We start from the raw sequence: 47,085 nt of genomic DNA, 5'->3' as shown, positions 1-47,085 counted from the left end.
TAAAAAAATATTCCAGATCATCAAATTCGTGAGTTGATCGATTATCTGGTTCCGCTATATTTAATTCATTTATTACTTGCCTTATTAATACATAAAAAATACTCCAAATAAAAATACTTTCTTCTCCTTTTGAAATTTTAATATTGTCTTTAGGAGTATTGCCATCTATAAAAGAAAACGAAACTTCTGAAAAATTTGCATCGAATCTAGGTTCAAGCTTTTTGCCCACATAAAGCTGAAAAGTATCAATAACCTCTTTATCCAATCCTTGTTCTTGAAATACCCAGCTAGTAAAAGAATTCGGTTGTATTTTTAGTTTCGGCTCGACGTCATTTTCCATATCGTTATCCCAATAAAATAAATCCTGCGTAAAAGCATTATAATAAATAATTTTCTTTTGGCCAGAGTCACTGTTTTCATCGGTTCCTGATTCTATTAAATTTTTAAATTCTACAGATAAACGAGTCTTGCCCGTACCGTTAAAAGCATAAATTAGCTGTGCTTTCTCATTTGCACTTTTAAGCTGGCTAGCTATCTCATTAAGAGTACCTATAAACACTATATCTCCTTTTTAATTTCCGTAAAGCTTAATAGCCTTTCTCTGTAATATTCATACTGCTTTTGTCTTAGCTTTATCTCACACGGAAGGCCCTCGGCTATAGAGTTCACGAGCGTATCGAATTTGTCAAGGACTTCGACGATTTTGCGCTGGGTTGGTAGTGGTGGAACAGGGATTTTATATTCCAAAATAGCATTCTTATTTCCTCGTGGCATTTTTGCGCCTTTTGCATTTTTCATATTATAATCGAAAAATTTATCATCAGCCAAAATTTGATACAAATATCTAGAATTGACGCTTTCGTCGTTTAAACGCAAAACCAAAACGTCGCCACTTGCTCCACCAGTGCAGTCAGCTTGCCAAATTTTCTTTAAATAAGGACGAATATTGCCTATCAAAATATCGCCGCTTTCAAACTTAGTACAGTTTCCGCTCGCCGGAACGTATTTTGACGATACTTTCCCTGCTTTATTTTGAAGCAAATTTTCCACGCCGACGTAATTTAGCTCATTTAAAGAGTCAAATTTAATTCTATCGCTCGAGTAGTCTGCAATGCTCCTAAGTGTTTTTAGTTCATACCCCCCCATTTTTATTGAGCTCGTCAAAGCTTAAAAGGAAGTCGCGATAAAATTCGTATTGCTTTTTCCTAGCTGTAAGCTCTGCTGTAAGCTCTGCTGTAAGCAGCGTGAAACAGTCCAAAATGCGGACTATTTCACGCTGTACTTCCAGAGGAGGTACGGGGAGTTTGATTTTTTGAAATTTTGTTTTTGAAATATTAAAACGAGTTACTCCGTTGGCCGTCTTAATAATTTGTGCTCTCAAAAATTTACTTCTAAAAATATATTTTAGAAATTCTGGTTCAAATAAACTTAAATCATTTAAACGAAAGCCAAAGCAAAAACTATTTAAATAAATTGGTTCTTCTGGTTTTTTAGTAAGAACAGATGAAAATCCACATTCGTTTCTAGTTTCAGACGAGCCTGTAAATAAAACATCGCCGTAAGCAACTAAATTTTGCCTTTCATTATTTTCTATTTTTACAAATTCAAGCGCATTCAAATCTATACTTAAATTTGAAAAAACATTCATATAGGTTATATATTTTACGTTACCGTGTTTTACAAAATCATCTTTTGTTTTTCCGTTTAAACCACCATAAAAATAACCAATCTCTCCAAGCTCCCTAAACTCCACCCCTTGCGGACAAAGCTCGTTTATCAAATCAAAAATTTTACTCATTTCTTGCCTTTGTCTTTTAGCTTTAAATTTATACTTTTGACGGCGTTTATATATTCTTTCTCGACCGGAGTTAGGTTGTTTTGTCGGTATTTTGCATATTCGGTGTCAACTTTTTTCATAGCCTCGCTATGACTTACCGAGCCAGCATTTTGCAAAACGCCTTTGCCGTAAGTTACGCTAAATTTATCCAGCTCGCTTATCCAGTCTCTCATATACATCGGCTCGCGCTCGTACGCCTTCACCTCGGCAAGATCGAAAAACGCCGAAACCAAGCGATTTAATCTAAAAAGTTCATCCTCGCTTAGGTAATTTTTCGCCGTTTTAGCCTCGTTTAGCGTCGGCATTTGGCCTTTAAAATTTGTAAGCCCCATAAATTCTTTATCTCCGTTTACTCTACTAAAAATAATCTCGGAGGCGGTTTGCTCGCTAACGGCGTAATGAAGCTTGTTTTGAACTATTTTAAAAAATTTAATACTCTCGTCGCTTTTTGGATCGTAGTCGTAGCTAGTGGCGTAAAGGTCGAGTACTTGGCGATACATCGCTTTTTCGCTACTACGGATATCGCGAATGCGTTCAAGCAACTCTTTGAAATAATCGCCGCCGCCCGTGCCTTTTAAGCGTTCGTCGTCAAGCGCAAAACCCTTTTTTATATATTCTCCTAAGCATTGCGTCGCCCACTGACGAAACTGCGTACCGCGAGATGAACGCACGCGGTAACCTACGGCTATAATCAAAGGCAAAGGATAATAAGCCATTTTACGCTTTATATTGCGCCCGCCTTCATTTTGAACTGTCAACTGAAAGTTGACAGTTGCTTTTTCATCTATCTCATTTTCTAAAAAAATAGCCTTTATATGCTTGCTAATATTTTGTTTGGTCGTCTGGTAAAGTTCCGCGATTTCAAGTTGCGTCAGCCAAAGCTGTTCATCAAATTTTTGCAAAGAAAATCTTGACTTGCCATCGCTTGTCGTGTAAATAATAGCTTTCATATTTCGCTGCCCGAATTTATTTCCGCAACGATTTCGTCGATTTGTTCGCGCAAATTTGAGATTTTAGCCACGGTCTGCTTTATCCGTAAATTTAACTCGTTTATGTCGATAACCTCGCGTGTATCTTTTGCCTCGACATAAGAGCTTACGGCTAGATTGTAATCGTTTTGGACTATTTTTTCATTATCTGCGAGTGCGCATACATGGGCGATATCTTCTTTTTTACCAAAAATTTCTATTATTTTCGCAATGTGTTCGTCAGTTAGGACGTTGTTGTTTGTTCTTTTTTCAAAAAACCCGCTAGCATCTATAAACTGCGTTTTAGTCTCTGTTTTATGCTTTGAAAGAACAAGGATATTAACAGCTATCGGAGTGCCATAAAAAAGATTTGGGGCGAGCGCGATGACGGTCTCGACAAAATTTTCTTTTACGAGATATTCGCGGATCTTTTTTTCCGCACCGCCTCTATAAAAAATGCCCGGGAAACTAACTATCGCGGCTCTGCCTTTTGCCGAAAGGTAGCTGAGTGCGTGCAAGATAAAGGCAAAATCCGCCTTGCTTTTTGGCGCAAGAACGCCCGCAGGAGCAAATCTAGGATCGTTTATGAGCGTCGGATCGTCGCTACCGATCCAGTTGATGGAGTAAGGAGGATTTGAAACGATAGCGTCAAAAGGCCTATCGTCGCTAAGCTTTGGATCTAGTAGCGTATCGCCGAGCTCTATGTGAAATTTAGAGTAATTAACGTTGTGTAAAAACATATTCATACGCGCCAGGTTGTATGTCGTGTGATTTATCTCCTGGCCAAAAAATCCATCCTCGACCTCATGTTTGTCAAAACGCTTTTTAGCCTGCAAAAGTAGTGAACCAGAACCGCATGCTGGATCGTAAATTTTATTTACGCACTCTTGTTCGTGCATGGCAAGTGCGGCGATGAGCTTTGAGACATTTTGCGGAGTGAAAAACTCGCCGCCGGATTTGCCTGCATTCGCGGCATAGTTCGAGATAAGAAACTCGTATGCGTCGCCAAAAAGATCGATATGGTTGTCCTTAAAATCGCCAAAATCAAGCTCGGCCACGCCTTTTAAAACCGCTGTGAGTCGCCTGTTTTTCTCGGTAACGCTGTTTCCTAACCGATTGCTCGTAGTATCAAAATCAGCAAAAAGACCCTTTATGTCCTGCTCCGACTCATATCCGGCTGCTGAGCCTTCGATACTTTTAAAAATTTGATCTAAATCAGTGTTTAAATTTGCGTTATTATCGGCATTTTTTAATACATTTTTAAATAGCTGGCTAGGGTAGATAAAATATCCCTTTGTTACAATGGTATCATGCTTTATCGCTTCAAGTTCCGGTGAATCGTCAGACAAACTTGCATAGTCAAAATCATCGTCGTCACCCTCTATGTAATCCGTAAAATTCTCGCTGATAAATCTATAAAATAGCGTACCTATGATATATTGTTTAAAATCCCAGCCGTCAACAGCACCTCTTACTTCATTTGCAATACTCCAAATTTGGTTTTGCAAGGCCTTGCGCTGCGTTTCTTCACTCATTTAATAGTATCTCCTAAAAAAATTTTATGCATATAAAATGGGGGTGCTATCTATAAAATTTAGAAATTCCATACTCTAATTTTCGCAGTAAAATTATGCTTCCTAAAATTTTATCGCGGCACAGCGCTAGCGGAGGCTACTCGCGCTACCTACCGCTTAGATACTCCTGTAGCGTTTTAACTTCAAGCGCGGATTCGTCCTTTATCGAGCAGATCGAGCGCGTAGCCGCGATCGCCGCCTTCATCGTCGTAAAATACGGTAGCCTAAAGCGAAGCACGCTCTGGCGAATCTTCGCGGCGTCGGTAGAGTTTGATTTACTATCGCTAGTGTTGATGACGAGCGAAATTTCGCCGTTTTTGAGCTTGTCCTCGATATTTGGGCGACCCTCGCTAATTTTATAGACAAACTCACACTTTACGCCGTTTTCGCCTAGCAGCTTGTGAGTGCCACTCGTAGCCGCGATACTAAAGCCCGCGCTCGTAAGTGCGCGTGCAAGCTCTACGGCTCGCAGCTTGTCATGATCGGCAAGCGACAAAAATACCTTGCCGCCGCTTGGAAGCGCATTGCTCGCGCCGATTTGCGATTTAGCAAAGCTCTTGGCGAAATTTTCGCCGATACCCATCACCTCGCCGGTGCTTTTCATCTCAGGCCCCAGGATCAGATCCGCGCCCGCAAGCTTGTTGAAAGGAAAGACGCTTTCTTTGACGCAAATATGATTTTTAATACGCGGCTTTAAAATTCCCTTCTCTTCGACCAGCACGCCGAACTCGTCGTAAAATTTCAAAGCCTCGCGCAGATCCCCTTGCCACATTACGCGGGTAGCGACCTTTGCCATCGGAATTCCGCTCGCCTTGCTCACAAACGGCACGGTGCGGCTCGCGCGCGGATTTACCTCGATGATGTAAAGCTCGTTTTCAAAAATCGCGAATTGAATGTTCATAAGCCCTACTACGCCGAGATTTAGCGCGATCTCTTTGGTTTGGCGACTTACCAGATCGATCATCTCCGCGCTTAGGCTAAGCGGCGGCAAAATGCTCGCGCTATCGCCGCTGTGGATGCCCGCCTCTTCGATATGCTCCATTATCGCGCCGATATACATGTCGCGTCCGTCGCAGATCGCATCGACGTCAAGCTCGGTCGCGTCAAGTAAAAATTTATCTATCAGCACGGGAGAGTGGTGACTCACGCTCACGGCTTCGCTCATATACTGCCTAAGCTCGGCTTCGTTGTGTACGCGCCGCATCGCGCGACCTCCAAGCACGTAGCTGGGGCGCACGAGCACCGGATAGCCGATAGCAGCGGCCTTTTCGATCGCTTCGGCTTCACTTATAGCGGTATCGTTTTTGGGCTGCTTAACGCCGATGCTTGCGATAAACTCGCTAAATTTTTTGCGATCCTCCGCTACGTCTATCGTGCGCGCGCTCGTGCCGATGATCTTGGCTCCCACAGTGCTTAGGCGCTTGGCGAGCTTTAGCGGCGTTTGACCGCCGAAATGCACGATCACGCCGTCTGGGTTCTCGGCCTCGATGACCGCTCTAACGTGCTCGAAATCGATCGGCTCGAAGTACAAAATATCGCTCGTATCGTAGTCGGTGCTGACGGTTTCTGGGTTGCAGTTATACATTATCGTGGTGATGCCCATATCGCGCAGAGCGTAGCTGGCGTGCACGCAGCAGTAGTCAAACTCGATGCCTTGGCCTATGCGGTTCGGACCGCCGCCGATGATGAGGACTTTTTTATTATCTTTTGAAATTTTACGGCTTGCGATGGCGGGCGTTATGTTGGTGCTGGAGTACAGATACGGAGTAAGCGCCGCAAACTCGCCTGCACAGGTATCTACTTCGTTGTATTCAAGGTCGATGCCCTGTCTGGCGCAGGCAAAATGGATATCGTTTTGCGTAAGGCCCAGATTGTCCTTTTTGTTGATCAAATTTGCGATCATCTTATCGCTAAAGCCCCAACTCTTGGCCTGTCTCAAAAGCGCCGCGTCGTTGATGATATCCATATCGATGCGCTCTTCAAATTTTATGATCTGCTCGATCTGGCTCAAAAACCAGCGGTCGATCTTGCTAAGCTCGTAAATTTGATCCACGCTCATGCCTGCTCTAAAGCCCTGGGCGATATATAAAGCTCTATCTTGCTGCGCGTTGCGAAGCCCGAAGATGAGATCCTTTTCACTTAAATTTAGCTCCACGAAGCCGAAGTAGCCCTTCTCCAGCGAACACAGCGCCTTTTGGATACTCTCTTTAAAGCTGCGCCCGATCGCCATTACCTCGCCGATACTCTTCATCGCAGTGCCGAGATACGGGTTTGCGCCGGGAAATTTCTCAAACGCAAAGCGCGGAATTTTAGTCACGATATAATCGATCACGGGCTCAAAGCTCGCGGGCGTGCCGGTGATGTCGTTTTTGATCTCATCCAGGCTAAAACCCACGGCTAGCATCGTAGCGACCTTGGCGATCGGATAGCCCGTAGCTTTGGACGCAAGAGCCGAACTACGGCTTACGCGCGGGTTCATCTCGATGACGATCATCCGCCCCGTTTGCGGATTTACCGCAAACTGCACGTTACTGCCGCCGGTATCTACGCCGATCTCGCGTAAAATTTTAAAACTCGCGTCGCGCATCGCCTGGTATTCTTTATCAGTAAGCGTAAGAGCGGGTGCAACCGTGATAGAATCGCCCGTATGCACCCCCATCGGGTCGAAATTTTCGATCGAGCAGACGATGATGCAGTTGTCCTTATGATCGCGGATTACCTCCATTTCGAACTCTTTCCATCCAAGCAGGCTCTCTTCGATCAAAATTTCATTTATTGGGCTCACGTCTAGCCCATTTTGCGCGACCTCTTTAAACTCGTCAATATTGTACGCTACGCCGCTACCAGCTCCGCCTAGGGTGTAGCTGGCGCGAATAATGAGCGGAAAGCCGATCTCATTCGCCGCAGCCATTGCCTCTTCGATATTGTAAGCGTATTTGGATTTAGGCAGATCCATTCCGATCTTAATCATCGCCTCTTTAAATTTTACCCTATCCTCGCCCTTTTTTATCGCTTCAGGCTTGGCGCCTAGAAATTTTACCCCCGCTAGCTCGCCGCTTTCGTAAGCCTGCATCGCGACGTTTAGCGCGACCTGTCCGCCCATCGTAGGCAGGATTGCATCGACGCCCTCGCGCTTTATGATACGCAAAATGCTCTCTTTGGTAATCGGCTCGATATAGGTAGCGTCAGCAAAATCGGGATCGGTCATAATGGTAGCGGGATTGGAATTTATTAGCACTACGTGGTATCCGAGGCTCTTTAGCGTCTTGGCAGCCTGCGTGCCGCTGTAATCGAACTCACACGCCTGACCGATTACAATCGGACCGCTGCCGATCAGCAAAATCGTCTTAATATCATCTCTTTTGGGCATCAATTTTCCTTTGTAACGACATACAAAAACGCCGGCATCTCGGAGCTCACGTAGGGCTCTACGACGGCGCTTTTGTATAACTTTCCGTTTTGAATCTCTTTAACCTTTCCTACCGGCACGCCGGCAAAAAAAATCCCGTCCTTGCCGCTGGTAAGCACCTCATCGCCTACCTTGGGATCGAGCCACTGCGGGATGTATCTAACCACGAGCTCGTTTTTTTCGCCGCCCGCGACGCCAGGAATTTGAGTAGCTCCTATGAAAACGGAGAAGTTGCTCTTTTCGTCGCGCTGTAAGATCGCAAGCGGGCGTCCGTCTTTATTTACTAAAATTCCTGCAGTTTTACCCTCGCTGATGAGGCCGTAAATTTTGTTTGGGTCAAAATTTTCAAAATTTACGAAGAATTTATTGTAGTCGTTTAAATTTGCATAGCTCAGTGCCTTTACGAGCTGGACTTTGGGCTCATAAACAGAGCTGTTTTTGTCGATCAAAATTTTATTGAGCTCGCCCGCGAACGTACTAAGCAGCATCGCCGATTTTTTTAGCTCGGCATTTTCTTCTCGTAGAGCTTTGATCGTCTCTGCCTGGTTAAAATGCTCGTTCACAGCGCTTTTTACCCGATCGCTCACGCCGTAATAAACCTCTAAAATTCCCCTCGCGAAGCCTACGAACTTGCCGTGGATATACGAGCCGAATGTTAGCGAAACGGCTACCAGCAAAACCGCGACGAGGAGGAGTTTGAGATTAGTCATTTGCCGCTTGTTTTAGCGATTTGATCTCTTCTAGGGCTTTGCCGGTGCCGTTTGCGACGCACAGCAGCGGCTCATCCGCGACAAAAACCGGAAGTTTTACGGTGTCGCTTAGATACTTATCCAATCCGCGAATGAGCGCGCCGCCGCCCGTTAGCACGACGCCGTTTTCGACGATGTCGGCGGCGACTTCTGGCTGAATGCTCTCAAGGACAAATTTCAGCGCATCGGCAATCTCTCTGATCGAGTCTTTGATCGCCTCTCTAACGTCCTCGCTCGTAAGATCGACCGAGCTTAAAAGCCCGCTGATCTGGTCTTTTCCTTTGACCGTGTAGGTAAGATCTTTTTGCTGTTGCACCGCCGTACCGATCTTGATCTTAATCTCCTCGGCCGCACGCTCCGAAATAAGCAGGCTATATTTTTCTTTGACGTAGTTAACGATGCTAGCGTCGATCTTATCGCCCGCGACGCGAACGGATTTGGCGCTGATGATACCGCCTAAAGAGATAACGCCGATCTCAGTGGTACCGCCGCCGATATCCACGACCAGCGAGCCGCGCGCTTCATTGACCGGCAAACCCGCACCGATCGCCGCAGCCATCGGCTCTTCGATTAGATAAACCTCGCGTGCGCCCGCTATCATCGCGCTTTCTCGCACGGCTTTGCGCTCGACCTGAGTTAGCCCGTAAGGTACCGAGATGATGATACGCGGGCTTACGAAAAAGCGGCGCTTGTGGGTCTTTTCGATAAAATATCTAATCATCTTCTCCGTCATATCAAAATCCGCGATAACGCCATCCTTCATCGGGCGCACCGCTTCGATGTCGCCAGGAGTGCGTCCTAGCATCTCTTTAGCCTCGGCGCCCACGGCGATGATCCTTTGCTTGCCGTAGCGCTCGTTTTGTACCGCGACGACGCTCGGTTCGTTGATGATGATGCCTTTATCTTTTAGCAGCACAAGCGTGTTTGCCGTGCCTAGATCAATACCCATATCCCTGGAAAATAATCCTAGAATCGAATCAAGTAACATTTATCCCCTTTATGCAGTTAAATTTTGTTTTACAAGTATCGGCTTAGAGACGCCATCTACGACCTCTTTGGAGATGATGACGTCATAGCCCTTAAGCTCAGGCAGATCGAACATAATATCGATCATTATCTCCTCGATTATGCTGCGAAGTCCGCGTGCGCCCGTTTTGCGCTTGATCGCAAGGCTCGCGACCTCTCTTAGCGCGTCGTCGTCAAATTTTAAATTTGCGCCGTCTATCGCAAAGAGCTTTTGATATTGCTTTAAGATCGCATTCTTCGGCTCGGTTAAAATTCTAACCATAGCTTTTTCGTCGATCTCATTTAGCGTAGCCACTACGTGCAAGCGCCCGATGAGCTCGGGGATTATGCCGTAATGCACCAGATCGTCGGCCTCGACCATGTTTAGCAAATTTAAGCTCTCTTTCTTGCTGCGCTTGGTTTGGTTAAACCCGAGCACGTTTTGCCCGATGCGGCGGTTGATGATCTCGTTTAGCCCGTCGAACGCGCCGCCGCAGACGAACAAAATATTGGTCGTATCAATCTGGATGAAGTCCTGATTTGGATGCTTTCGGCCGCCCTTCGGCGGGATATTTACGACGCTTCCTTCGATGATCTTAAGAAGCGCTTGCTGTACCCCTTCGCCGCTTACATCGCGCGTGATGCTGCGGTTTTCGCTCATTCGCGCGATCTTATCGATCTCGTCTACGAATACGATACCGCGCTGCGCCTTCTCTACGTCGCCGTCCGCAGCCTGCAAAAGGCGGGTGAGGATGTTTTCTACGTCCTCGCCGACGTAGCCCGCTTCCGTTAGGCTCGTAGCGTCGCTAATGGCGATCGGCACGTCCAAAAATCGCGCCAAGGTCTGCGCCATAAGCGTCTTGCCGCTGCCGGTAGGTCCGATAAGCAAGATATTTGATTTTGAAATTTCTGTATCGTCACCCTTCGCGTCGGTCTGTCTGAAAATTCTTTTATAGTGGTTGTAAACGCCGACGCTAAAAATTTTCTTAGCACGCTCCTGACCGATGACGTAGCGGTTGAGAACCTCCATCAGCGCCTTTGGCTTGATAGCCTCGAAATCAATCTCTTTATTTTGATTTTGTATCGCCTCATTTTGACCCTCGCTGCCGTGGATAGCGGCGTATGCCATATCGATACAATAGCTGCAGATAGCCGCCGTACCGTCGTCATTAGGATAGATACGACGCCCGTCCGCGCCCGTCTCACCGCAAAAACTGCACTTATTTGCCATTAAATTTTACCCTTATCTAGCGGAATTCCGCGTTTTGTATTGATTATAAACTCGCACATCTTGCGCACGTTTTGATCGCTCGTTTCGTTTAATAAAATTTGCGCCTGCTCCTTTAAACCCCCGCCTTGGTTGAATAAAAATTTATACGCCCGATTTATCGTCTCGACCGTCTCTTTATCGAAGCGGCGGCGGATGCCCGTTAAATTTAGCCCGCGGATATAGGCGCGATTCCCCTCGGCTAGACAAAACGGCACTACATCCTGACTAAGCGCGCTAGCCCCTGCGATCATGCAGCTCTCGCCGATGCGAACGAACTGATGCACGGGAGTAAGCCCGCCGATAACGGCATAATCGTCCATTACAACGTGGCCTGCGAGCGTGGCGTTGTTGGCTAGGATTATGTTGCTGCCCAGCACGCAATCGTGCGCGATGTGGCAATACGCCATCATAAATAGATTATCGCCGATGCGCGTAAATCCGTCTCCTTTATGCGAGCCCGAGCTGATCGTGCAAAACTCGTGAATCGTAGCGTTTTTACCGATGACTAACCCCGTTCGCTCGCCATCCTCAAAGCTCATATCCTGCGGAATTTCGCCCACGATCGCGTATGAAAAAATTTTAGAGCCCTCGCCGATTTGCGTATCGCCAATGATGCGCGCGCCCTGCTTGATCGTGCAGCCGTCGCCGATTTTAGACTGCGCGCTTATGAAAGCATACGGCTCGATCACAACCTCGGCTCCGATCTGCGCGCCGTCCTCGATGATCGCCGTGTGGTGAACTTTAGCCATCATTTATCCATTATCATCGCTTGAAGCTCAGCCTGCGCGGCCAGTGTGGCGCCATCGTTGATGTAGGCTTCGCCCTTTAGCATCCAGATGCGTCCGCGATGTTTGATTACACTGATGCGATATTCAAGTTTGTCGCCAGGGCGGACCGGGTTTCTAAATTTAGCATTGTCGATACTCATAAAATACACGACCTTATCGCTTAAATTGGCGCCGTCTTTCTCCATACTCTTAAACGCCAGCACGCCGCCTGCCTGCGCTAAGCCCTCGATTATCATTACGCCCGGATAGATTGGATGGCCTGGGAAGTGACCCTGAAAGATCTGCTCGTTGTAGGTTACGTTTTTATAGGCCTTGATGCTTTCGCCTATACTGAGCTCTTCGACGCGATCTATCAGCAAAAACGGGAAGCGATGAGGTAGGATGGAGAGGATTTCGTTTATATCTATCATTGATCTGCCTTTTTTAGAAATTTTGGAATCTTATCAAATTCTTACTAAAATTTCCCTAACGTCTAAAAATATGCGCGAGAGCCCGTAAATTTGAACTTTGGCGGCTCTTATCTCGTCCGTGACGATGATCGGCGAGAGCGAGCCCGCAGCGCACAGGGCGGCGCGAGTTTTATTTTGGCGCGCGAGACTCGGCGGGTTTTTTAGCATTTCGGATACGCTTTTGAAATTTGATCTTGAAATTTCGTTAAATTTCGCCAGACTTAAAATTTTAATCTCGCCCTTATCGCTGCAAAAAATTTCGCACTCCCGCTCTATGCTAAACTTCACGTTTTCGCGCATAAAATGCGAGCCAAATAGCACAAACGAGGGCACGACCTCGCCGTCAAATTTAATCCATGCACGGAGCAGGCGGTAGTTTAAAAACCGATCGCGCAGCACGCTAAATTTAACTCCTTTTCTTTCGAGCGCACAAAGCTTTTTATAAAATTTCAACTTCTCCTCTACCGAAGCGGGCAAGATTTGCCTATCGATCGGCGACATTAGCTCGTAAATTTCGGCATCGCAGGCTAAATTTCGTCTCAAATCCGCCGTCAAACTTCCGCCGAAATTCTGCTCAGCCTTTCGCTGCTCATTCCGCTGTGCCGCAAGCGCATAGATGCAGCCGCAGTAGTTTTGATGATAGAGCGCGTCTTTTTTCGCAAGCGCAAACTGCTCGTTCGTGCCGCCGTTTTTGCGAAAATCGGGCGCGATAAACTCCAGTCCGCAGCACTCACAAATACGCTGTAGCGAGGCGCAAAGCTGAGAGTGCGATTTTTTGGGGCTCATAAGAAGAGTCGTGGTGATTTTACGCTCGCCCAAACTTAGCGCGAGCTCGGCTGTTTTTTGCATGCGAAAATCAAAGCAAAACTCGCAGCGCGCGCCTTTTTCGGGCTCATTTTCAAGCCCGCGCGCGCCGTCTAGCCAGCCCTGAAAATCATACTCGCCCGGGATAAATTTAATCCCTAAATTCTCGCAAACCCGCTTCGCGTCATGCATTCTAAGAACATATTCGCCGCAAGGGTGGATGTTTGGATCGTAGAAATAGCCTATTAGCGGCTCTTGCGTGAGCTCTTTTAAGCGGCGCAAAAAATAATCGCAATCGACCGAGCAGCAGATGTGAACCAGCAAAATTTAACCCTTTGCACGAAATTTTTGGATATAATTTTACGCTATCAAAATTAATGAGCGGAAAAATGAAAAATTTTTTTATAAAACACCGACGTAAGTTTGCTTGCGGCTTGGGCGGATTTGCGCTATTTTACGTGCTCGCGGGCTTTTTCGGCGTGCCGCTTTTTATCGAAAAAGCGCTGCCTAAAATTTTAGAGGGCAGAGCAAACTTTAGCGTGCAGGACGCCAAATTTAACCCCTTTACCTACGAGCTAAACGTCACCAAGCCGGAGCTTAGCACCTTTAAGCCGCTGTTTAGCGCCGATGAGATAAATTTAAAAATCGGTTTTTCGAAGCTTTTTAAAAAGACTCTCGCGGTAGAAATTTTGCATCTCAAATCGCCTAAATTTCACGTTGAGCGCGAGCAAAACGGCACTTTCAATTTCGAGCCGCTACTTTCGGAGCAAAAGAGCGAAAACAAGGATGAAAACTCCAGCTTCAATGTCACGCTGAATAATTTTAAGATCGAGCGCGGCTCTCTGGGCTACGTCGACAACTCCCTAAAAAGGCCGTTTTCGCTCGTCTCGACCGAGCTAAATTATGAGATCAACGGGCTAAATTTAAAGGACGAAACGATCGGCGAGCACGATTTAAGCGCCGTTTCGCGTACATACGACGCGCTAAGCTTCGATGGAGCCATCGACCTGGCGCCTCTTCGTCTGCACGGCAAAGTGGATATCTCACGGCTGAAAATTGATCCGTTTTGGCTATCATACCTCGATCCTAGCGGCGTGCGGTTTAGGAACGGCTTCCTTTCCGCCGAACTGAATTACCGATTGAGCCTTGATGAAAATATAAAATTTGCGCTTGAAAACTCAAAGCTCGAACTGCAAAGCCTAGAAATTTTGCAAGATCAAAATTTAATTTCGTTAGACTCGCTGAAAATCCCGAGCTTTGAGCTGAATACGGACGTTTCGGATGAAATTTCAGGCGCAGTAATGATCCCGCAAGTGCTGCTTTCGGGCGCAAAATACGATATGGGCGAAACCAAAATTTCCACGGGCTTTGAGGGCGCGCGGGTCGCGGATTTTGCGCTAGATTTTAATAAAACGGGGGCAAACTTGCGGCTAAACTCCGCCGTAAAAAGCGTAGATCTAAACCGCTCAAGCTTTGCAAACCCGCAAATTTCGGTCGTCTCAAACGATACTAAAATCACGGAAAATTTCTTGAAATTTAACGCCGAAGGTAACGATACAGCCCTTCATACGGGCTTTGGTGCCTTTAATATCGCGGATACGCAGATTACGCTAGCGCGCAGCGATAAAATTTCGATCGCCGCAACCGAACTGGGCGCTTTTAGCTACGACAAAGAGGGCGCGCAAAACGGCGCAAGCCTGAAGTTTGCTAAAATTTCAAACTCCAAAATCGCAAACAAAAACGGAATTTTTAGCGGATTTGAAAGCTTCGGCGTGCAGGGAGTGAAATTTAACGTCGCGGATCTCGATCTGGGCGTGGATAAAATTTTGCTAAACGAACCGTTTTTCAACTCGGAAGTGGGCGTTAACGGCGCCAAAAGCATAAACGATTTGGCGATTTTAAGCGCGATCTCTAAAAATCCTGCGAGTTTCAAAAAAACGACGAGCCCTAGCGCCGTAAGCCAAGCGGACGCAAATTCTACAGCAAGCGGCGCAAATTCGGATTCTAAAAAGCCCGCCAAAAGCCCCGCTTTAAAATTTAAGATCAGCGAGGCCTCCGTAACGGGCGCAAAGGCCAAGATCAGCGAGAGCTTTATCGTTAAAAACAACGTGCACGAGATCAAGGATTTCAGCGCCACGCTAAGCGGGCTAAGCTCAAATTTCGCCGAGCCCTTCGGCATCAAAGCAAGCCTTATCACGGGCGAAATCATGGCTAGCGCGGACGGCAAGGCTAGCATCGCGCCGCTTAACGTAGGCGTGAACTTTAGCCTAAAGGCGCCGAACTTGGGCGTTTTTAACAAATATGCAGCGGAATTTATCACGGGCTCCATCACAGGCGAGCTCGCTACGCAAGGGCAGCTGAAGCTTTCAAACGCCTTTTCGCTCGAAGCGAAGCTATCCGGCAAAGACTTGGCGTTAAGCTCGGGCAGGGATAAAATTTTCTCCCTTGCGTTGCTGAATGTCGCGCAAATCGCGCTGAGCCCAAACTCCCTCACGCTAAATAAGATCGCTCTTGGCTCACCCGCGGCAAATATCTCGCTAAATAAAGACAGGCGTTTAAATTTAACTTCGCTAATAAAGCCTGCCGCGCAGGCAAAACAGGCCGCAAAGCCCGCCGAAGCTGCGCCTAGCAGATCCGCAAAAAGCAAGGCAAACTTTGCGTGGAGCGTAAAAAATATCTCGCTTAGCGGCGGAGGTTTAAATTTTACCGATGAGAGTCTAGCAACGCCCTTTAAACTGCGCATCAGCGATATGAAAGCAAGCATCAGCGAGATCAGCCCGAAGCGGGCGGCGGATATCAAGCTTAGCTCGCTCGTAAGCGGAAGCGGGTTAGCGAGCATCACGGCGCGCGCCTATCCGCTGGACTTTAAACGCAAAAGCGACATAAACGTCGTTTTAAAGGAGATTCCGCTTGTGCCCGCATCGCCCTATACCGCCAAATATATCGGCAACGAAATCGCAGGCGGTAAGTTAAATTTAAAACTTGCCTACAAAATCGATGACGGCAAGCTGAATGCGAGCAATGATCTAAATTTAGACCGCTTCGAGCTTGGCAAAGAGGTGCAGAGCAAGGATGCGCTGAGCCTTCCGATCGGGCTAGCGGTATCGATCCTAAAGGACAGCGACGATCAGATCGATATTAGCCTACCTCTAAGCGGCGCGATGAATGATCCGAAATTTAGCTACGGCGCGCTCGTTTGGGGCGCGATCAAAAAGCTGCTCTCGGACATCGTGTTAAGTCCGTTTAGATTTATGGGAAAGATCGTGGGCGTGGATACGAAAAAGCTGGAAAGTATCGATTTTGAGGCGGCGAGCAGTGAAATTTTAATCAGCGAAAGCTCTAAAATCGATGATTTAGCCAAGGTCGCAAAAGCCAAGCCCGAACTTAAGATCATTCTAAACTCTGCGTATAACGAAAAGCTCGATACTCACGAGTTTAAAAGGCGCTCGCTGCAAAATATCCTCACGCTGATGTCTAATAAAGAAGGTCTCTCCACAGATGAAGCCATAGCGGCGCTTAAGATCAAATACGGCATCAAAGCTAGCGGCGATGAGGCGATGGATGAGCTGATAAGCGCGCAGAAATTTACCCGCTCCCGTCTTGATGAGTTAGCCCTTGCCAGGGCGGCCGCCGTGCAAGCGGCACTCGTGCAGCGCGGCGTAAGCGCATCTCGCATAGAGATCAAAAAGCCGAGCGAAGCGGAGCTTAAACAAAACAGCTTTATCCCGCTAAACCTGGGTCTTGAAAAATAGCGTAAGCAAAATTTGGCTATACTAAGCGGACTAAATTTAAAGGAGCGGCGATGATAAATATAGGAATTCACGGCGGAAGCGGCAGAATGGGCACGATGATCTACGAATGCCTGAAAAATTTCGATCAGGCGCGAGCAAGCGTAATCTACGGGGTTGCGCCGCTTGATTATACGCCAAGCTGCGCCGCAAGCCGCAGCTACGACGAGCTTTTTAGCGGCTGCGACGTCGTGATAGACTTCACGATCCGAGACGGCGCAATAAATTTAATGAAATTTGCGCTTTCGCACCCAAAGCCGCTTTGCATCGGTACGACGGCCCTAGGCGAGGAGGGCGAGCGGCTACTGCGCGAATGCGGCGCGAAGATGCCCGTACTGCACGCTACGAATATGAGCCTGGGCGTAGCAGTGCTAAACAAGCTCGTAGCGCTTGCCAGCAGGAGCCTGCGCGATTTTGACTGCGAAATTTTAGAGATGCACCACCGCCACAAAAAAGACGCACCGAGCGGCACGGCGATGAGCCTTGCGGAAAGTGCCGCAAGCGCGCGCGAGCTAAACTTAAAGGACGTGCGCGTAAGCGGTCGCGACGGGCTCATTGGCGAGCGGAGCAAGGACGAGATCGCCGTGATGTCGCTACGCGGCGGCGATATAGTCGGACGCCACACCGTGGGATTTTACGGCGAGGGCGAGTTCATCGAGCTAAATCATACGGCGACTTCGCGCGCGACCTTTGCCAGAGGCGCGATAAAGGCAGCGGTATGGCTAGCATCGCAAAATAGCGGGCTTTACGGCATCGACGACTGCTTAGGAATCTAGGCTTTGCGGCTAAATTTAAGAGGAAAAGATGCCAACTAAAGATGAAATTTTAAATTTTTTGCGCGAGCTAAAGCCCGAGCTTGAAAGCTTTGGAATTTACAAAGTCGGGCTATTCGGTAGCTACGCCACAGGCGGAGCGAATATCGCCGAGACATTTAAAATTTCAGCCGATCTATTTGATGAGGCGCCGGCAACATGCCGGACGGCAAGCCGTCAATGATAAAACAAAATATAGATAAATTTCTAAAAAATAAAATTTAAGAGGTTAGAAAATGTGCGCAATCGTGGGAGTCATAAATTCCGAAGGTGCGGCTAAAACCGCGTATTACGGGCTTTTTGCCATGCAGCACCGCGGCCAGGAGGCAAGCGGCATCAGCTCGAGCTTCAACCATCATATCAAAACGATCAAAGCTACAGGGCTCGTGACGGAGGTTTTTAGTCCCGCGAGTTTTGAGCTTTTAAAGGGCAATATCGCGATCGGTCACAACCGCTACGGCACCGCGGGCGCAGACAGCCTAAAGGACGCGCAACCCGTTGCGGGCAACTACGCTCTTGGAGAGATCTCAATCGTTCATAACGGAAATTTGATCAATAAAGACGAAATTCGCCGCAAGCTCGTAAGCGAGGGGGCGATTTTTCAGTCCGGCATGGACACCGAAAATATCCTGCACCTCATCGCACGCAGCAAGCAGGAGCATCTAAAAGATCGCATCGTCGAAGCTCTGAATCAGTGCGTGGGCGCGTATTCGCTTCTGATTTTAAGCCGCTCGAAGATGTTTGCCGTGCGCGATCGCTACGGCGTGCGTCCGCTCAGCATCGGCAGGCTCAAAGACGGTGGCTACATCGTCGCGAGCGAAACCTGTGCGTTTGATCTCGTAGGAGCCGAGTTCATCCGCGACGTGAAACCCGGCGAGATGGTGATCTTCGAAGAGGGCAAGGATGAGTTTAGCTCGCTTGAAATTTTAAAAGCCGCAGAGGCTAGAATTTGCGCGTTTGAATACATCTACTTTGCGCGCCCAGACAGCGTCGTAGAGGGCAAAAACGTATATGAGGTCAGAAAAAAACTGGGCGCTGCGCTCGCGCGAAAATGTAAAAATTTAAAAGCCGATTTCGTCGTGCCCGTGCCCGATAGCGGCGTACCGGCGGCGCTGGGTTTCGCACAAGAGAGCAAAATCCCCTTTGAGATGGCGATCGTGCGCAACCACTACATCGGTCGCACCTTTATCGAGCCGACGCAAGAGGTGCGAAATTTAAAGGTCAAACTCAAGCTAAATCCGATTGGCGCGGCACTGCACGGCAAGAGCGTCGCGGTGATCGACGACAGCATCGTGCGCGGCACCACGAGCAAAAAGATCGTCGAGCTTCTGCGCCATGCGGGCGCGGCGCGCGTGCATATGTGCATCGCGAGCCCCGAGCTAAAGTATCCCGAGCGCTACGGTATCGACACGCCGAGCGTGCGCGAGCTGATCGCCGCGAATATGAGCACGGATGAAATTTGCAAATTTATAGGCGCCGACAGCCTCACGTTTCTTAGCGTGCCGGAGCTCGTAGAGGCGCTTGGAAGCGAGCGCAAGTACTCGCTCGTAAGCTTCGACGGCGATTATTTCATCAAAGACTAACGAATTTAAAGGAACAAATTATGACAAAATTTAAGATTAAGCGCGTCTATGAGAGCGCAGAGGAAGAGGATGGATTTCGCGTGCTTTGCGACAGACTTTGGCCGCGCGGCATAAAAAAAGATGCGCTGGAGCTTGATATGTGGGCGAAAGATATAACGCCTAGCACCGAAATACGCAAGCTTTTCGCGCATAAGCCTGAGAATTTCGCCCATTTTAAGGAGCTTTACCTAGCTGAGCTTGAGCAAAATCCCGCCGTGGCCGAATTTTTGAAAAAGGTTAAAAACGAGCCGGTCGTCACGTTGCTATACGCTGCGAAAGACGAGCACTGCAACCACGCGATGATTCTGCGTGATTTTCTGCAAAGTAAGGTGCACTGAAATTTTGCGCTCAAAGCGCACCGCTAGCTGTATTTTAAAGCAAATGTAAAACCGCCTCACTCACCAATCCACTCGTAAAACCGATGCGCGAGGCGTAAAATTCAGCGAACAGGCGTAAGCGGAGCGCTCTTAAAGCCTTATCGGGCGCGATTTGAGATAAATTTTCTATCCGGATGTACACTTCGCAGATGCGCAAAACAAACGCTAAATTTTGCGCCAGAACTCTAAAAAAACGCAGAATTTTATAAAGAGCGATAAAATTTCAAGGAAAATAACTCGATTTAATATATGCAAATTTAGAATTTCATCTATTTTTTAACGCTACTTTTAATAATGCAAGCTAGGAATTTAAAAAGTGGGCTTAATATAAATTCGCAACAAATCAAATTAATTTCTTACACGCAGCATTTTTAAATTTCATTTAAGAATTTGCCGCTAACATTGCTCGTAATTTTTTACAAGGAGAAACTATGGCAATAAGTGCTAGAAATCAGCTTCACGTCGTAATCAGCGACGTAAAAACAGGTGCGGTAAATTCGCTAATCACAGCTAAAACCAGAGGCGGCGACGTGCTAAAAGCAACCGTGACGGTTGATTCTGAAAAAACTTTGGATTTAAAAGCAGGCAAAGAGGCGGTATTTTTATTCAAAGCCCCAAGCGTCATCATCTCCAAAGGCGATAACGATCTACGCTTAAGCGCGACCAACCAAATAAAGGGCAAAATCACCGCCGTTAAAGAGGGCGCGGTAAATGCCGAGATCAGCGTCAAAAGCGCCGGCGGCGAGAACCTAAGCGCGACCGTTACAAACGAATCGGTTAAGAATTTAGCTCTTAAAAAAGATGATGAAGTAACCGCAATCATCAAAGCTACTCAAATCATCGTCGGCGTAAAATAATCCTGCATTGTACGAAACGATGTGCACGCTTTAAACATCACAAAATCAAGGAGCGAAATTTTATAAATTCTGCTCCTTCTTCAAAAATCTTTTTTGATAAATCAAATTTCGTAGCAGCTCAAATCGCGCTATAAGCGCTCTTTTCTCTCATGCGCGCAGATACACCCCGCGCGACATCCAGTCTCAATCACACCAAGAGCGGTCTTGCACTATTTTGCCGCAGTGCACGTTTCGCGCAGGCTTTGCATCTATGCAGCAGGTAAGCCCACGCGCGAGATATTTATGAAACGCAGACCCGCCCTTGCCCTACCTCGCTAGGTTATAACGACTTTATTTGCGCGCTCGCTACGCTACTTTGCTCGGTAATGACCGATCACCACACTTTTACAGCGGCAGGCTCAGCATATCTTTTCGCGGCGGCGGTACGATGTTTTGCAAAATACTACGCAATGCGGTAAATTTTAAAATTTAAACTCTTCAAGCGCGACAGAGACTGCTTCACAAAACCCAGACCCGATCCAAAAAGATCACGACACGCACTTCACCCCCTACTTTGCCGCTTGCTGCGAAATTTAACCACTCTTGCGCAAATAGGACACGATGAGTTTTACGCCGATGACTGCGAGCCGAACGCCATTCGTGCCTCCATAGATGACAACATTAGCTAGCCGATGCGCGCGTTTAAATACGCTTGTACCTGCAGGCAATAAACACTGGCTACAACGAGTGCATACACGTATTAGTTAGTCGCAACAGTCCATAGCGTGTTTTGATTCACTTTAAGCTTTTGTCGATCGGCTCGTTAAAAGGCGTAGATTCCGCGAATAAAATCACTCTTGTAAAATTTCAGCTCATCGCCGCGGGTAACGGGCATTTGCTTTGCTAAATTTGATACTCGCCGGGACTTAGTTCGCCTCGTAAAAGTTTGCCGAAGCGTGCGGCCGCGGTCTCTACGGCATCGTCGCCAAACTCGCCCGGCTCAAATCCGCCACTGATAAACGGCACGGCAAAATCCATCCCGCAGTAGTTTGCCGCGATCTTAAGCGGAGTTAAAATTTCATCCATGCTATAGCCTATCGCGCCCTGTTTGGAGTACTCGCTAAGCGGTGTACTGGCGCTTAGCGCGAGCTGCAGAACCTTGCCCTTAAGCGCGCCGGAGCCCACCAGCTCGTGCGAAAAGACGATGTCGATATAGGCTTTTAGCATAGGCGGCACGTTTAGCCAGTACAGCGGGTACAAAAATACGATGCGATCTGCGCCGCGTAGCGCGTCTTGCTCTGCGCGGGCGTCAATGCGCGCAGTATCGGTGCCGTAAAGTCCCTCCAAATGACGCACCTCTACGCCGGCAGCGCCCTTTGCGACCTGCGATAGGGCTTTGTTCACGCGCGAGGCGGCGAAATTGGGATGCGATAAGATCAAGAGCGTTTTCATGTTGTATCCTTTGTTAAAATTTGTAGAATCATATCGTTAAAAAGCTAAAAGTAGAATAATGAGGCTTGCGAAAACGAAGCGTTATTTTGCTCGCGAGGAATGGGATTCGTGAGGCGAGATAGATACGAGGCGCTCTCGTACCATACTGCCTCAAGGCATGTGCAACAAAATGTTTTTACGCGTGCCGCAAAGTAAGCTCCCACGCTCGCCCTCGTCTAAAACGATCTTACTTACAATCCGTCCAATGCGCGCGCAGCTGCGGCACGGAGCAAAATTTCGTCCAAGCAAGGATAAATTTATGAAAAAAGATTAAAATTTAGCCGCAACTCGGGCTACAAGCCCGAAAATTTCAAAAAAAAGGACACGATATGCAGAGAAAAACACAGATCGAAGGCGAGTTTAGCGCAGAGGATCGCGAGCGTAAAATCACGCTGCAAGCAGGAGATGCGGCGCCCGAGTTTAGCTTGCAAAATGCCGACGGCGCGAGTGTCGCGCTAAAGGATTTCGCGGGAAAAAAGATCGCGCTGTATTTTTACCCCAAGGATAACACCCCCGGCTGCACGACCGAAGCGTGCGAATTTAGCGCCGCGTACGATGATTTCATCGCCGCAGACTGCGTGATCGTAGGCATCAGCCCTGACAGCGCCAAATCCCACGCGGGCTTCATCGCCAAGCAGAGCCTAAAACACATCCTGCTGAGCGATCCGCAGCACGAGGTAGCCAAGCTATACGGCGCGTGGCAGGTGCGCAAAAACTACGGGCGCGAGTATCTAGGCATCGTGCGCTCGACCTTTCTGATCGGTGCGGACGGCAAAATTTTAAAGGTCTATAAAAGCGTCAAGGCAAAGGATCACGCCGCAAAGGTGCTCGCGGATCTACTGGCTGCGGGAAAGTAAAGCGCTAGGCGGTATTTTGAAGCAGAGCTTGCACGCATTTGGGCGCTAAATTTTAATTATATGAAATTTATGCGCTGAAATTTGCTACGGAATTTCGGCGTCAAATTGAAGCGCCGAAGCTTCGGCATTAAAATTTCGCCTTAAAATTTTGCCTCAGAATTCCGACGCTAATTTGAAAATAAAATTTCAAAGCGGGGCTATATCTGCGATTTTAGCGGCAAATTTTATTGCCCCAAACCAAAATTTTAAAGGAAAAATATGAAAAACTTAATCATTCTAGCTCACCCCGACATTAAAAATTCGGTTATAAACAAGCGGTTTTTGAAAGAGGCTGCCGCGCAAAGCTTCACCGTGCGCGACCTAGCGCGCGAGTATCCTAGCGGCGAAATAGACAGCGAGCGCTAGCGCGCGATAATCAAAGCCCACGACGCGCTGGTGCTGCAATTTCCGCTGCATAATTTCTCCTCGCCCGCGATTTTAAAAAGCTGGATCGATGCGACGATGACGTATGGATTTGCTTATGGGCGCACAAGTGAGGGCATGCGCGGGCGCGCCGTGGCGCTGGCGGTGAGCGCGGGCATCAAGCGCGCCGACTACGCGCCTAACGGGCGGTACCATTTCACGATGGAGCAGATTTTAGCGCCGTTTGAGCCGGCATTCCGCTACTATTTTCATGCAGACTGGCGCGGATTTTTCGCGTTTTACGGCGCGGAAGAGACGCCGGGCGTGGATTATCAAAGCAGCACCGAACAGATAGAAAAAGGCGCGGCGGAGTACGCGGAATTTTTAAGAAATTTAGGCGCAAAGGGCGGCGCGGGTAAAAAATTTTAAATTAAAACAAGTGTTTTGCCTGTAGCGAGTCTACTCGCATATATCTTGATAAAAATTTTATGCTAAAAGGCAAGCCCTCATTTTAGAGCTAAATTTTAAAATTTAAGCCGCCTTTATCTAGCCCGCAAGCTAGCTCAAAGCCCGCGCTTACGGCTCAAATGAGCAGGCTTTTAGGTTTCCGCCCGTTAAGCCCTTTTCAAACCACTCTTTACGCTGCGCCGAGGTGCCGTGCGTGAAGGAATCGGGCACGACGCGACCGCTAAATTTACGTTGCAACGTATCGTCGCCGATCGCGCTGGCGGCATTTAGCGCCTCGTCGATATCGCCCGCCTCCAGCACGCGCCCGGCTTTTGCGAGATAATGCGCCCAAACTCCCGCGTAGCAGTCCGCCTGCAGCTCGACTTTGACCTGAAGCGCGTTTTGCTCGGCTTCGCTGCGAGCGCGCCTTTTTAGAGTGGCGACCTGCTCCAGCGTGCCGACTAAATTTTGAACGTGATGCCCTACTTCGTGCGCGATGACGTAGGCCTGCGCGAAGTCACCGCCCGCTTTGTATTTATTCGCAAGTTCGTCGAAAAAGCCGAGATCGAGATAAATTTTATGATCCCTCGGGCAATAAAAGGGTCCCGTCTGCGCGCTCGCAAAGCCGCAGCCGCTTGCGATCTGATCGCGGAAAAGCCGAAGTCCGGGCTCCTCGTAGCGCGCGCCCGCACTTTTAAATATCTCGCCCCAAACGTCTTCAGTTTGAGCTAGCACTGCCGAGACGAAGGCAAGCTTTTCTTGCTCCTGCGGGCTATCGGTCGGCTCTCTTTGCGTGCTGGCGCCTCCGTCTAAAAGCGCCAAAGGGTTGTAACCCATAAAATACGCTACCGCGCCGATTACAAGCACTATGCGCCCGATCTTTGAGCCGAGCAAAAACCTGATGATCGGAATCAGCATCCCAAGCGAGCCCGAGCTCGTGCGCATGCTGCTTGCGCGGTCATCCTCCACGTTTGAGCTTCGTCTGCCGTCTTGCCATTTCATATTTTTCCTTTAAAATTTTTGAGCCATTATACTGAAATTTTAAAAAGAGTGCCGTCTTGCTTTTGCAAAAACGGTGCGCGCGTAGCGAAGTAAATCTGAAATTTTGCTTATTTTAAATTTCTTTTAAGCTGTTTAAAATTTTAAATTCTATATAATCGCCCTTTTTAAATTTAAAAGAAAGGAGAATTTGTGGCAAAAGACGACGTCATAGAGATCGACGGCAACGTCATAGAAGCGCTGCCGAACGCGACTTTTAAGGTCGAGCTGGACAACAAACACGTAATTTTATGCCATATCGCGGGCAAGATGCGGATGCACTACATCAAGATAATGCCGGGCGATCGCGTAAAAGTCGAGCTGACCCCTTACAGCCTCGATAAAGGCAGGATCACCTACCGCTATAAGTAAGGATAAAGTTAAATTTAGATATACTCGCGATTTTGCGACTAAACTGTAGGAAGAAGTGTTTTCAAAATCCCCACTATTTTGAAAACAGTTGGTTTGATACTTTCGCTTTTGAAATTTCATTAAACCTAGGTGCAGTTTGCATTTAAAGTGGAGAAAATTTTAGGAGAGTGGAATGAAAGTTCGTCCATCCGTTAAGAAAATGTGCGACAAATGTAAAATTGTCAAGCGCAAAGGTGTTGTTCACGTTATTTGTGAAAATCCAAAACATAAACAAAGACAAGGATAAGTTATGGCTCGTATCGCAGGTGTAGATCTACCAAAGAAAAAAAGGATTGAATACGGACTAACTTATATCTACGGTATAGGTTTATTTACGTCGAGAAAAATTCTCGATGCGGCAGGAATTTCTTACGATAAAAGAGTCGCCGATCTGAGCGAAGATGAAGCCGCCGCTATCAGAAAAGAGATCCAGGAACACTATATGGTCGAGGGCGATCTTCGCAAACAAGTGGCTATGGATATAAAAGCGCTTATGGACTTGGGCGGCTATCGCGGCTTAAGACACAGAAAGGGCCTTCCGGTTCGCGGTCAAAAAACAAAAACAAACGCCAGAACCAGAAAAGGCAAACGCAAAACCGTCGGCGCGGCAGCTAAATAAGGATTGAGATATGGCACAAAAAAAAGTAGTTAAGAAAAAAACCGTCAGAAAAAATATCGCCAAAGGCATAGTTTACATCTCCGCTACGTTTAACAACACTATGATTACCGTAACGGACGAGATGGGCAACGCGATCGCGTGGAGCAGTGCGGGCGCTTTAAATTTTAAAGGCAGCAAAAAATCCACCCCTTATGCGGCGCAGCAAGCCGTAGAGGACGCGTTAAACAAAGCCAAAGAGCACGGCATTAAAGAGGTAGGCGTCAAGGTTCAGGGTCCGGGAAGCGGACGCGAGACCGCCGTTAAAAGCGTAGGTAGCGTAGAAGGGATTAAAGTTACGTATTTCAAAGATATCACTCCTCTTGCGCACAACGGTTGCAGACCGCCTAAACGACGTCGCGTGTAATTATAAAAGGAGAAATTTATGGCTAGATATACAGGACCGGTTGAAAAATTAGAAAGAAGGCTCGGCGTCGATCTATTTATGAAAGGCGAGAGAAGGCTTGCGGGCAAGAGCGCGCTTTTAAAACGCCCTTACGCTCCGGGTCAGCACGGACAAAGACGCGCCAAACTAAGCGAATACGGCTCACAGCTTCGCGAGAAACAAAAGGCTAAATTTATGTACGGCGTAAGCGAGAAGCAGTTCCGTAGGCTATTTGCCGAAGCGGCTCGCAGAGAGGGTAACACCGGAGCGATCTTGGTTCAGCTTTTAGAGCAGAGGCTAGATAACGTCGTTTACCGCATGGGCTTTACTACGACTAGACGATTTGCGCGCCAGCTCGTTACGCACGGACACATTTTAGTAGACGGCAAGCGCGTCGATATCCCTTCGTACTCCGTCCGCGCAGGACAAAAGATCGAAGTGATCGAAAAGAGCAAAAATAACCCGCAAATTTCAAGAGCGCTGGATCTTACGGCACAGACCGGCATCGTAGCGTGGGTAGACGTAGAAAAAGAGAAAAGATACGGAATTTTTTCTAGAGTTCCGGAGAGAGAAGAAGTTGTTATTCCTGTAGAGGAAAGATTTATCGTAGAGCTTTACTCGAAATAGTAGGTGCTAATATGAGAAAAATCACAACATCAGCTCATATGCCAACTGAAATAAAGGTTGAGAATGTCAGCGAAAATGTTGCTAAAATCATAGCATATCCCTTTGAAACGGGATATGCCGTCACTCTAGCTCATCCTTTACGAAGGTTACTTTATACGAGCACGGTCGGTTTTGCGCCGACTGCGGTTAAAATCGAAGGCGTAAGCCACGAATTCGACAGCATGCGCGGTATGCTCGAGGATATGGCGGCTTTTATCATAAATTTAAAGGGCTTAAGATTTAAAATCAAAGGCGATTCCCTACGCGAGGTCGTAGAATACAGCTTTAAAGGGCCTAAAGAAATTTACGGCAGCGACCTAAATAACGACGCCGTAGAGATCGTAAATCCAAGTGCTTATCTGGCTACGATAAACGAGGATGCCGATCTTAAATTTACGCTCATCATCGAAAAGGGCATCGGCTACGTTCCAAGCGAAGAGATCAGAGAAAATTTAGACGCTGATTTCATCGCGTTAGATGCGTTTTTTACCCCGGTAACTAAGGCCGTTTACGACATCGAAAACGTATTTGTAGAGGACAATCCCGACTACGAAAAGGTGGTCTTTACGATCACTACCGACGGTCAGATCAGCGCGATAGATGCGTTTAAAAACGCACTTGAGGCGATGTATCAGCAGCTGGCGGTTTTCAAAGGTATCGTAAATATCAGCGCTGCAGATACTTTCGGTAGAGCGATCCCCGCAAATTCCGAGTTTGCAAAGCTTTTTGAGAGCGTTAGCAATCTAAGCTTAAGCGCACGAAGCTTCAACTGCCTAGATCGCGCCGATATTAGATTTATCGGTGAGCTTGCGATCATGGAGGAAAGCGAGCTTAAAGACCTTAAAAATTTAGGCAAAAAATCGCTTGAGGAGATCAAAGCCGTAATGGAGGAGATCGGTTATCCTATCGGCAACCAAGAGCTCGGCGATAAAAAAGAGCAGCTAAAACGCAAGCTTGACGAGCTGAAGGCTCAAAGACAAAAGAATGAAGGACAATAAATGAGACATAATCACGGATATAGGAAGCTAGGGCGCACTTCGTCTCACCGTGCCGCCCTGCTTAAAAATTTAACCATCGCTTTAGTTACTAGCGGCAAGATCGAAACTACGCTTCCTAAAGCAAAAGAGCTAAGAAGCTATGCCGAGAAGCTAATCACTCGCGCGCGAAAAGGCGACAGCGAGGCGCATAGATTCGTTTTTGCAGCGCTTCAGGATAAGGCTGCGACAAATAAGCTGGTCACCGAGATCGCTCCAAAATATGCAGGCGTAAACGGCGGCTACACTCGCATCATCAAAACCCGCCTTCGTAAGGGCGACGCCGCAGAGATGGCTTATATCGAACTAATCAGCAAATAAAATTTCGGGATCACTCCCGAAATTTCTTCTATGAAATTTAAAATTTTACTCCCGCTTATTATCATCGCTGCGGGCTTGGCGTGGGCATTGGACAATTATCTTAGCTACAAAAATATCGAAACGATCAACCCAGAAATTCCGCTAAAGCAAGCATTGGACGGCGAGCAAATTTCTAAAATCCGCGTCTATAAATCCAAACGAATTCTTGAAATTTTAACCTCAAAAGGCGTCGCAAAAAGCTACAAAATCGCCCTCGGACGCGAGCCTGAAGGGCACAAGGAAATTCAAGGCGACGGCAAAACCCCGGAGGGCAACTACACTATAAACGGCAAAAATCCGAACTCGGCGTATCATTTAAATTTAGGCATCTCCTATCCGAACAAAGCCGACGTAGCGCACGCAAAATCCCTCGGCAAGAGCGCAGGCGGCGATATCAAAATCCACGGGCTACCGAATAAATTTAGCTACCTAGGGCAGAGTATCGCGGCGTTCGGCGACTGGACGGAGGGCTGTATAGCGCTCGTCAATGACGATATGGACGAGCTTTTCGAGCACGTAAAAATCGGCACGCCGATAGAAATTTTGCCGTGATTGCACGCGCCTGCGCTAAAATTTCACAGCCGCGATCGATATAAAACGTAGCGTAAATTTCATCTACGAGCTTCAAAACAATATTCGCCGCCCGGGCTTTTGTAGTCGCAAAATTTACATTAAAAGCAGGATTGTTTTTCTAAAAAATTTAATCGTATCGGTGTCTGTCTTGATTAAATTTAGGCTGTTTGCCTAAGGTTTTCTCTACCGCTCAAACAAAATTTCATCTCAAATTTAGCCCTCGGTCTGGCTGAAATTTCATCTCAAATTTATGGCGCAAATAGTCTAAATTTAAATATACGCAAGCCCGATGATTTGCGAGTTTCGTCCTTGCCGAATCGATAAAATTTTTAAAATCGCGGCTCGCCGTTCGCACCGTATAAAATTCTTTGCGAGCCATTACGCAAAATCCGCGTCCTCGCGCAAAATTTCAGATTAAATTTCATCCCCAATAAGCCTTTTTTTATCGCTTTTGGATATAATGCGCCAAAACTAAAATAAGGAATTTTAATGATACCATTTAGCGATGAAGAGCTTCTAGCTCCGGTACAGGATAGCTTGGAGCTAATCCGACCGATGCTGCAAAACGACGGCGGCGATATGAAGCTTTTAGGCATAAAAAACGGCGTCGTCTATGTCCGCCTTACCGGGCATTGCCACGGCTGCGCCGCAAGTGCGCAGACCCTAAAATACGGCGTCGAGCGCCAGCTTCGCATGGATATTCACCCCGAGCTTAGCGTCGTAAACATCCCCGAAGGCGAAGAGTTTGAACTATAAAAAACTGGGGCTAAAGGCCTTTTCGCGCGGAGAATTCGAACTTTCGAAGCTGTATTTTTCGCTCGCATACGAAAAAAGCGGCGAGGAGGAAATTCTATTTTTGCTCGAGCTTTGCCAGACTGCGCTGGCAGACCGCGAAGAGGCGCTTATGCTCTTTGATTTTTACAATCTCAGCCCCAAAACTCAAACTGCGGAGCTTTTTAAAATTTTAAACTCCATCAACGAAAAGATCGCGAACGAAGCGGCTTCCGAACCCGGCGCCGAGGATGAGATTGCAGTCATCGCTTATGCCGATTTTATGCGCGCGGTAGGCCAAAAAGGCTTTAAAAACGCCTTTGAATCGATCATTTTTTCCTCTAAAATCGCCATTTCGGACAAAAGCGAGATGATAGAATTTTTAGAAAATTTGATAGAAAACGGCTACTACGAGATGGGGCTTAATTACGTCGAAAGCTCGGCTGCTGCGTACGCAGGCGATGAGCGCTTCGAAGCGCTGATGCAAAAAATCAAAAATCATGAGAATACGACTCGAAAATAGCTTTATCACCGACAACTCCGCCGAGTGCGAGGCGGGCTGCTTTTTTATGCGCACGGACGCGAACGCTAAATTTGAACCCGAAGCGGCGCAAAAAGGCGCGCAGATCATCTCTATCGCGCAAGCAAAGAAGCTTTTGAATATCGATCCGCGCATCAAAATCGTAGGCATCACCGGCACGAACGGCAAGACCACGACCGCGGCGGCAATCTATTCGACGCTGCTGGATCTGGGCTTTAGCTGCGGCCTAAGCGGCACGCGCGGCGCCTTCATAAACGAGCGCAGAATCGACGAGAAGGGGCTTACGACGAGCTCAGTTTTTAAGACGATGAGCTATCTTTACGAAGCCGGCAAGCAGGGCTGCGAGTACTTCGTTATGGAGGTCAGCTCGCACGCAATCGCACAGAACCGCATCCAGGGGCTAAATTTTGCGCTTAAAATTTTTACGAATTTGAGCCAAGATCATCTCGATTATCACGGCAGCATGCAAGAATACGCCGCAGTCAAGAGCTCGTTTTTTGCAGACGACGCGCCAAAGCTTATAAACGCCGATGGTGGACACATTAAATTTAACCCCGCAAACGCCCTTACCTACGGCATAAAAAATCCCGCGAGCTTCGGCGTGATCGGATACGGGCTAAAGGGCGGCATCGACGCGCTCGTGCGCACTCCAAACGGCGATAATGCGCAGCTACAAAGCGATCTCATCGGCGAGTTTAATCTCTACAACCTTACCGCAGCGTTTGCGGCGGTTAAAATTCTAACCAAGCTGCCGAACGAAAAGATAGCAAAAGCCCTGGCAAACTTCGGCGGCGTCGAGGGTCGCGTGCAGATCGTAAATAAAAATCCGCTTGTAATCGTCGATTTCGCTCATACCCCGGACGGCATCGAAAAGGTGCTAAACGCGCTACGCACAAGCGGCGAGATTATCGCGGTTTTCGGCGCAGGAGGCGATCGCGACCACGGCAAGCGTCCGAAAATGGGCGCCATCGCGGAGCACTTTGCTAAAATCTGCATCGTTACGAGCGATAACCCGCGCAGCGAGGATCCAGACGAGATCATCGAGCAAATTTGCGCCGGGATGCGCCGAAAGGATAAAATTTTAAAGATCGCGGATCGCAAAGAGGCGATCGCGCGCGCGCTAGATCTTGCCAAAAACGGCGAGATGATCGCTATTTTGGGTAAGGGCGACGAGACCTACCAGGAGATCAAGGGCGTGAAGCACCCCTTTAGCGACAAGCAGGTCGTGAGTGAGCTCGTCGCGGCGCGAGGCGGGTCAAATTTAGACTAAATTTAAAGGACAGCCGATGAAAATCGAAATTTTATCAAGCAAAATCCACCGCGCGCGTGTGACGGACGCCAACCTCAACTACGTGGGCTCGGTCACGATCGGACCCGAGCTCATCGAGGCTGCGGGGCTTTTCGAGTACCAAAAAGTCGATATCCTAAACGTCAATAACGGCGAGCGCTTCGCTACCTACGTGATCCGCGGCGAGAAAAAGGGCGAGATCTGCCTAAACGGCGCGGCCGCGCGCAAAGTCTGCGTCGGCGACATCGTCATCATAGTAGCTTACGCACAAATGAGCGCCAAAAAAGCGAAAGATTTTGAGCCAAAAATCGTACAGGTAAACGAGAAAAACGAGATCGTAAAATAACATGGCGCCGCGCCTCGATGGGCTTTTCGCCTCGCCGCAGCACTACGAAAAATACAAAGCGCGGCTGGGTAAAAAACTAGCCGAGTTTCGCTTCGGCTTTATGAACGACGCAAAATGGCGCAAGCTCTTTTCGGCGATCTGCGCTGAAGGCTCGCCCGCTAGGCAGTGCGAGATCTATGACTTCTTCGGCTCCTGCGTAAACGAGATCAGATTCGCCCTGCCCGCCGCAGACTACGCGCAAGGCATCCGCGACGGCTACATCTCGCAGCGCCTCACGACGAGCGAAAAGCCCACCCTCTACGCCGAGATAGAATACATAGAATTTGCGAAATTCTACGACTTCGCAAGCCGCGGCGCGCTGCTACCGCCCGAGCACAAAAGTCAAGACCTTGACGCCATAGTGCGCTATTTAGAGCGTCTGGGCAAATTTGAGATGGAGCCGGGCGAGCAAAGCTTAAAAATTTACGGCTACAGGCGCTAGCTCTTTACGCGAAGTTTTGCCTCTTGTACGCAGGCGCGCCTGTTCACTGCGCGCCAAGAGGCGCGATTTGCGCTAAATTTCACTCCGAACAGCCCACTATAGCCGCCTATCGATCCACAAAAAAAGGAGCAAATTTGAACTACGAAGAATTTTACGGCGCCGTCTGCGAAATGGCGGAAAAATTTGAAGCGAGCCGGGCCGCGAACAGAGAGCTAGACGCATATCTACTCGCGCTTTTGAGGCTACTTGAGGCACGCGGCGGCGAGCCCTTTAGCGCAGAGCTGATGCTTGAAATTCTAAGCGCGGCGTTTGAGAGCGAGAGGGCGGAGCCCAGCGAGACGTGGCTTGAGATAGAGCGAGCGCCCGAGTTTGCACACTTCTGCAAAGATGGGCCTGCGGGCGGCGGCGATACGTTTCGTTCGGCGGAGGAGCCAAAAACCGCGCCAAGCGAGGCAAAATTTATGAACGGCAAGAGCAAGACGCAAGAGCAAAATTCTATCGCAGCAAGCGGCAGCCTCTCTGCAAAAACAGTGCGAAACGAGCCCTTGGGACCGAAGACGAATGAGCCCCTAAAATTCGAGGCCACAGACAAGCACGGCGGGCTTGCGTATTCCGCGGAGGTCATAAAATTTCAGCTAGCGGAGCTTAGCAGGATGCACGCTAGCGGACAGCTTTGCGGACGATAACAAGTTTTTCGGCATCGTATCGTCAGGCGGGCATGGCTGGTATAATTTCGATCCGTTTTCGCTGCTGGAGTGCGGAGCGCGCGGCCTGATGGATCACGCGGGCGAGGATGCGCCCGTGCGCGACGGCTGGGAAATGCTCGGCGAACTGCTCGAAATGGGACGGACGTACGAGTAGGCGGCGGATTTTGCGGCTAAATTTCAAAATTCGCGGAGCGAATTTAACGAGATCGCTTTGCTCGCTCATATTTGCGGGCGAAATTAAATCGCTCGCTTATCGTGCATGCGCCGCTTCGGCAGGGCTCGGCCAATTTCTGCGGTTTGAAATTTTAAATTTCGCGTCTCGCGTCCGCCGTAAAATTTGAGAGTACGCTTAAAATTTCAGATCGCTCCGAGCATGAAATTTGACGACTTTAAAATCATAAATTTCGGCCATATTTCGCTTAAAAATCGGCGATATAAAATTCTAAAATTTTCGTGCGACTTTCTCGCGAGTTTGCGCGCTCTTTAAAAACCGATTTAAATTTAGCGTCTCTGCTAAAATTTCTACGGTAAGGCTAAATTTACCGCTCCGTCCGCTACTTCAAATGCTCTTTCAGCTCCGTGATTTGCCGCTTAACTTCGTCTATTATCTGCGGCGAGTTTTCCCAAATTTCAAGAAAAGCCCATTCGTCGCTTGGCGGGTTGATCATATTTTCCAAAATCGCAACGACTTTCCGGATGGTCGGTTGCAATTTATCTAAAAAATCCGACGGACATGCATACGGCGAACCGAAACGCTCCAAAATATACGCGACCGCCCTAATTTCGTCGTAGTTTTCGTTTCTCGGATCGAAATTCGCTGCCGTGCTTTGCAGCAGATCAAAATTTTTGCTCTCCCAAAACCTCGCGAACCAATCCGCCGCCTCGTCGTTTTCGTACGCTCTGTAGCCCCAATCGCCCATTTTTAGCTCCTTTTAAAATAAATTTCATCGCCGAGCTTTAATGGCGCCTCTTATTTAAATTTTACCCGCCCAAGCTAAATTTTAAGCCGCTTTTTGACTGCGCGTGCCCGCCGAAAAATCAAATCTGAGAATAAAACTCGCAACGCCAAGTCAAACACTAAATTTAGCTTAAATTTGCTAAAATAGCCAAAATTTAAAGGATTTTTGATGTTCGAAGGAATAGATTTTTCAAAAATGGGGCAGATGCTCGATCAGATGCAGGCCAAGGCTAAGCAGATCGAGGAGGAGAATGCGCGCAAGGAATTCACCGTAAAATCGGGCGCGGGCATGGTCGCCATCAGGCTAAACGGTGCGGGCGAGGTGCTCGATCTAAGCATCGACGACAGCCTTTTTAACGACAAAGAAAGCTTGCAGATCCTACTGATCTCGGCGATAGGCGACGCGATAAAGCTGGTCGAAAACGAAAAGAAAGGTGCCGAAGCGTCCATGCTAGGAGGGCTCGGCGGCCTAGGCGATCTGCTCGGCGATAAGGGCTAAGCGTAGTTCAAAAATGGTGAAAATAAGCTTTTTATATAGAATGGCTGTTTTGCTTAGCGAACGGTTTGGATTTTACGGAGCGAGCGGCTTCTGTAGCTAACTAAATGAAGCCCGATTGTATAAGGCGACAAGTTAAATTTAGATTTTGTGGCGATACGTTTTGCATAAAGTGCGGCCTGCTTGATTTGATGCTCGATTGTTAAATTTTAACCTTAGCAAATCAATCAGTCAAATTTAACGGGCGGCGCGAGGGCAAATTCTAAAATTTCGGCGAGCTGCTACGCTGCGGCGCAAAGTAAAATTTAGCTCGCACGGCTTAAATGCAAAGCGGGCGAGCCGTTGCGCGACATCCGCGAGCAAATCGAGCGTAAGATGCGGCTCAAAAAAGCGGAGCATCCTTCGCCTCGCGCACTGCGTAAAGCTAGGGAAATTAAAATTTAAAATTTTAAGCGGCATGATTACTTCTATGCGACGTACAAACGGCTCGCGACAGCAAAGTCTAAGCTGCGCGACGAAAAGGCATTCGAAGGGCGCGAATTTGCATTCGTCAAGGGCGCGCCCAAGCAGAGCAAATCAAAACTGCAAGGCAGGATCGATGGATATTTTAGAAAAATTTAAAGACTACTTGAAGCAAAACGAGCTGAAGGCGCCGAGCTTTCATCCGTATTTTGAGGAGGCGCTCAATTACATGCTGCAAGCGGGCGGCAAGCATTTTCGCGCGCAGCTGCTGCTAGGCGTCGTTTCGGCGGTGGATGAGCGGCGCTTTGAGGGCGCGTTAGCGATGGCGATGGCGCTTGAGATGATCCACACCTACTCGCTTATCCACGATGATCTGCCCGCGATGGACGATGCGGATCTGCGCCGCGGACGGCCGAGCCTGCATAAAAAATACGACGAAGTCACGGCGATTTTGGTGGGCGATGCACTAAATACCGACGCGTTTTTAATCGCCGCAAGCGCAAACCTAAGCGACGAGATCAAGATAAAATGCATTAAAACTCTAGCGCGAAATGCAGGCAGTGGCGGCATGGTGCTCGGTCAGGCAATCGATTGCCATTTTGAAAACAGTCCGTTAAAGCAAAGCGAGCTTGAGTTTTTGCATCTGCATAAAACGGGCGCGCTCATCGCAGCGGCGTTTGAGCTAGGCGCCATAATCGGCGGGCTAAAGGACGAGCTCGCGCATGAGCTTTATAAGATCGGGCTGAAGCTAGGTCTCATATTTCAGATCGAGGATGATATCATCGACGCCACTAGCGACGAGGCAAGCGCAGGCAAGCCCGTAGGAGCGGACGGCGCGAAAAATTCCTTCGTAAATTTACTAGGTCTTGCGGGTGCGAGGAGCTACAAGCGGCGCCTAATAGACGAGGTAAGCGGCGCGATGAGCGGCTATGATGCGAGCCTACGCGATTTGGTTTTAAATTTGATAGAAAAATACCTGAAAGGATGAAAAATGTCGAGCGAGCAGCTAAGTAAAATTTCAAATACGATCAAATTTCTAAGCGCGGATATGATCCAAAGCGCTAACTCAGGCCATCCCGGCACGCCGATGGGGCTAAGCGACGTAATGAGCGTCTTTATGAGCAAGGTCCGCCACAATCCCAAAAATCCCGCGTGGCTGAACCGCGACCGCGTCGTATTCTCGGGTGGACACGCAAGCGCGCTCGTGTATAGTTACCTCTACCTTAGCGGATACGATTTGAGCATGGACGATCTAAAAAGCTTCAGGCGCCTACACTCCAAAACCCCGGGCCACCCGGAGATAACCACTCCCGGCGTCGAGATCGCTACCGGACCGCTCGGACAAGGCGTCGCAAACGCAGTCGGATTTGCGATGGCCGCAAAATACGCCGCACATCTGCTCAATGAGGAAGGAAACGAGATCATCGATCACCGCGTCTATTGCTTCTGCGGCGACGGCGATCTACAGGAGGGCATCAGCTACGAAGCGTGCGCGCTTGCGGGCAGACATAGCCTCGATAATCTTACGATAATTTATGATTCTAATGGCATCACGATCGACGGCAGCACCGATATCGCGTGGTTTGAGGATGTGAAGGTACGATTTGAAGCGCAAGGCTTTGAGGTCGCACGCATCGACGGGCATAATTTCGATCAGATAGAATTCGTCCTTGACGAGGTCAAAAATAAAACAAAACCCTACCTCATCATCGCAAATACCACGATCGGCAAGGGCGCGCTAGAGCTTGAGGGCACGGCCAAGACGCATGGCGCACCGCTTGGAGAGGAGCTGCTTGCACGCGCCAAGCAAAGCCTGGGCTTTGATCCCGCCCAAAGCTTCGTCGTAAGCGAGGATGTGCTTTTTGCGACGCGCGCCGCGGTCGAGAGGGGTGATTTAGAGGAGCGGCTTTGGAAGGAGAAGCTCGCAAAGCTAAGCGATGAGAAAAGAGCGCTTCTAAACGAGCTTTTAAATCCCGACTTTAGCAAGATAGAATTCCCTGATTTTAGCGGACTTAAGGTCGCCACGCGCGATAGTAACGGTAAAATTTTAAACGCTATCGCAAACGCGGTGCCCGGCTTTTTGGGCGGAAGCGCCGATTTGGCGGCATCGAATAAGACCGAGCTAAAAGGCGGCGGCGACTTTCCGTGCGGCAAAAATTTACACTTCGGCATCCGCGAGCACGCGATGGCGGCGATCGGCAACGCCTTTGCGAGATACGGGCTTTTCATTCCGTTTAGCGCGACGTTTTTTATCTTTAGCGACTATCTCAAAACGGGCGCTAGACTTGCGGCACTGATGGGCTTGCGCCACTACTTCGTCTTCACGCACGACAGCATCGGCGTGGGCGAGGACGGGCCGACGCACGAGCCTATCGAGCAGCTTAGCACCTTCCGCGCGATGCCCGGCTTCTACACCTTCCGCCCGGCAGATGGCAACGAAAACGTAAAATGCTGGCGAACGGCACTTGCTCTAAATGCCCCCGCAGCGTTCGTCTGCTCGCGCCAAGGGCTTGAGCCGTTACCTAAGGCGGTCTTGGGCGACGTGCAAAACGGCGCGTATCTGCTAAGGCAGAGCAAAGAAGCACGTATCACGCTCATCGCAAGCGGCAGCGAAGTCTCGCTCTGCTTAAAAGCGGCGGCGATCCTGCAAGAGCAGGGCATCGGCGCAAACGTCGTAAGCGCGCCGTGCTTCGAGCTTTTGTGCGAGCAGGACGCAGATTATTTGGCGCAAATCCTAGAGCCGCAAACTAAAATTTTAGCCGTCGAGGCCGCAAGCGCGCTTGAGTGGTATAAATTTGCAGACGCGGTACACGGCATGCGAAGCTTCGGCGAAAGCGGCAACGCAAACGAGCTATTTAAGCTTTTCGGCTTCACCGACGTCGCGATCGCAAAGCAGGCCAAAGAGCTTTTAGAGCAGTAGCGGAAAGGGTAAAATTTGAGCGAAAAAATCAAAATTTCGTATTTAGACGGATTTAAAATTTACGGATTAAAAGCCCGCACGAAAAACGCGGACGAGATAGGCGGAAGCGGCAAAATTCCCGCGCTGTGGGCGAAATTTATGAAAGAGTGTTATGACGGGTGGAGCGAGATTTACGGCGTCTATTACGATTACGAAGACGGCGCCGACGGGCTTTACAATATCTTTATCGGCACCAAAGCGCCCCGCAGCGACGAAGCCTTGGAGATCAAAAGCGGCAAATACGCCGTTTTTAGTTTTCCAAATGAGCCGCAAAACGTAGCAAAGTTTTGGGGCAAAATTTGGAGCTTTTTTGAGGCCGGCGAACTAAAAAGAGCGTTTGGAACGGATTTTGAGTTTTACGGCGGAGAGGAGATCAAAATTTTTATCTCGGTTTTGTAGGGCGGCGCATGAAATTTATAAACGGGGAGTGATTTTTCGCCGCCGCGACGATGAGCTTTTGCGTAGAATTTCATCCATAAAGCGGTAAAATTCCGTGCCTAAAACTACGCGCGAAAATAAATTTTATGCCGAAAGCCGCGCCGTACCTTAAGCCGTAGATTTAAAATGAAATCTAAATTTGCGCCGTTAAATTTCAACCCCCGCTCGCAAAATCAGGCGAAATTTCGCGCGGAATTTCATTTTTAAATCTGTTATTAAGCCATTTTTGGCTTAAATTACACTTTCATTAGGGTAGATGTCCGAGCGGTCGAAGGAGCGCGCCTCGAAAGCGCGTAAGGCGTCAGCCTTCTGGGGTTCGAATCCCTATCTACCCGCCATTCATCCAAATTTCACCCAACACTCGGGAGCCAGATGAGCAATAAACTCCTTTCGATGAGCCTGCAAGAGCTGTGGCGGCTCTTTCCGATACGTCTCGTGCCGCACGATCCGCGCTGGAGCGAATACTTTAGGCAGGAGCGCGAAATTCTGCGCAGGCTGCTGCGAGATCATGGCGAGATCAAGATCCACCATATCGGCAGCACCGCGGTAAGCGGGATCTGGGCGAAGCCGATCGTAGATATTTTGATCGAATGCTCAGATATTGCCGCCGCCAAACAGCGCTTGATAGAGGCGGGCTATCTGCTAATGAGCGAAAAGGGGAGCCGCTGCAGCCTAAATAAAGGCTACACCGAAGCGGGGTTTGCCGAGCGCGTTTTTCACGTGCATCTGCGAAATTTCGGCGATACAGATGAGATATTTTTTAGAGATTTTTTGCGGGCGAATGCGGATATCGCCGCGCAGTACGAGGCGCTTAAATTAGAGCTTTGCAAGCGCTATGAGTTTGACCGCGACGCCTATACTGCGGCGAAAAGCGAATTTGTGCTTAAATTTACGCGCATCGCTAAAGAAAATTCAAAATAACCGCGCAAAAATTTAATCTCTACACAGAAGCTCTCTCACCAAGAGCGATAAAAATGGCTAAATTTTATAAACGAAATGGGTAGATAGCGCCGCACCTTGCAGATTGGTTTTTATAAAATTTTGACCGTAATTTCAAATTTAAAGAGCGACCGCCCGGTTATCGGTAGATAAAATTTTACAAATTCCACCAGCAGCAAAGTCGCCCATAAAATGCGTCGTATCACCCACATCATATTCAAGCAAAGACATCTCCGCGCTTCAGTACAAGTTTAAATTTAAAAACCTACGCGTCATAAATTTTAAACATTCCACAAAAATATGGGCTCTTAAATCCGCTAAATTTAAAGCGGCGAAAATTTAAAATTCCTCACCGCTAGCTAGCCGCACAAATCCGTCTGGCACTTAAATTTAATGATCGCTCTTCAGCCCCGCGCCGCAAAGCGGGATGATCCTATCTCCTTGTAGATCGTGGCTTTCTTTGTAGCGCAGATACGCCGCGTAGGTAGCCGCGGTCGTGTGCTCGACGTAAAATCCGCCGCGCGCAAGCGCCGCTCTGGCAGGCAGTATGTCGCTCTCGCTCGCTAAGATCACCTCGCGCTCGCCCGCGTAACTAGAGCCGAGAATTTCGCTCGCGCGCATCGGTCTTGCGATCGCGATGCCCTCCGCTAGCGTCGGCTGCGGCTCTATCGCTCGCGCCGCACCTTTAGCGCCGAAAAGCGGAGCGCAATGCTCGCCCTGAACGATGAAAATTTTTGGCAGTGCCTCGATAAGACCGCCCTCATATAGCTCGCCCAGCGCCGCTTGAGCGCCCAGCAGTAGCGTACCGTTGCCTACGGGGATAAAGATATTGCGCGGCACCCTGCCCAGCTGCTCGTAGATCTCATAAACGTAGCTCTTCGTGCCCTCGTAAAAGATCGGATTATAAACGTGGTTGGCGTAATAAATTTGCTCATCCGCAGCCTTTTTGCGGCACGCGTCCGCCGTCTCGTCGCGGCTACCGTCAAAGACCGTGACATGCGCGCCGTGGCTTTTGATCATATCGATCTTTTTAGGCGATGTGCCTTTAGGGACGTAAATTTCGCATTCGATGCCCGCACGAGCGCAGTACGCTGCCACGGCGTTGCCTGCGTTGCCGCTGGAGTCTTGTAGCACCTTTTTTACGCCGATATTTTTGGCGTGCAGCACCAAAACCGCCGCACCGCGGTCTTTGAACGAAAGCGTAGGCATCGCGTAATCGAGCTTGAGATAGAGATTTTCGCCGAATTTTACGCTCGCCGTGAGCCCCTCGCCCATCGAAATTCCTCTAAATTTCGCCGTATCGATACCCATAAACCTGCGGTATCTAAAGATGCTAAACTCGCTTTGATCTACGAGCGCGGGGTTAAATTTAGGCGCATCGGAGTTTAGCTTATACAGCCCGCCGCAGTCGCATTTATAGCTCAAAGTATCGATGGGCGCGTGCTTGCCGCAGCCAGTGCAGATGAAATCGCTCATTTTCGCTCCTATTTTTTCTCTTTGATTTTTGCGACGGCCTCAATCTCTACGAGGCAGCCGAAGTGTAGAGCCGTAGTCGGCACTACGACGCGAGCGGGCTTGTGCGCGCCGAAAAACAGCGCGTACTGCTCGTCGATCACGTCCCAGTTCGCGACGTCAGGCGTATAGACGCGACACATCCGCACGTCGTTTTTATCTGCGCCCGCGGCGGCCAGCACTGCCGCGACGTTGCTTAGGGCCTGCGCGGTCTGCGCAGCAAGACCATCTGGAGCGGCTCCCGTGCGTGGATCCACGCTTAGCTGCCCCGAGACATAGAGCGTGCCGTCGTCGTCTAAGATGCCCGGCGCATAATGCGCCTTTTTCGGCGCGAAGCCGCTCGGATAGATCTCTTTCATTTGAGCTCCTTGGCGTAGATTTTTTGAAATTTTATCTAAATTTCTAAATTTTATATGAAATTTTATAGACTTTGCGCCGAACTTGTCTTTTCGGATCGAGCATTAAGCTCTTTGAAATTTTGAGACCCGCCGCTTGTATAGCGCAATATGTGTAGATAAAGCGCAATCCGCCCGTTATTCGAGCTCGTAGCCCTTTGCGTTTTTTAATTTCTCGTCATAATCGACTCCGTTAGCAATTCGCTTGCGAGAGGCATTGAAATCCGATCGTATCGGGCTTTTGTGCTCGTCAAACTCAAGTGGCGCGACACCGATGATATCTGCTAGCAGATGCGCTAAATCATCGCTCATAAAAGGCTTGTCTTTCGCCGCAGCTAGCCTCTGCCATAGCTTAGCGTGATCGCTCAAAAACTCGCGAGAGCCTATGAAAATTAGCGGAATTTCGTAAGTAAAGCGGCTCTCCATGCCATGCCCAAGGCGTCCATTTTCGTATAAATTCTCTCCGTGATCGCTAAGATAGACGATGAGACTGTCGTCGCCGGAGAAAATTTTAAAAATTTCATTTATGACGAAATCGTTGTAAAGCACGCTGTTATCGTAATACGCGACAACATCTTTCTGCTTGGAAGTAAGTTTTGCCTTTATGTCCGCCGCGCTAAACTTGCCGAATCCCTCGGGATAGCGCAGGCTGTAATCCATATGGCTGCCGATGAGATGGATCACATAGAAATTTCGCTCGCTCTGCCCCGCTTTCGCCTGATTTATGAGCGGAAGCAGCACTCCGTCAGGTTTGATGCGAACGGTTTCATAAAGATTGCTCTTTGAAAGGAAAGATTCAGCGTCCGCGCGATCGGCAGCGCTTTTGGCACTTAGCGCATGCGCGCCGAAAGCCTCTTGATTGCTGATCCAAAAGGTGCGGTAGCCACTTAGCTTAAACATATCAATGATGCTAAGGTTGCGAAACCACGCCCTTTTGCGCTCGCTTTCGTAATCGCTGAAATTTAAAAGCCGCATCAGCACCTGATTAGTCGTGCCGTAAGGCGAGATTGTATCGCTAAATTTTATCAGATTGCCACTTGCTTCGAGACCCTCCAAAAGCGGCGTATTTTTAACGCCGTAGCCGTAGAGCGACATATGCCCGCGCTGCAAGCTCTCGCCTATTATTAGGATGATATTTTTGACGCGAGACTTTTGCGAGGCGGGGTTTGTAGTAGCGTCAGTGGTTTTGGAATTTGAAATCGCGCTGGGGCTTTGCGGCGTAGAATTTAAAGTCTTGCCCCAGCTCTGCGGCTCAGCGCCCGGGGCGGACGTAGAATTTAAATTTGCGCCGGAATTTTGCGCCTGGACGCTTGATGCGGGAGCGGAATTTTCAGACGCGGAGCCCGAGGCGGCGCCTTGCGGATCTGAATTTCCGCCGCCATTTAAAATGCTTTCGTTCGCGCGCTTGGCCTCGTCATATCCGAGCTGCACTTCGCGCATATCGGTGATGAAATTTTTATCGCTAAGATAGTCTTTTATCGTAAAGGCAAACTCCAGCGGGACGTATTGCGATAGTTTGGTTATATAGCCCTGCTTGCCCTGGGAAGCTTTAGCGGCGATATCCGCGCAAAAGATCGCCCCGTAGATAAGATAAAGCGCTGCTAGCAGCAATCCTAGGCGGCTATGCGTTTGCTCCCACTTTCTCCGCCCCGTTCTTAGCGCTGCAAAGATGCAGCCAAGCAGCACCGCTAGATACAAAATCGTCGCAGGGTTAAGAAACTGCAAAACAAACTCACGCGTCTCTGCTGCATCGGTATGCACAAGCGCGTCGATCGCCACGACGTTGAAGCTTGAGTCGAAATTTACGATCAAAAATAAAGCCACACTCGCAATTAGCGCAATTAGCGCTAGTAACACGAACGAAACGAGCTTAAAAAATCGGCCGCTAAGCAGATAGCAAAGGTGAAAGATGAGTAAATTTATGATGAGCACCGCAGAAAAGCCTTTAAATACATGCGAAAAATGATACCCATTGATCTGATAATGTATCTTAGCCCAGCACGCAAGCAAGCATAGCGCCGTGCTAAGCCAAAACACCCTCCATACGGGACGCTCGCGAAGCGCGGCAAAAAAGCCGCGGTCGATTTTTATAAGCAAGCACGCTATAAGCCTACCCGCTTTCGTCCGCGCCATAATCCCGCCTATATTTGCTAGCGCTACATAAAATTTTTCTCTCATTTCATCTTCCTTAGCTTTACAAAGACACGATGACGCGCACTCTGCGTAGCGCGACATATTTTCGCTTTAAAATCAAGGCGCAATCTTAGCCGCTTAAAGCTTTGAGCTCGCTTACTTGCGCGCCTTTACGCTTCAAATTTTGCGGCTAAATTTTAAAGATACGGGGAGTTTGTAATTGGACGACAGAATTTTGAGGCTAAATTTTAATTGAAAGCGGATTTATGAGTGAGGTTATGAGACAGAAGCTCTGGGATAAAATTATTAAAACGTAATTTCAAAAAATTTAGCTAATTAAAATTTCAAAGCAATATTGCCGCGGTCAAAACGCTTGGGCAAAAATTTTAATAAGATGCGCGGCAAATGGCGCGTTTTATAACGCTTGCATGCCTCATAAAGCCGGCTATGAGGCTAGAGCAGATGAAGCGACCGCGACGCGATATTTTTTAAAATTTACGTCCAGGCTACGAACCGTCGCGATAAGCTTTGAAAGGTCTTCGGACAAAAATTTATGCATGAAGCGGCTGAGGTAAAATTCCAAGACACGAGCGATGTAAAATTGTCGAAATCTAATCGCGGGCGGAATTTCGCCTTGGCAAAAGTGTAAAATTTTAACTAGTCCAAGTCGCCTTTTGTGCGAAATCTACGCGACGCTTAGAACTTCTACCTTACCGTCGAAAACCGCCATGCAGTGCTCATAGTGGCTAGTGCGGAGCCCATCCTTGCTTCTCGTGCTCCATTTATCCTCGGCGATGACCGGCGTGCCGTCCTTTTGGCAGATCATCGGCTCGATGCAAAAAACCATGCCGTTTTTGATTTTGGGGCCCGATTTTGGATTGTTGCCCTCCAGATAGTTTGGGATCTCAGGCTCTTCGTGCGGGTGCTTGCCGATGCCGTGACCGCAGAAGCCATACAGCGGCACGAAGCCGCGTGCGCGGATAAATTTCTCGATCTCGAAGCTTAGCTCTTTGAAGTGCATCCCTACCCTGATCGTTTTGATGGCAAACTCCAGCGTGTCCTTGCTGCATGCGATAAGCTCCTCGTCGGCTTTTGAAATTTTACCGACGGGCAGGGTGCGTGCGCTGTCGCCGAAATATCCGTTTAGCTTCGAGCCCAGATCGACGCCTAAGATATCGCCCTCTTGCAAGATCGTCTCATCGGGAATGCCATGGATGATGACTTCGTTTAGCGAGAGGCAGGCGGCGTTTGGAAAGCCGTATAGCCCTTTAAAAGCGGGATACGCACCCTTGGATGTGATGAAATCGTCGATCTTTTTATCGACTTCGAGTAGGCTAAGACCCGGTTTTATAAATGAAGCTGCGTAATCGAGAGCTTGCGCGACGATCCTGTTCGCCGCACGAAGCCCCTCTAAATCTTTTTTTGTTTTAAGCAAAATCGCCATTTATAGCCCGACCGCACTTAGAGTCTGATATTTGTTCATATAGATCTGCGCTTCGATGCGCCTCATCGTATCAAGAGCGACGGAGACGACGATCAGCACGCTAGTTCCGCCGAAATAAAACGGCACGCCCATAAATTTAACGAGCAGCCACGGGATGACGGTTACTAGCCCGAGATAGATCGAACCCCAAAACGTAAGACGGCTAGCAACTTCGTTTAAAAAGCTCGCCGTTCCTTCACCCGGACGAATACCCGGGATAAATCCGCCCTGCTTCTTTAAATTTTCACTAATGTCCTTGGAATTAAAAGCGATTGACGCATAAAAATACGCAAAAAATATAACCAACACAAAGGTCAAAAAGTTAAAGAAGTAATTGCTAGGGCTTAGGAAATCGTGGATCTTTTGGATGATCGGATTGGTGCTTGCTTGTAAAATTGTAGTCGGAAACATCAAAATCGCGCTTGCAAAAATAGGCGGAATGACGCCGCTTAAATTTAGCTTGATCGGCACATAGTTCATAATGCGCTTGTTTTGATTCGCCATCAATACCTTGCGCGAAAACGATACTGGAATTCTGCGTTCACCTAGCTCCACATATAAAATTGCCCCGATAGTAGCCAGGATAATTAGCACGATCGCGATTAGCTTTAAAACGTTCATTTCGCCGGTATTTACTAAATTTACGGTACTTCCGATCGCTCTAGGGATGGCGCTTACGATACCTGCAAAGATAATAAGGCTGGTGCCGTTACCAACGCCGCGCTGCGTAATCTGCTCGCCGATCCACATCAAAAGCATGGTGCCTGCCAGCATCGAAATGCACGAGATGAAAACAAACTCGTTGGTATTTTCGGCCATTATCGCAGGCGCTCCGGTCTGTCCGTGGATGCCCTGCAAGCCGATGCTAACACCGATGGATTGAACCATAGCGATTGCGATTGTAGCGTATCGGATGATCTGCATATATTTCTGCATACCGTCGCGCTCTTTTTTGAGTTTGCCTAAATTTGGAAAGGTTGCGGCGAGCAGCTCCATAATGATCGAAGCGGTAATATAAGGCATAATGCCTAGCGAGATAACGCTGAATCGCTCCGCCGCGTTACCGCTAAACATATTAAACATTCCAAAAGCGTTGTTGCTATTGCTTTGAAAAAATTGCTTTATAACCTCAACGTCCACTCCCGGAACCGGCACGTAAGCTAGCAACCTATAGGCAAAAAGAAAGCCTAGAGTGATGAGAATTTTGTTGCGTAGCGATTTATTCATTATTTTTGTCCGCTAAATTTTACGTTCTCGTCTTTGATCTTGCTAGCGAGCGCTTTTGCGCCTACGCCGATCAGCTTGATCTTTTTAACGGAGTTTGAAATTTTATGAACGGATTTGATGCTTTCAATCGTAATCTCGCTAAGATCTTTGATAGCTTCGATTTTATCGACATTAATCACGTAAGGTTTTTCAAATTTAGAAGTAAAACCTACCTTTGGAAGCCTTCGTTGAATCGGCTGCTGACCGCCCTCGAAGCCTCTTTTTTCGTGAGAGCCGGTACGTGCGGTCTGACCCTTGCCGCCGCGACCCGCAGTTTTACCTAGGCCGCTTCCTTGACCGCGACCCAAGCGCTTAGTAGCGTGAGTCGAGCCTGGGGCTTTTTTAAGATTTTCTAATCCCATCTTTTATCCTTCTAGTGTTTTAAGATACTAAGAGCTTTCATAGTAGCCCTTACGACGTTGGATGCGTTGTTAGAGCCTAGCGACTTGGTTAGGATATCCCTAATGCCTGCAAGCTCTAAAACCGGGCGCACGGAGCCGCCTGCGATAACGCCGGTACCTTCGCTCGCCGGCTTAAGTAAAATTTTGCTCGCATTGTATTTAACTTCGATATCGTGAGTGATGGTAGAGCCGTTTAAATTTACCTTGATGATATTTTTAAACGCATCGTCTACCGCCTTTTTAATCGCGTCAGGAACCTCTTTGGATTTGCCGAAGCCAAAGCCTACTAGACCGTTTCTATTGCCTACCACTACGAGCGCGGTAAATCTGAACCTTCTACCGCCCTTAACGACCTTCGTAACCCTACCGATATTGACGATTACCTCTTCGAATTCTTCTCTATTATACTTTTCCACAATCATTCCTTTGGGTTATAGTTTGATGCCGTTTTGGCGTAGCGACTCGGCAAAGCTTGCGATTACGCCATGATACAAATAGCCATTGCGATCGAAAATCGCTTCAGAAATGCCTTTATCTTTTAACTTGGAGGCTAAATCTTTAGCTAAGCTAGCCGCGCCCTCTTTGTTCGCCTTTAAATTTAAAACCTTACCGCTGCTGGCGCACAAAGTCACGCTCGCTACATCGTCGATAGCCTGAGCGTAGACGGTTCTATTGGATTTGAAAATAGAAATTCTAGGGCAAGATGCGACGCCTGAAATTTTAGCGCGAATTCTTCTTTTTCTCTTGATTCGTAAAGAGATCTTTCTTTTTAATACGTTCTGTGTCATTTCTCAACCCTTATTTCTTAGCTGTTTTTCCGGCTTTGCGGATAATGCGCTCTTCAAGATACTTAATACCCTTGCCTTTATATGGCTCAGGCGGTCTGAATCCTCTAATCTCGG

General features: G+C 48.4%; 51 protein-coding genes, 1 tRNA gene and 1 pseudogene (1 of these 53 cut by a window edge). 29 read left to right on the top strand and 24 right to left on the bottom strand.

Annotated features, from left to right (window positions below):
* From Q0537_RS06395 to Q0537_RS06340, 12 genes and pseudogenes are all read right to left on the bottom strand, one after another.
* Positions 1-559: pseudogene (locus Q0537_RS06395) on the bottom strand (hypothetical protein); the annotation flags it as partial.
* Positions 559-1,146, bottom strand: a complete 588-nt coding sequence (locus Q0537_RS06390; protein WP_299226152.1) for a restriction endonuclease subunit S — start codon at positions 1,144-1,146, stop codon at positions 559-561. The pseudogene Q0537_RS06395 and the gene Q0537_RS06390, both read right to left, overlap by 1 nt.
* Positions 1,133-1,798, bottom strand: a complete 666-nt coding sequence (locus Q0537_RS06385) for a restriction endonuclease subunit S (RefSeq protein ID WP_297942719.1) — start codon at positions 1,796-1,798, stop codon at positions 1,133-1,135. Before Q0537_RS06385 ends, Q0537_RS06390 begins: the two co-directional genes overlap by 14 nt.
* Entirely contained in the window at positions 1,795-2,787 is a 993-nt protein-coding gene (gene rhuM / locus Q0537_RS06380; RefSeq protein WP_298987648.1) for a RhuM family protein, read from the bottom strand. Before rhuM ends, Q0537_RS06385 begins: the two co-directional genes overlap by 4 nt.
* Positions 2,784-4,340 carry a type I restriction-modification system subunit M gene (locus tag Q0537_RS06375; protein WP_299226149.1) on the bottom strand — a complete coding sequence of 519 codons (1,557 nt, stop codon included), beginning with the start codon at positions 4,338-4,340 and terminating at the stop codon, positions 2,784-2,786. Before Q0537_RS06375 ends, rhuM begins: the two co-directional genes overlap by 4 nt.
* 145 nt (positions 4,341-4,485) lie before the next feature.
* Entirely contained in the window at positions 4,486-7,749 is a 3,264-nt protein-coding gene (gene carB, locus Q0537_RS06370; RefSeq protein ID WP_299226146.1) for a carbamoyl-phosphate synthase large subunit, read from the bottom strand.
* Positions 7,749-8,498 carry a rod shape-determining protein MreC gene (mreC, locus tag Q0537_RS06365; RefSeq protein WP_299226143.1) on the bottom strand — a complete coding sequence of 250 codons (750 nt, stop codon included), beginning with the start codon at positions 8,496-8,498 and terminating at the stop codon, positions 7,749-7,751. Before mreC ends, carB begins: the two co-directional genes overlap by 1 nt.
* Positions 8,491-9,525: a rod shape-determining protein gene (locus Q0537_RS06360; RefSeq protein WP_005869818.1), complete on the bottom strand. Its 1,035-nt coding sequence runs from the start codon at positions 9,523-9,525 to the stop codon at positions 8,491-8,493. Before Q0537_RS06360 ends, mreC begins: the two co-directional genes overlap by 8 nt.
* Positions 9,526-9,534: 9 nt before the next feature.
* A complete protein-coding gene (gene clpX / locus Q0537_RS06355) occupies positions 9,535-10,773 on the bottom strand; it encodes an ATP-dependent protease ATP-binding subunit ClpX (protein WP_295152772.1) in 1,239 nt (412 codons plus the stop codon).
* Positions 10,773-11,561 carry an acyl-ACP--UDP-N-acetylglucosamine O-acyltransferase gene (gene lpxA / locus Q0537_RS06350; RefSeq protein WP_299226140.1) on the bottom strand — a complete coding sequence of 263 codons (789 nt, stop codon included), beginning with the start codon at positions 11,559-11,561 and terminating at the stop codon, positions 10,773-10,775. Before lpxA ends, clpX begins: the two co-directional genes overlap by 1 nt.
* Positions 11,561-12,010, bottom strand: a complete 450-nt coding sequence (gene fabZ / locus Q0537_RS06345; RefSeq protein ID WP_299226137.1) for a 3-hydroxyacyl-ACP dehydratase FabZ — start codon at positions 12,008-12,010, stop codon at positions 11,561-11,563. The genes lpxA and fabZ overlap by 1 nt, the downstream gene beginning before the upstream one ends.
* A gap of 33 nt (positions 12,011-12,043) precedes the next feature.
* Entirely contained in the window at positions 12,044-13,177 is a 1,134-nt protein-coding gene (locus tag Q0537_RS06340) for an epoxyqueuosine reductase QueH (protein WP_299226134.1), read from the bottom strand.
* Between the two features lie 65 nt (positions 13,178-13,242).
* Between Q0537_RS06340 and Q0537_RS06335 the strand changes: the two genes are divergently transcribed.
* The 6 genes from Q0537_RS06335 (at position 13,243) to Q0537_RS06310 (ending at position 20,309) form a co-directional block, all read left to right on the top strand.
* Complete coding sequence (locus Q0537_RS06335; protein ID WP_299226131.1) at positions 13,243-16,605, top strand: DUF748 domain-containing protein; 3,363 nt, start codon at positions 13,243-13,245, stop codon at positions 16,603-16,605.
* A gap of 50 nt (positions 16,606-16,655) precedes the next feature.
* Positions 16,656-17,417 (top strand): 4-hydroxy-tetrahydrodipicolinate reductase, encoded by a 762-nt coding sequence (dapB, locus tag Q0537_RS06330; protein ID WP_299226128.1) that lies wholly within the window; start codon positions 16,656-16,658, stop codon positions 17,415-17,417.
* 28 nt (positions 17,418-17,445) lie between these two features.
* Entirely contained in the window at positions 17,446-17,637 is a 192-nt protein-coding gene (locus tag Q0537_RS06325) for a nucleotidyltransferase domain-containing protein (protein ID WP_299226123.1), read from the top strand.
* 52 nt (positions 17,638-17,689) lie between these two features.
* Complete coding sequence (gene purF, locus Q0537_RS06320; protein ID WP_299226120.1) at positions 17,690-19,036, top strand: amidophosphoribosyltransferase; 1,347 nt, start codon at positions 17,690-17,692, stop codon at positions 19,034-19,036.
* A 20-nt stretch (positions 19,037-19,056) separates the two neighbouring features.
* Complete coding sequence (locus Q0537_RS06315) at positions 19,057-19,413, top strand: DUF488 family protein (protein ID WP_298105523.1); 357 nt, start codon at positions 19,057-19,059, stop codon at positions 19,411-19,413.
* A 470-nt stretch (positions 19,414-19,883) separates the two neighbouring features.
* Entirely contained in the window at positions 19,884-20,309 is a 426-nt protein-coding gene (locus Q0537_RS06310; RefSeq protein ID WP_299226116.1) for a TOBE domain-containing protein, read from the top strand.
* Between the two features lie 882 nt (positions 20,310-21,191).
* On the opposite strand, the gene Q0537_RS06305 is transcribed toward Q0537_RS06310, so the two are convergent.
* The gene (locus Q0537_RS06305; RefSeq protein WP_299226113.1) at positions 21,192-21,740 is read right to left on the bottom strand and encodes an NAD(P)H-dependent oxidoreductase; all 549 of its coding nucleotides are present in this window, start codon (positions 21,738-21,740) and stop codon (positions 21,192-21,194) included.
* Positions 21,741-22,108: 368 nt separating this feature from the next.
* Here Q0537_RS06305 and bcp point away from each other — a divergent pair, with 368 nt between their 5' ends.
* The 3 genes from bcp (at position 22,109) to Q0537_RS06295 (ending at position 23,467) form a co-directional block, all read left to right on the top strand.
* Complete coding sequence (gene bcp / locus Q0537_RS06300; RefSeq protein ID WP_299226110.1) at positions 22,109-22,636, top strand: thioredoxin-dependent thiol peroxidase; 528 nt, start codon at positions 22,109-22,111, stop codon at positions 22,634-22,636.
* A 258-nt stretch (positions 22,637-22,894) separates the two neighbouring features.
* Entirely contained in the window at positions 22,895-23,041 is a 147-nt protein-coding gene (locus Q0537_RS10410; protein ID WP_315003320.1) for a hypothetical protein, read from the top strand.
* 6 nt (positions 23,042-23,047) lie between these two features.
* Positions 23,048-23,467 (top strand): NAD(P)H-dependent oxidoreductase, encoded by a 420-nt coding sequence (locus Q0537_RS06295; RefSeq protein ID WP_366811334.1) that lies wholly within the window; start codon positions 23,048-23,050, stop codon positions 23,465-23,467.
* Between the two features lie 147 nt (positions 23,468-23,614).
* Here the strand turns inward: Q0537_RS06295 and Q0537_RS06290 are convergent, their stop codons facing one another.
* The gene (locus tag Q0537_RS06290; protein WP_299226106.1) at positions 23,615-24,487 is read right to left on the bottom strand and encodes a neutral zinc metallopeptidase; all 873 of its coding nucleotides are present in this window, start codon (positions 24,485-24,487) and stop codon (positions 23,615-23,617) included.
* Positions 24,488-24,676: 189 nt separating this feature from the next.
* Between Q0537_RS06290 and infA the strand changes: the two genes are divergently transcribed.
* From infA to Q0537_RS06220, 14 genes are all read left to right on the top strand, one after another.
* Positions 24,677-24,895 (top strand): translation initiation factor IF-1, encoded by a 219-nt coding sequence (gene infA / locus Q0537_RS06285; protein ID WP_005869854.1) that lies wholly within the window; start codon positions 24,677-24,679, stop codon positions 24,893-24,895.
* Between the two features lie 172 nt (positions 24,896-25,067).
* Positions 25,068-25,181 carry a 50S ribosomal protein L36 gene (gene rpmJ, locus Q0537_RS06280; RefSeq protein WP_005869855.1) on the top strand — a complete coding sequence of 38 codons (114 nt, stop codon included), beginning with the start codon at positions 25,068-25,070 and terminating at the stop codon, positions 25,179-25,181.
* A 3-nt stretch (positions 25,182-25,184) separates the two neighbouring features.
* Positions 25,185-25,553 (top strand): 30S ribosomal protein S13, encoded by a 369-nt coding sequence (gene rpsM / locus Q0537_RS06275; protein WP_005869856.1) that lies wholly within the window; start codon positions 25,185-25,187, stop codon positions 25,551-25,553.
* A 10-nt stretch (positions 25,554-25,563) separates the two neighbouring features.
* Positions 25,564-25,956 carry a 30S ribosomal protein S11 gene (gene rpsK, locus Q0537_RS06270; protein WP_177387174.1) on the top strand — a complete coding sequence of 131 codons (393 nt, stop codon included), beginning with the start codon at positions 25,564-25,566 and terminating at the stop codon, positions 25,954-25,956.
* Positions 25,957-25,974: 18 nt separating this feature from the next.
* Positions 25,975-26,601, top strand: a complete 627-nt coding sequence (gene rpsD, locus Q0537_RS06265) for a 30S ribosomal protein S4 (RefSeq protein ID WP_299226103.1) — start codon at positions 25,975-25,977, stop codon at positions 26,599-26,601.
* 11 nt (positions 26,602-26,612) lie between these two features.
* Complete coding sequence (locus Q0537_RS06260; RefSeq protein WP_177387178.1) at positions 26,613-27,638, top strand: DNA-directed RNA polymerase subunit alpha; 1,026 nt, start codon at positions 26,613-26,615, stop codon at positions 27,636-27,638.
* Positions 27,639-27,995 carry a 50S ribosomal protein L17 gene (gene rplQ / locus Q0537_RS06255; RefSeq protein WP_005869862.1) on the top strand — a complete coding sequence of 119 codons (357 nt, stop codon included), beginning with the start codon at positions 27,639-27,641 and terminating at the stop codon, positions 27,993-27,995.
* Positions 27,996-28,082: 87 nt separating this feature from the next.
* On the top strand, positions 28,083-28,586 hold the full coding sequence (locus tag Q0537_RS06250; RefSeq protein WP_299226099.1) for a L,D-transpeptidase family protein: 504 nt from the start codon (positions 28,083-28,085) through the stop codon (positions 28,584-28,586).
* A 510-nt stretch (positions 28,587-29,096) separates the two neighbouring features.
* Positions 29,097-29,363, top strand: coding sequence for a NifU family protein (locus Q0537_RS06245; RefSeq protein WP_298022260.1), 267 nt, complete (start codon positions 29,097-29,099; stop codon positions 29,361-29,363).
* The gene (locus Q0537_RS06240; protein ID WP_299226095.1) at positions 29,353-29,901 is read left to right on the top strand and encodes a histidine kinase; all 549 of its coding nucleotides are present in this window, start codon (positions 29,353-29,355) and stop codon (positions 29,899-29,901) included. Before Q0537_RS06245 ends, Q0537_RS06240 begins: the two co-directional genes overlap by 11 nt.
* The gene (locus Q0537_RS06235; protein WP_299226092.1) at positions 29,879-31,189 is read left to right on the top strand and encodes a UDP-N-acetylmuramoyl-L-alanyl-D-glutamate--2,6-diaminopimelate ligase; all 1,311 of its coding nucleotides are present in this window, start codon (positions 29,879-29,881) and stop codon (positions 31,187-31,189) included. The genes Q0537_RS06240 and Q0537_RS06235 overlap by 23 nt, the downstream gene beginning before the upstream one ends.
* Positions 31,190-31,205: 16 nt before the next feature.
* The gene (panD, locus tag Q0537_RS06230) at positions 31,206-31,553 is read left to right on the top strand and encodes an aspartate 1-decarboxylase (RefSeq protein ID WP_299226089.1); all 348 of its coding nucleotides are present in this window, start codon (positions 31,206-31,208) and stop codon (positions 31,551-31,553) included.
* A 1-nt stretch (position 31,554) separates the two neighbouring features.
* A complete protein-coding gene (locus Q0537_RS06225) occupies positions 31,555-32,034 on the top strand; it encodes a DUF6678 family protein (protein ID WP_299226085.1) in 480 nt (159 codons plus the stop codon).
* Positions 32,035-32,168: 134 nt separating this feature from the next.
* A complete protein-coding gene (locus tag Q0537_RS06220; protein ID WP_299226082.1) occupies positions 32,169-32,720 on the top strand; it encodes a hypothetical protein in 552 nt (183 codons plus the stop codon).
* Positions 32,721-33,295: 575 nt separating this feature from the next.
* On the opposite strand, the gene Q0537_RS06215 is transcribed toward Q0537_RS06220, so the two are convergent.
* Positions 33,296-33,661 carry a hypothetical protein gene (locus tag Q0537_RS06215; protein ID WP_299226079.1) on the bottom strand — a complete coding sequence of 122 codons (366 nt, stop codon included), beginning with the start codon at positions 33,659-33,661 and terminating at the stop codon, positions 33,296-33,298.
* 207 nt (positions 33,662-33,868) lie between these two features.
* Here Q0537_RS06215 and Q0537_RS06210 point away from each other — a divergent pair, with 207 nt between their 5' ends.
* The 6 genes from Q0537_RS06210 (at position 33,869) to Q0537_RS06185 (ending at position 38,975) form a co-directional block, all read left to right on the top strand.
* Entirely contained in the window at positions 33,869-34,198 is a 330-nt protein-coding gene (locus tag Q0537_RS06210) for a YbaB/EbfC family nucleoid-associated protein (protein WP_299226076.1), read from the top strand.
* A gap of 595 nt (positions 34,199-34,793) precedes the next feature.
* Positions 34,794-35,645 carry a polyprenyl synthetase family protein gene (locus Q0537_RS06205; protein ID WP_299226073.1) on the top strand — a complete coding sequence of 284 codons (852 nt, stop codon included), beginning with the start codon at positions 34,794-34,796 and terminating at the stop codon, positions 35,643-35,645.
* Between the two features lie 3 nt (positions 35,646-35,648).
* Positions 35,649-37,577, top strand: a complete 1,929-nt coding sequence (gene tkt, locus Q0537_RS06200; RefSeq protein WP_299226070.1) for a transketolase — start codon at positions 35,649-35,651, stop codon at positions 37,575-37,577.
* A gap of 27 nt (positions 37,578-37,604) precedes the next feature.
* Positions 37,605-38,015 carry a GyrI-like domain-containing protein gene (locus Q0537_RS06195; RefSeq protein WP_299226171.1) on the top strand — a complete coding sequence of 137 codons (411 nt, stop codon included), beginning with the start codon at positions 37,605-37,607 and terminating at the stop codon, positions 38,013-38,015.
* Between the two features lie 289 nt (positions 38,016-38,304).
* Positions 38,305-38,392 (top strand) — tRNA-Ser (locus Q0537_RS06190).
* 34 nt (positions 38,393-38,426) lie between these two features.
* Positions 38,427-38,975, top strand: coding sequence for a GrpB family protein (locus Q0537_RS06185; protein WP_299226067.1), 549 nt, complete (start codon positions 38,427-38,429; stop codon positions 38,973-38,975).
* A 408-nt stretch (positions 38,976-39,383) separates the two neighbouring features.
* Here the strand turns inward: Q0537_RS06185 and Q0537_RS06180 are convergent, their stop codons facing one another.
* The 9 genes from Q0537_RS06180 to rplF form a co-directional block, all read right to left on the bottom strand.
* Positions 39,384-40,469 (bottom strand): threonine synthase, encoded by a 1,086-nt coding sequence (locus tag Q0537_RS06180; RefSeq protein WP_299226063.1) that lies wholly within the window; start codon positions 40,467-40,469, stop codon positions 39,384-39,386.
* 8 nt (positions 40,470-40,477) lie between these two features.
* Entirely contained in the window at positions 40,478-40,864 is a 387-nt protein-coding gene (locus Q0537_RS06175) for a RidA family protein (RefSeq protein WP_299226060.1), read from the bottom strand.
* A 174-nt stretch (positions 40,865-41,038) separates the two neighbouring features.
* Positions 41,039-43,078, bottom strand: coding sequence for a sulfatase-like hydrolase/transferase (locus Q0537_RS06170; protein WP_299226057.1), 2,040 nt, complete (start codon positions 43,076-43,078; stop codon positions 41,039-41,041).
* A 640-nt stretch (positions 43,079-43,718) separates the two neighbouring features.
* A complete protein-coding gene (map, locus tag Q0537_RS06165) occupies positions 43,719-44,477 on the bottom strand; it encodes a type I methionyl aminopeptidase (protein WP_291938575.1) in 759 nt (252 codons plus the stop codon).
* Entirely contained in the window at positions 44,478-45,743 is a 1,266-nt protein-coding gene (gene secY / locus Q0537_RS06160) for a preprotein translocase subunit SecY (protein WP_297944103.1), read from the bottom strand.
* Complete coding sequence (gene rplO / locus Q0537_RS06155) at positions 45,743-46,144, bottom strand: 50S ribosomal protein L15 (protein ID WP_297944102.1); 402 nt, start codon at positions 46,142-46,144, stop codon at positions 45,743-45,745. Before rplO ends, secY begins: the two co-directional genes overlap by 1 nt.
* An 11-nt stretch (positions 46,145-46,155) precedes the next feature.
* The gene (gene rpsE / locus Q0537_RS06150; RefSeq protein WP_298704410.1) at positions 46,156-46,599 is read right to left on the bottom strand and encodes a 30S ribosomal protein S5; all 444 of its coding nucleotides are present in this window, start codon (positions 46,597-46,599) and stop codon (positions 46,156-46,158) included.
* 15 nt (positions 46,600-46,614) lie between these two features.
* Positions 46,615-46,971, bottom strand: a complete 357-nt coding sequence (gene rplR / locus Q0537_RS06145; protein ID WP_299226050.1) for a 50S ribosomal protein L18 — start codon at positions 46,969-46,971, stop codon at positions 46,615-46,617.
* A 10-nt stretch (positions 46,972-46,981) separates the two neighbouring features.
* Positions 46,982-47,085 carry the end of a 50S ribosomal protein L6 gene (gene rplF, locus Q0537_RS06140; RefSeq protein ID WP_298028400.1) on the bottom strand. 433 nt of this gene lie beyond the right edge of the window, so only the last 104 of its 537 coding nucleotides appear in the window; its start codon lies off the right edge, out of view; it ends in the stop codon at positions 46,982-46,984.

This window comes from uncultured Campylobacter sp. (assembly GCF_938017775.1).
Classification (GTDB): Bacteria; Campylobacterota; Campylobacteria; order Campylobacterales; family Campylobacteraceae; genus Campylobacter_B.
Note: the sequence above shows the minus strand (reverse complement) of the source record. Positions and strands in the feature narration are given on the sequence as shown.

Bases quoted from the DNA above. Each gene is read 5' to 3' on its own strand.
- Q0537_RS06390 (WP_299226152.1), bottom strand. From the start codon at position 1,146: ATGGGGGGGTATGAACTAAAAACACTTAGGAGCATTGCAGACTACTCG.
- Q0537_RS06385 (WP_297942719.1), bottom strand. From the start codon at position 1,798: ATGAGTAAAATTTTTGATTTGATAAACGAGCTTTGTCCGCAAGGGGTG.
- rhuM (WP_298987648.1), bottom strand. From the start codon at position 2,787: ATGAAAGCTATTATTTACACGACAAGCGATGGCAAGTCAAGATTTTCT.
- Q0537_RS06375 (WP_299226149.1), bottom strand. From the start codon at position 4,340: ATGAGTGAAGAAACGCAGCGCAAGGCCTTGCAAAACCAAATTTGGAGT.
- carB (WP_299226146.1), bottom strand. From the start codon at position 7,749: ATGCCCAAAAGAGATGATATTAAGACGATTTTGCTGATCGGCAGCGGT.
- mreC (WP_299226143.1), bottom strand. From the start codon at position 8,498: ATGACTAATCTCAAACTCCTCCTCGTCGCGGTTTTGCTGGTAGCCGTT.
- Q0537_RS06360 (WP_005869818.1), bottom strand. From the start codon at position 9,525: ATGTTACTTGATTCGATTCTAGGATTATTTTCCAGGGATATGGGTATT.
- clpX (WP_295152772.1), bottom strand. From the start codon at position 10,773: ATGGCAAATAAGTGCAGTTTTTGCGGTGAGACGGGCGCGGACGGGCGT.
- lpxA (WP_299226140.1), bottom strand. From the start codon at position 11,561: ATGGCTAAAGTTCACCACACGGCGATCATCGAGGACGGCGCGCAGATC.
- fabZ (WP_299226137.1), bottom strand. From the start codon at position 12,010: ATGATAGATATAAACGAAATCCTCTCCATCCTACCTCATCGCTTCCCG.
- Q0537_RS06335 (WP_299226131.1), top strand. From the start codon at position 13,243: ATGAAAAATTTTTTTATAAAACACCGACGTAAGTTTGCTTGCGGCTTG.
- dapB (WP_299226128.1), top strand. From the start codon at position 16,656: ATGATAAATATAGGAATTCACGGCGGAAGCGGCAGAATGGGCACGATG.
- Q0537_RS06325 (WP_299226123.1), top strand. From the start codon at position 17,446: ATGCCAACTAAAGATGAAATTTTAAATTTTTTGCGCGAGCTAAAGCCC.
- purF (WP_299226120.1), top strand. From the start codon at position 17,690: ATGTGCGCAATCGTGGGAGTCATAAATTCCGAAGGTGCGGCTAAAACC.
- Q0537_RS06315 (WP_298105523.1), top strand. From the start codon at position 19,057: ATGACAAAATTTAAGATTAAGCGCGTCTATGAGAGCGCAGAGGAAGAG.
- Q0537_RS06310 (WP_299226116.1), top strand. From the start codon at position 19,884: ATGGCAATAAGTGCTAGAAATCAGCTTCACGTCGTAATCAGCGACGTA.
- Q0537_RS06305 (WP_299226113.1), bottom strand. From the start codon at position 21,740: ATGAAAACGCTCTTGATCTTATCGCATCCCAATTTCGCCGCCTCGCGC.
- bcp (WP_299226110.1), top strand. From the start codon at position 22,109: ATGCAGAGAAAAACACAGATCGAAGGCGAGTTTAGCGCAGAGGATCGC.
- Q0537_RS10410 (WP_315003320.1), top strand. From the start codon at position 22,895: ATGAAAAACTTAATCATTCTAGCTCACCCCGACATTAAAAATTCGGTT.
- Q0537_RS06290 (WP_299226106.1), bottom strand. From the start codon at position 24,487: ATGAAATGGCAAGACGGCAGACGAAGCTCAAACGTGGAGGATGACCGC.
- rpmJ (WP_005869855.1), top strand. From the start codon at position 25,068: ATGAAAGTTCGTCCATCCGTTAAGAAAATGTGCGACAAATGTAAAATT.
- rpsM (WP_005869856.1), top strand. From the start codon at position 25,185: ATGGCTCGTATCGCAGGTGTAGATCTACCAAAGAAAAAAAGGATTGAA.
- rpsK (WP_177387174.1), top strand. From the start codon at position 25,564: ATGGCACAAAAAAAAGTAGTTAAGAAAAAAACCGTCAGAAAAAATATC.
- rpsD (WP_299226103.1), top strand. From the start codon at position 25,975: ATGGCTAGATATACAGGACCGGTTGAAAAATTAGAAAGAAGGCTCGGC.
- Q0537_RS06260 (WP_177387178.1), top strand. From the start codon at position 26,613: ATGAGAAAAATCACAACATCAGCTCATATGCCAACTGAAATAAAGGTT.
- rplQ (WP_005869862.1), top strand. From the start codon at position 27,639: ATGAGACATAATCACGGATATAGGAAGCTAGGGCGCACTTCGTCTCAC.
- Q0537_RS06245 (WP_298022260.1), top strand. From the start codon at position 29,097: ATGATACCATTTAGCGATGAAGAGCTTCTAGCTCCGGTACAGGATAGC.
- Q0537_RS06235 (WP_299226092.1), top strand. From the start codon at position 29,879: ATGAGAATACGACTCGAAAATAGCTTTATCACCGACAACTCCGCCGAG.
- panD (WP_299226089.1), top strand. From the start codon at position 31,206: ATGAAAATCGAAATTTTATCAAGCAAAATCCACCGCGCGCGTGTGACG.
- Q0537_RS06225 (WP_299226085.1), top strand. From the start codon at position 31,555: ATGGCGCCGCGCCTCGATGGGCTTTTCGCCTCGCCGCAGCACTACGAA.
- Q0537_RS06215 (WP_299226079.1), bottom strand. From the start codon at position 33,661: ATGGGCGATTGGGGCTACAGAGCGTACGAAAACGACGAGGCGGCGGAT.
- Q0537_RS06210 (WP_299226076.1), top strand. From the start codon at position 33,869: ATGTTCGAAGGAATAGATTTTTCAAAAATGGGGCAGATGCTCGATCAG.
- Q0537_RS06205 (WP_299226073.1), top strand. From the start codon at position 34,794: ATGGATATTTTAGAAAAATTTAAAGACTACTTGAAGCAAAACGAGCTG.
- tkt (WP_299226070.1), top strand. From the start codon at position 35,649: ATGTCGAGCGAGCAGCTAAGTAAAATTTCAAATACGATCAAATTTCTA.
- Q0537_RS06185 (WP_299226067.1), top strand. From the start codon at position 38,427: ATGAGCAATAAACTCCTTTCGATGAGCCTGCAAGAGCTGTGGCGGCTC.
- Q0537_RS06180 (WP_299226063.1), bottom strand. From the start codon at position 40,469: ATGAGCGATTTCATCTGCACTGGCTGCGGCAAGCACGCGCCCATCGAT.
- Q0537_RS06175 (WP_299226060.1), bottom strand. From the start codon at position 40,864: ATGAAAGAGATCTATCCGAGCGGCTTCGCGCCGAAAAAGGCGCATTAT.
- Q0537_RS06170 (WP_299226057.1), bottom strand. From the start codon at position 43,078: ATGAGAGAAAAATTTTATGTAGCGCTAGCAAATATAGGCGGGATTATG.
- map (WP_291938575.1), bottom strand. From the start codon at position 44,477: ATGGCGATTTTGCTTAAAACAAAAAAAGATTTAGAGGGGCTTCGTGCG.
- secY (WP_297944103.1), bottom strand. From the start codon at position 45,743: ATGAATAAATCGCTACGCAACAAAATTCTCATCACTCTAGGCTTTCTT.
- rplO (WP_297944102.1), bottom strand. From the start codon at position 46,144: ATGGGATTAGAAAATCTTAAAAAAGCCCCAGGCTCGACTCACGCTACT.
- rplR (WP_299226050.1), bottom strand. From the start codon at position 46,971: ATGACACAGAACGTATTAAAAAGAAAGATCTCTTTACGAATCAAGAGA.